Annotated in this window: 49 protein-coding genes (1 of these 49 running past the window's edge); 5 read left to right on the top strand and 44 right to left on the bottom strand. The window is 43.2% G+C overall.

What is annotated here, in order from left to right:
• The 4 genes in view from ACW6PM_RS10945 to ACW6PM_RS10930 are tightly spaced (at most 16 nt apart) and all read right to left on the bottom strand, a layout consistent with a single transcriptional unit that may run on beyond the window.
• Positions 1-372, bottom strand: partial view of a hypothetical protein gene (locus ACW6PM_RS10945; RefSeq protein WP_456057174.1) — the 5' portion only. 162 nt of this gene lie to the left of the window's left edge; only the first 372 of its 534 coding nucleotides appear in the window; it begins with the start codon at positions 370-372; the stop codon falls past the left edge of the window.
• 15 nt (positions 373-387) lie between these two features.
• Complete coding sequence (locus ACW6PM_RS10940) at positions 388-1,269, bottom strand: zinc-ribbon domain-containing protein (RefSeq protein ID WP_456057173.1); 882 nt, start codon at positions 1,267-1,269, stop codon at positions 388-390.
• A gap of 16 nt (positions 1,270-1,285) precedes the next feature.
• A complete protein-coding gene (locus ACW6PM_RS10935) occupies positions 1,286-1,612 on the bottom strand; it encodes a hypothetical protein (RefSeq protein ID WP_456057172.1) in 327 nt (108 codons plus the stop codon).
• Between the two features lie 4 nt (positions 1,613-1,616).
• Positions 1,617-2,096 carry a zinc-ribbon domain-containing protein gene (locus ACW6PM_RS10930; RefSeq protein ID WP_456057171.1) on the bottom strand — a complete coding sequence of 160 codons (480 nt, stop codon included), beginning with the start codon at positions 2,094-2,096 and terminating at the stop codon, positions 1,617-1,619.
• 153 nt (positions 2,097-2,249) lie between these two features.
• On the opposite strand from ACW6PM_RS10930, the gene ACW6PM_RS10925 reads away from it, so the two are divergent.
• Positions 2,250-2,558, top strand: a complete 309-nt coding sequence (locus ACW6PM_RS10925) for a helix-turn-helix domain-containing protein (protein ID WP_308651514.1) — start codon at positions 2,250-2,252, stop codon at positions 2,556-2,558.
• Positions 2,559-2,638: 80 nt separating this feature from the next.
• Here ACW6PM_RS10925 and ACW6PM_RS10920 read toward each other — a convergent pair whose 3' ends face one another.
• Together ACW6PM_RS10920 and ACW6PM_RS10915 are read right to left on the bottom strand one after the other, a co-directional pair.
• Entirely contained in the window at positions 2,639-2,806 is a 168-nt protein-coding gene (locus ACW6PM_RS10920) for a hypothetical protein (protein ID WP_456057180.1), read from the bottom strand.
• Between the two features lie 614 nt (positions 2,807-3,420).
• On the bottom strand, positions 3,421-5,430 hold the full coding sequence (locus ACW6PM_RS10915) for a beta-galactosidase (RefSeq protein ID WP_456057170.1): 2,010 nt from the start codon (positions 5,428-5,430) through the stop codon (positions 3,421-3,423).
• Between the two features lie 164 nt (positions 5,431-5,594).
• On the opposite strand from ACW6PM_RS10915, the gene ACW6PM_RS10910 reads away from it, so the two are divergent.
• Together ACW6PM_RS10910 and ACW6PM_RS10905 are read left to right on the top strand one after the other, a co-directional pair.
• Positions 5,595-6,461 (top strand): AraC family transcriptional regulator, encoded by an 867-nt coding sequence (locus tag ACW6PM_RS10910; RefSeq protein WP_456057169.1) that lies wholly within the window; start codon positions 5,595-5,597, stop codon positions 6,459-6,461.
• Positions 6,462-6,761: 300 nt separating this feature from the next.
• Complete coding sequence (locus tag ACW6PM_RS10905) at positions 6,762-7,133, top strand: hypothetical protein (protein ID WP_456057168.1); 372 nt, start codon at positions 6,762-6,764, stop codon at positions 7,131-7,133.
• 22 nt (positions 7,134-7,155) lie between these two features.
• Here ACW6PM_RS10905 and ACW6PM_RS10900 read toward each other — a convergent pair whose 3' ends face one another.
• The 5 genes from ACW6PM_RS10900 to fsa form a co-directional block, all read right to left on the bottom strand.
• Positions 7,156-9,837 (bottom strand): InlB B-repeat-containing protein, encoded by a 2,682-nt coding sequence (locus ACW6PM_RS10900; RefSeq protein WP_456057167.1) that lies wholly within the window; start codon positions 9,835-9,837, stop codon positions 7,156-7,158.
• 155 nt (positions 9,838-9,992) lie between these two features.
• Positions 9,993-11,516 (bottom strand): helix-turn-helix transcriptional regulator, encoded by a 1,524-nt coding sequence (locus tag ACW6PM_RS10895; RefSeq protein WP_456057166.1) that lies wholly within the window; start codon positions 11,514-11,516, stop codon positions 9,993-9,995.
• Between the two features lie 30 nt (positions 11,517-11,546).
• The gene (locus ACW6PM_RS10890; protein ID WP_456057179.1) at positions 11,547-13,214 is read right to left on the bottom strand and encodes an AAA family ATPase; all 1,668 of its coding nucleotides are present in this window, start codon (positions 13,212-13,214) and stop codon (positions 11,547-11,549) included.
• A 182-nt stretch (positions 13,215-13,396) separates the two neighbouring features.
• Entirely contained in the window at positions 13,397-14,893 is a 1,497-nt protein-coding gene (gene araA, locus ACW6PM_RS10885; RefSeq protein WP_308669257.1) for an L-arabinose isomerase, read from the bottom strand.
• Between the two features lie 128 nt (positions 14,894-15,021).
• Positions 15,022-15,675, bottom strand: coding sequence for a fructose-6-phosphate aldolase (gene fsa / locus ACW6PM_RS10880; protein WP_456057165.1), 654 nt, complete (start codon positions 15,673-15,675; stop codon positions 15,022-15,024).
• Between the two features lie 274 nt (positions 15,676-15,949).
• On the opposite strand from fsa, the gene ACW6PM_RS10875 reads away from it, so the two are divergent.
• Positions 15,950-16,738: a DeoR/GlpR family DNA-binding transcription regulator gene (locus ACW6PM_RS10875; RefSeq protein ID WP_456057164.1), complete on the top strand. Its 789-nt coding sequence runs from the start codon at positions 15,950-15,952 to the stop codon at positions 16,736-16,738.
• 63 nt (positions 16,739-16,801) lie between these two features.
• On the opposite strand, the gene ACW6PM_RS10870 is transcribed toward ACW6PM_RS10875, so the two are convergent.
• From ACW6PM_RS10870 to ACW6PM_RS10710, 33 genes are all read right to left on the bottom strand, one after another.
• Positions 16,802-18,256, bottom strand: coding sequence for a tetratricopeptide repeat-containing diguanylate cyclase (locus tag ACW6PM_RS10870; RefSeq protein WP_308669254.1), 1,455 nt, complete (start codon positions 18,254-18,256; stop codon positions 16,802-16,804).
• Positions 18,257-18,285: 29 nt separating this feature from the next.
• Positions 18,286-18,798: a 5-(carboxyamino)imidazole ribonucleotide mutase gene (gene purE, locus ACW6PM_RS10865; RefSeq protein WP_456057163.1), complete on the bottom strand. Its 513-nt coding sequence runs from the start codon at positions 18,796-18,798 to the stop codon at positions 18,286-18,288.
• Between the two features lie 25 nt (positions 18,799-18,823).
• Positions 18,824-20,827 (bottom strand): aminopeptidase, encoded by a 2,004-nt coding sequence (locus ACW6PM_RS10860; RefSeq protein ID WP_456057162.1) that lies wholly within the window; start codon positions 20,825-20,827, stop codon positions 18,824-18,826.
• A gap of 23 nt (positions 20,828-20,850) precedes the next feature.
• The gene (locus ACW6PM_RS10855; RefSeq protein ID WP_308669251.1) at positions 20,851-21,180 is read right to left on the bottom strand and encodes a hypothetical protein; all 330 of its coding nucleotides are present in this window, start codon (positions 21,178-21,180) and stop codon (positions 20,851-20,853) included.
• Positions 21,181-21,191: 11 nt separating this feature from the next.
• Positions 21,192-21,872, bottom strand: coding sequence for an orotate phosphoribosyltransferase (gene pyrE / locus ACW6PM_RS10850; RefSeq protein ID WP_306782744.1), 681 nt, complete (start codon positions 21,870-21,872; stop codon positions 21,192-21,194).
• A 154-nt stretch (positions 21,873-22,026) separates the two neighbouring features.
• Positions 22,027-23,667 (bottom strand): sulfate adenylyltransferase subunit 1, encoded by a 1,641-nt coding sequence (locus ACW6PM_RS10845; RefSeq protein ID WP_456057161.1) that lies wholly within the window; start codon positions 23,665-23,667, stop codon positions 22,027-22,029.
• A 1-nt stretch (position 23,668) separates the two neighbouring features.
• The gene (cysD, locus tag ACW6PM_RS10840) at positions 23,669-24,568 is read right to left on the bottom strand and encodes a sulfate adenylyltransferase subunit CysD (RefSeq protein ID WP_308651382.1); all 900 of its coding nucleotides are present in this window, start codon (positions 24,566-24,568) and stop codon (positions 23,669-23,671) included.
• Positions 24,569-24,588: 20 nt separating this feature from the next.
• The gene (locus ACW6PM_RS10835) at positions 24,589-24,903 is read right to left on the bottom strand and encodes a 4Fe-4S dicluster domain-containing protein (RefSeq protein WP_015568199.1); all 315 of its coding nucleotides are present in this window, start codon (positions 24,901-24,903) and stop codon (positions 24,589-24,591) included.
• On the bottom strand, positions 24,887-26,593 hold the full coding sequence (locus ACW6PM_RS10830) for an adenylyl-sulfate reductase subunit alpha (protein WP_456057160.1): 1,707 nt from the start codon (positions 26,591-26,593) through the stop codon (positions 24,887-24,889). Before ACW6PM_RS10830 ends, ACW6PM_RS10835 begins: the two co-directional genes overlap by 17 nt.
• Positions 26,594-26,635: 42 nt before the next feature.
• Positions 26,636-27,697: an ABC transporter ATP-binding protein gene (locus ACW6PM_RS10825; protein WP_308656124.1), complete on the bottom strand. Its 1,062-nt coding sequence runs from the start codon at positions 27,695-27,697 to the stop codon at positions 26,636-26,638.
• 34 nt (positions 27,698-27,731) lie between these two features.
• Positions 27,732-28,586 (bottom strand): sulfate ABC transporter permease, encoded by an 855-nt coding sequence (locus tag ACW6PM_RS10820; protein WP_443595038.1) that lies wholly within the window; start codon positions 28,584-28,586, stop codon positions 27,732-27,734.
• 55 nt (positions 28,587-28,641) lie between these two features.
• A complete protein-coding gene (gene cysT / locus ACW6PM_RS10815; protein WP_456057159.1) occupies positions 28,642-29,520 on the bottom strand; it encodes a sulfate ABC transporter permease subunit CysT in 879 nt (292 codons plus the stop codon).
• The gene (locus tag ACW6PM_RS10810) at positions 29,501-30,520 is read right to left on the bottom strand and encodes a sulfate ABC transporter substrate-binding protein (RefSeq protein ID WP_456057158.1); all 1,020 of its coding nucleotides are present in this window, start codon (positions 30,518-30,520) and stop codon (positions 29,501-29,503) included. The genes cysT and ACW6PM_RS10810 overlap by 20 nt, the downstream gene beginning before the upstream one ends.
• 70 nt (positions 30,521-30,590) lie before the next feature.
• Positions 30,591-31,526, bottom strand: coding sequence for a cysteine synthase A (gene cysK / locus ACW6PM_RS10805; protein ID WP_456057157.1), 936 nt, complete (start codon positions 31,524-31,526; stop codon positions 30,591-30,593).
• A gap of 552 nt (positions 31,527-32,078) precedes the next feature.
• Entirely contained in the window at positions 32,079-33,644 is a 1,566-nt protein-coding gene (locus ACW6PM_RS10800; RefSeq protein ID WP_456057156.1) for a Na+/H+ antiporter NhaC family protein, read from the bottom strand.
• A gap of 29 nt (positions 33,645-33,673) precedes the next feature.
• A complete protein-coding gene (locus ACW6PM_RS10795) occupies positions 33,674-34,582 on the bottom strand; it encodes a dihydroorotate dehydrogenase (RefSeq protein ID WP_456057155.1) in 909 nt (302 codons plus the stop codon).
• Positions 34,582-35,367 carry a dihydroorotate dehydrogenase electron transfer subunit gene (locus ACW6PM_RS10790; RefSeq protein WP_308669243.1) on the bottom strand — a complete coding sequence of 262 codons (786 nt, stop codon included), beginning with the start codon at positions 35,365-35,367 and terminating at the stop codon, positions 34,582-34,584. Before ACW6PM_RS10790 ends, ACW6PM_RS10795 begins: the two co-directional genes overlap by 1 nt.
• Before the next feature lie 52 nt (positions 35,368-35,419).
• Positions 35,420-36,352 carry an orotidine-5'-phosphate decarboxylase gene (gene pyrF / locus ACW6PM_RS10785; protein ID WP_148885446.1) on the bottom strand — a complete coding sequence of 311 codons (933 nt, stop codon included), beginning with the start codon at positions 36,350-36,352 and terminating at the stop codon, positions 35,420-35,422.
• 169 nt (positions 36,353-36,521) lie between these two features.
• On the bottom strand, positions 36,522-37,511 hold the full coding sequence (locus tag ACW6PM_RS10780; RefSeq protein WP_456057154.1) for an aldo/keto reductase: 990 nt from the start codon (positions 37,509-37,511) through the stop codon (positions 36,522-36,524).
• A gap of 126 nt (positions 37,512-37,637) precedes the next feature.
• On the bottom strand, positions 37,638-38,033 hold the full coding sequence (panD, locus tag ACW6PM_RS10775; RefSeq protein WP_012743323.1) for an aspartate 1-decarboxylase: 396 nt from the start codon (positions 38,031-38,033) through the stop codon (positions 37,638-37,640).
• Positions 38,034-38,069: 36 nt separating this feature from the next.
• Entirely contained in the window at positions 38,070-38,909 is an 840-nt protein-coding gene (gene panC / locus ACW6PM_RS10770) for a pantoate--beta-alanine ligase (RefSeq protein ID WP_456057153.1), read from the bottom strand.
• A gap of 44 nt (positions 38,910-38,953) precedes the next feature.
• The gene (gene panB, locus ACW6PM_RS10765) at positions 38,954-39,781 is read right to left on the bottom strand and encodes a 3-methyl-2-oxobutanoate hydroxymethyltransferase (protein ID WP_015517323.1); all 828 of its coding nucleotides are present in this window, start codon (positions 39,779-39,781) and stop codon (positions 38,954-38,956) included.
• A 56-nt stretch (positions 39,782-39,837) separates the two neighbouring features.
• Positions 39,838-40,689, bottom strand: coding sequence for a Rossmann-like and DUF2520 domain-containing protein (locus ACW6PM_RS10760; protein ID WP_456057152.1), 852 nt, complete (start codon positions 40,687-40,689; stop codon positions 39,838-39,840).
• A gap of 275 nt (positions 40,690-40,964) precedes the next feature.
• A complete protein-coding gene (locus ACW6PM_RS10755; protein ID WP_456057151.1) occupies positions 40,965-43,781 on the bottom strand; it encodes an HD domain-containing phosphohydrolase in 2,817 nt (938 codons plus the stop codon).
• An 80-nt stretch (positions 43,782-43,861) separates the two neighbouring features.
• Complete coding sequence (locus tag ACW6PM_RS10750) at positions 43,862-44,404, bottom strand: hypothetical protein (RefSeq protein WP_456057150.1); 543 nt, start codon at positions 44,402-44,404, stop codon at positions 43,862-43,864.
• A 34-nt stretch (positions 44,405-44,438) separates the two neighbouring features.
• Positions 44,439-45,812 (bottom strand): accessory Sec system glycosylation chaperone GtfB, encoded by a 1,374-nt coding sequence (gtfB, locus tag ACW6PM_RS10745; protein ID WP_456057149.1) that lies wholly within the window; start codon positions 45,810-45,812, stop codon positions 44,439-44,441.
• A complete protein-coding gene (gene gtfA, locus ACW6PM_RS10740; protein WP_456057148.1) occupies positions 45,791-47,281 on the bottom strand; it encodes an accessory Sec system glycosyltransferase GtfA in 1,491 nt (496 codons plus the stop codon). Before gtfA ends, gtfB begins: the two co-directional genes overlap by 22 nt.
• A 103-nt stretch (positions 47,282-47,384) precedes the next feature.
• Positions 47,385-49,796 carry an accessory Sec system translocase SecA2 gene (gene secA2, locus ACW6PM_RS10735; protein ID WP_456057147.1) on the bottom strand — a complete coding sequence of 804 codons (2,412 nt, stop codon included), beginning with the start codon at positions 49,794-49,796 and terminating at the stop codon, positions 47,385-47,387.
• Positions 49,711-50,247, bottom strand: a complete 537-nt coding sequence (asp3, locus tag ACW6PM_RS10730; protein WP_456057146.1) for an accessory Sec system protein Asp3 — start codon at positions 50,245-50,247, stop codon at positions 49,711-49,713. Before asp3 ends, secA2 begins: the two co-directional genes overlap by 86 nt.
• Before the next feature lie 9 nt (positions 50,248-50,256).
• Positions 50,257-51,756: an accessory Sec system protein Asp2 gene (gene asp2, locus ACW6PM_RS10725; protein ID WP_456057145.1), complete on the bottom strand. Its 1,500-nt coding sequence runs from the start codon at positions 51,754-51,756 to the stop codon at positions 50,257-50,259.
• Positions 51,749-53,314, bottom strand: a complete 1,566-nt coding sequence (gene asp1 / locus ACW6PM_RS10720) for an accessory Sec system protein Asp1 (RefSeq protein WP_456057144.1) — start codon at positions 53,312-53,314, stop codon at positions 51,749-51,751. Before asp1 ends, asp2 begins: the two co-directional genes overlap by 8 nt.
• A gap of 16 nt (positions 53,315-53,330) precedes the next feature.
• Positions 53,331-54,539, bottom strand: a complete 1,209-nt coding sequence (locus tag ACW6PM_RS10715; protein ID WP_456057143.1) for a preprotein translocase subunit SecY — start codon at positions 54,537-54,539, stop codon at positions 53,331-53,333.
• Positions 54,540-54,633: 94 nt separating this feature from the next.
• Positions 54,634-54,936 (bottom strand): hypothetical protein, encoded by a 303-nt coding sequence (locus ACW6PM_RS10710; protein WP_456057142.1) that lies wholly within the window; start codon positions 54,934-54,936, stop codon positions 54,634-54,636.
• 130 nt (positions 54,937-55,066) lie between these two features.
• On the opposite strand from ACW6PM_RS10710, the gene ACW6PM_RS10705 reads away from it, so the two are divergent.
• Positions 55,067-57,671: MnhB domain-containing protein (locus tag ACW6PM_RS10705; RefSeq protein ID WP_456057141.1), on the top strand; the 2,605-nt coding region annotated here is incomplete at its 3' end.

Below are 57,671 nucleotides of genomic sequence, written 5' to 3'. Positions count from 1 at the left end.
ATCGTCTCCAAAATGTCTAAATGCACCTGAAGCATCAACGTAAGTTTTTTTATTGGCACTTATATTTTGTTTTGATTTTTCATAATACTCTCTATCCTGATAATCTATTTTCTTATCCTGCACGCTTAACATTTCTGCCAATATTAAAATAAAGGCGAAAATTGAACAGATAATTAGCATAATGGTATCATGATTTGAAATCCAATCCACAACTGATGAGTCATACCAAAAATTTATTCCGATACATATTACCCATATTATAGCTCTTAACACCCAGCCACCTATCACACTTGCAATAAAAGCAATTATTATTCCAAATATACATCCTACAATTGTAAACAAAGTTGATAAAATTTTTTTAATCGTTCCCATATTATTTACCCTATTTTAAGTAAACAGCAAGCTGACTATATATCCTTTTCCACTTTTTTCCATTTCCCGGAATTCATATACTGTACCAAAATCGTCATAGTAGCATGCCATTATTTGTTGGGATGTATCACTATCCCATCTCAATATTTTTGTTTCTTCATCTTGACTATCTGGAACTCCGTATTTTTTCTCAAATTTATGAAATTCATCATCTGTTAAATAATAATGAATTTCATAAATTTTTTGACTCTCTCCATCAAACGAAATCGACATTCCATAATGTGCTGTTATACCATTTATCTCAGCATCTTTGTAATATATAAATGCAATCCTACTTTTATCTACGCCTATATTTTTTAATTCATATATTTGTTTTTCTTCATTAAATACTTCGTCTCCTATCGGCCAGTACCTTATAAAATCAGGCTCTTTTGAAACACTTTTCTCATTATTTACCACATCATCTGCTGTAGTCTCACTTGTATACCCTCTATCCATATCTTCAACAATTTTATTGCTATCACTTTTTGCCTCATCATCTTTTTGATCATCATTCTTTAAAGTGTTATCTTTATCTTCAGCAACAAAATAGTCTTTATTATCCGCATTATTTACCGCATTATTATTATTGTTTTTAGTAGAGATTACCTTTGTAACAATAAAAACACCACAAATAATTATTACTAAAATCACAGGTAAAACGACCTTAGCAACAGATTTGTGCCGTGTATTAACAATGACTACATCTTCTATTTTTTTCTCGTTATTATCCACAACTTTCTGCTGTTGCACAGCATTATCGTTTGACATCTTACGGATAGGATGTATTTCATTTCCACACTTAGGACAAAATTTAGAATTATCTGCAATTTCATTTCCACAATATTTACAAAACATTTGTCTTCCTCCTATATTAAATTTGGTTTTGTATAATAGTCTGCTGTATATCAGAAATCATTTTTTTCATTTTCCTTTTAGGTATAATTGCCGCAAACCCTTCAAGATCTGACTCGCCTGTAACTACATCTCTTGTCCATCCACTTAATAAAACAGAATGATCTGTAAAAGCTGCACTTATAAACTGCATTTTTACAACCACACCATCACCTTTTCCCCATACAGTTTCACCATCAATTGTTTTGGGATCAAAGCCGTATGATCTTGCAATTTTATCAATAATACTTAAAACCAAATCTACATTATGCGTTTTCATAGGCACTTCAATTATTGTTCTGCTCATTCTCTTACCTCAACTTATTACCACATACTTCACAAAATTTTTGTTCTATATCTACAGCATTTCCACAATTACTGCAAAAACGCTTTTTCTCCATAGACCCAATGCCATTCACTTGATAATTTGTAACATTATTATTTTTTATTAAACATCCACAACGGGGACATTTTATTGTATCCACTGTAATCGGTAATGCACATTCAGGGCATATATTACCAGTCTTATTTACAGTACCAATAACACTACCCTGCATATGCTTATTTGTATAATTCTTTTGAATTAATTTAACCACAAGCTCAAAAATACCACATACTATGAGTAATATTCCTACCCATTTAAATGAAATCACTTGCAATTCATAATTTGTAAATGGCTTATGAAATGTATATCTGCTATTTGTCGATATTTCTACCTGAGCTGCAATAAATAAACTAAATCCCACTATCAAATCAATAGCACAAATAATCCATCCAATTGTTTTTTTCATCACATTCTCCTTTTCTACGACATGTCATCGCTTTTAATCTTCTATATTTTCAATAATATCATATTATTTCCGTTATTTCAATTCAAATAACGCTTTATATCCTCTATATTTTATCAAATATAGGATAAAATACATAAAAAGTGAGGAAATTATATGTATGACATCCAATTTGCAGAACGCTTAACACAATTACGAACCACCAAAGGTGTATCAGCTAGGGACATGAGTTTATCTCTTGGACAGAATCCCGGATATATAAACAATATAGAGAGTGGAAAAGCTTTGCCATCTATGTCAGTTTTCTTTTATATTTGCGACTATTTCCAAATATCTCCAAGAGATTTTTTTGACATTGATAATAATTCGCCTGAACAATTAAATAACATTATTGAAGATTTGAAATGTCTAAGTTCTAACCAATTGACATATCTATCTCCTCTAATCAAAGATTTAAAAAAATAGTCAATTTGAGCACTTGAATTATCAAGTGCTCAGATTGTAGATAATGTTATATATACAAAAACAACAGTGGAACCATTTACTTAAATAATGGTTCCACTGTTATTTTTACGCATATATTCAATGATTACAGCTACTATACTCTCTGCATTATCAAATTGTTTTTGAGCTTCTTCTTTCGATGCAATAAAAAAATCATCATAATCACTTTGCTCTCTTTTTTGCTTTAGTCTTGCAAGATTTCTTCCTATTTCACGATCAAATATACCTGTTGCAACATAATTTTTATTAAAATATGCTATGATTTAAGGCGCACTTTTCCAGGCTGCCTAAATATTTGAGCAGCTTACGGAAATTTAAACTGCCATGTCCCAGTAAAGCGCTGAGCCTTTGCCCTCTCCGCAAATCCAGTATGAACCATCATTTTTATTCTTTAGCATAATATTCCCCACACTAAATTAGCACAATGTACAATAGCCATAGGTTGATAGCAGACAGGCCTTGGGTAGCTGTAATCCATAAAACTTCTAAAACAGCACCCCAACCTAGCCCAAAAGTTGGAAAAATTCCGGAAAAAAGTAGCTGAAATCACTAAAAACCCAAAAACAGCTCTAAAATATAGCCTGTTATTTATATTTCCATGATCTTTTTTTTGCCGGTCTTCACTGATCTGTAAAACCGTACCATCACGCAGAGTAACATGAGAGAAGCTTATCTTACATATAAATCTGCAATTTACCGGCTCCATCCTTATTTTTCCCGGATGCTATATCGTCCCATAGCTCACTTCCGTCAGAAAAAACTTCTATATTCACTTTTATCTCTGGCTTTACTATATACTTTAATTTACATAATTAAGGTTCTCTTATAGCGCTTCCTGAAGTATCTTCACATCCCACTTATTCATCACATCGCCCTCTTTAGCTGTTTCTCCGGTGATCAGGTCAACCTTTCCTGCAAGGCTTGCAGGGAGAGTCTGCTTTTCATCAGTGAAATTCATCACAAAGTAAAAGCGTGTATTTTCGCTCTCGCGGCATGTGATTTCAAGACCTGTCTCTTCAGCAATGACACCTGATACAGACACTTCATCTGTGGCTTCATCAAGCACCCTTGCAAGTCCGGCTGCTTCAAGCTGTGTGGCAACATAGTATACATGGCCTTTTCCGTAGCTGTTCTTTGTGACAGCAGGCATTCCTGCATAGAAATCGCTTTCATATGTAGCGAGAACCTCTGCTCCTTCCGGGTGCATCAGGTCGCACAGCAGATTGCATTTATATTCTTTTCCATCAGAAAAGCTTACAGTGTTTGACTGCTCAGGTGCGAGAGCGTCAATCTCCTCAACCCAGACACCTGCCATCTCGCGAAGAGGTCCCGGATATCCGCCCAGATGCACGTTGTCAGACTGGTCCACAATACCACTCATAAATGTTGTAATGAGAGTACCGCCGTTTTTCACAAACTGCTCAAGCTTTTCCTTCATGCCTTCCTTTACCATGTAGAGAACTGGTGCGGCAATCACTTTATACTTTGAAAAATCACCATCAACCGGAATCATATCTACAGAGATATTTTTATTATAAAAATACTCATAATAGCGGTGAATCTGGTCAACATATTTAAGGTCCCTGGTAGGTCCGCTTGTGTACTCAAGTGCCCAGTAATTGTCCCAGTCAAAGATGATTCCCACATCTGACTTATTGCGTGTGCCAAGTGTCCTTGTGCCGAAGCTTTCAAGCTCCCTTCCAAGCTGTGCGGTTTCTCTGAATACTCTTGTGTCGTTTGTTCCGACATGTGCTATTACAGCACCGTGGAATTTCTCGCAGCCACCCTTGCTTCGTCTGAGCTGGAAGAACTGGATAGTGTCTGCACCGTGGGCTATGGTCTGATAGCTCTGTGCACGCATCTGTCCCGGACGCTTCAATGAATTGTAGTGCTGCCAGTTCTGCTGGCTTGGAGTCTGCTCCATGAGCATGAAAGGCTCATCCTTAAGACTGCGCATCAGGTCGTGAGTCATCGCAACCATGCTCCATGGCGTGTCGTATGCAGGGTAATTATCCCACGAAACGATATCCATCTCCTTAGCCCACTTGAAATAGTCAAGTCCCTTGAAGGTACCCATCAGGTTGGTTGTGACAAGTGCATCAGGAATGATAGCTTTCACTGCATCGCGCTCCAGCTTATAGCAGTTCAGCATGCTGTCAGAGTAAAAACGTCTGTAATCTGTTGATATTCCGGCAAAGCTTGTCGTGCCACCCCATGCCTCCTCGCTGAGCTCGTTAGGTACGACTATCTCATCCCAGTCATAGAAGGTGTGTCCCCAGAACTCTGTGTTCCAGGCATCATTTACGGCATCAAGAGTCTTGTACTTATCCTTTAGCCATACACGAAACTGCTTCTGGCAGTTGTCACAGTAGCAGTATCCGCCGTACTCGTTATTGATGTGCCATACAGAAATATTTTTATTGCCGCTATAGCGTTTTGCGAGCTCTGTCGCAAGAGCCTTTGCGTACTTCTGATATACCAGGGAGTTCGGACAGAAATTGTGTCTGGCTCCAAATTTATGCCGGCGTCCCTCGTAGTCGGTGCTCATCGTCTCAGGATATTTCTTGACCATCCATGCAGGAAGTGCCGCTGTGGATGTTGCCATGACGATGTCATAGTTTTCTTTTGAGAGCATATCAACTATCTCGTCGAGCTCTGTGAAATTATACTCATTCTCAGAAGGCTGTATTTTAGCCCATGAAAAAACGTTGATTGTGGCACTGTTGATATGGGCATCCTTAAAGTATGCCATGTCCTGCTCCCAGACCTCCTTAGGCCACTGGTTTGGATTGTAATCTCCTCCAAAAAGGATTCTTTTGAATTTTGACTGCATTTTTTACCTCCGTTATGGTATTAACCCCAATATTATGATATTCTTAAACTATAAGTGTGTTTCCTTATGCACTAATCATATAATAGATTTACGGAAAATAGTATAACATCATAAACCAAATTATATAACATTCTGAAACTAAACTGTTTTTAAAAGGAGAAATCATGCCTATTTATTTTGGAAGCAATTTCGCAAGAGAACCGTTTCAATTCGACTCTGTCGGTAACGACTGGGAGCAGGAAAGCGTGACGCGCCCGGAAGGATATCCGCTGTACCATTATTTACAGACAAAGGAGGGCGTGGGTGAGGTGACGGTATACAGTAGGAATCAGGCTGTTTCAGACAATGTTTTGTCAAACAGTCATACGATTGAACTGCAAAAGGGACAGGGGATTCTTATTGCGCCAAATGTGCCACACTCCTATCACAATAAAAACATGACCTCCGGCAATACCCTGCCCTGGAAAACAGAGTTTGCCACTTTTACAGGGACAATGGCGGCAGCCTTCAGGGAAATGTTTGATGAAAAGGAATATCGGCTGATTGATGAGAATAAGGGAATTGAGGTGTCGGAAGCAATTAACAAGGCTGTAGAAGATTTCAAGGAACGCTCCAGTGATACGCAGATGCTCTCGCTCGACTGTTATGGCATCATGCTTTTGCTCTCGGACCAGTCTAACCACACACACGACAGTGATGACCAAAGCTATGTGCGTTTTATAAAGCCTGTTATAGATGCTATAGAAGAACGCTACATGGACGATATCAGTGCTAAGGAGCTTGCCGATGGTGTATTTGTATCGCAGCAATATCTATCGCGTGTTTTTACGGAGTTTATGAACTGCTCGGTGTATGAGTACCTGACCAACTATCGCATCAATAAAGCCAAGGAATTACTGCTTATAAACAGCAGACGTAAGGTGCAGGATATAGCATCTGATGTGGGATACTCAGATGCCAGCCATTTTATCGTCATGTTCAAGAAACTTACCGGGATGACACCGGCGCAGTTTCGGAAGCTGCATATATAAGAGGATGCAACTGTTTCTGGTATTTAATAGGGTTTGATGTTAAGATATATTTATCAGAAAATATGGTACGAAAATGAATAGCTACAATTGTTTTATAAGAATTAGGAAGTGATAATATGAGTGATAGAAACCGGATATTTTTTGAGCTGTTTTGGGGTTTTTAGTGATTTCAGCTACTTTTTCCCTGGTCTTTTCCGGATTTTGGGCTAGGTTGGGGAGCTGTTTTGTGGATTTCAGCGGTTTCAGCTACCTTTTTTGGAGATTTTTCCGGCTGTTTCACTGGGTTTGGGGAGTTGTTTTGTGGATTTCAGCAGTTTCAGCTACTTTTTTCCGGATTTTTTCCGGCTGTTTCGCTGGGTTTGGGGAGTTGTTTTGTGGATTTCAGCAGTTTCAGCTACTTTGTTGGAGATTTTTCCGGCTGTTTCGCTGGGTTTTGGGAGCTGTTTTGTGGATTTCAACGGTTTCAGCTACTTTTTTCCAGAATTTTTCCAGCTTTTGGGCTGGATTTGCGGAGAGGGCATTGGAACAAAACAAAAAAGAGAGCAAAGTGATTATGATGATTTTTTTATTGCATCGAAAGAAGAAGCTCAAAAACAATTTGATAATGCAGAGAGTATAGTAGCTGCAATCATTGAATATATGCGTAAAAACAACAGTGGAACCATTGTTTAAGTAAATGGTTCCACTGTTTTTATTAACTACGTTTTCTTCTTAATGAAACAACTATAGCTGCTGCTCCGATAATAAACACAATAAGCATCAGGTCAGCCTGCATATTATCGCTTGTTTTTGCTGACTTTGCCTTCTCTGTTTTCTTTGACTCATTTGATTTTTTAACATCTTTTGCTGCATTCTTTGAATCAGACTTGTCCTTATATGCTACTGCATATGTTGAAAAACGATCCGTAGCAAAAGTCAATGTGCCATCTGCTTCATTGAACTGCGGAGTAATGATATCAGCAACGCCATCATGTACGCGGATAATCACATAGCTTCTTACTTTTGTATTGTCTTTATTCAAAAGATCATCAGAGAGTTTATATAAGATATCCACTGGTTTTGACAGCTTTGTGATATTCTTCTCAATAATCGCCTTACTGTCTGCATCCTTGATATTTAGCATCATTGTGATATCAAGGTAAGCGCCTACTGTATACTCATTTTTTGCTGTATCAATAAGCTTTTTGTCTGCATCATTTGGTGTAAACGCCTCAACCTTTTTGGTGATTGACGTGTTCATGCCACTATAAATAGCATCAATCTCTTTATCTGTCAGACCTGTAATCGTTTCAAGAATCGCAGCTGTTTTGGCATCAAGCTGCGGCTTATCTATAGACTCAAGCTCTGCAATAATATCTCTTGCTTCATTATAGCATCCGGTATAACCATTATACTCATCAGTCACACCTTCTTTTTCCTTCTCCTCCTTTGAAAATGCATTATAATACTTTTTCAAAAGCTCGTAAGTCTTTGCCAAATCTGCATATGACTCAACTATCGCATTTCTGTCTGATACAGCTGTGTCATAGGCTGTAATAATATTTGTCTGATTTTTAATCGCCTCATAATAATTCCTGCGTGAGCCTGAGATGTTTTTTTCTTCATCTCCACGGAAAGCACTGAGTGCCTTGTCAAAACTGTCAAGCTGTTTGCCATAGACATCAGACATATTAGCATAAAGTATGAATGACGGGCTTAGCAGAACTGCCTTTACATCCTCCATAGCACCGGCAATCTCACCTTTCAGCTGTTCTACACTTCCTGCTGATTCTTTATAGCTTGATTCTATATCCTCTGCCAGCTGCTTATCTATAGGAAGTTTTTTTACTGCTTCATACGCTTTTTTAACATTTTCAGCATTTGCTGCCAATTTGTCCGGTGTTACGGCATCATATGCCTCACCTGCTTTGTCAGTAGCTGCTTTTGCTGCCAAATACAAATTATTTACAGTCTTTTCATCAGTGCTCTTTGTCTCCAGATATGTGGTGACCGCACCTGTCTTTCCCAATTCTTCATCGCCAAAGCAGTCGGTGACTGAATTCCAAAACAGCTCTGTTGGTGCCCAGTATTCTTCAATTGACTTCCAATAAGCCTCAACCCTTGTATTCATAGCTTCTTCGTCTATTGTTTTCTTTACTATGACATATGTTGAGAACTTATTTGTCTCAAATGAGATTTTGCCGTCTGAAACTGTTGCATCAAGCACATCATAGCTTCCATTGTGCTCCCTGACAACTGAATACTCACTGCTTTTATCAAAACCTTTGATAGCAACATCAAGTCTGATTGGTTTCTCAAATTCAGTTATATCATTTACCCAGTAATTATCAGCGCTGATTTCCTTCATATTTGTTCCCTTGCTTACTATATTTTGAAGGGAAATATCCAGATTGGCAACAACCTCTTTCTTTACTCCATCTGTAGTATCAACCATATTATTGGCCTCTGCAGTATCTGACTTGCTGTCTGATACATCTATTTTCAGATTACCTGAGTTTGCCGCGTTTTCTCCATCTGCAATCTCAACATCTCCTATTTTATCAGATCTAACCTCGGCAATATCATCAGCCTTTACAAAGGCCCCCTTGAAATGCACATTTGTCTGTGGCATTGTGAAAGTAAATGTAGATTTTTTATCCTGCGGTACAAGAGTATTTCCATTAAGGGATACACTGTCAAGCTGATAGCCATAATCCGGAACAAGCTCAACAGTCACCTGCTGCCCCGGTTCTACTACCAGATTTCCACCATCCTTATTACCCGGATTACTTCCATACATATCCCAGTCTGTGAAATCTGTCTTGTCACCTACTTTGATGATTTTCGCCGTACCATGCTCCAGATATGCATCCTCACCATATCTCTTTGCATCATATGCCCACGTTACTGTGTGGCGTACCTTATCTATCTGGATAAAGGTCTGACCAGCATTGATTTTCACTGCATTACTCTTTCCTATCTGCACAGGTGTCTGGAGCATATAGCTGCGTGCTTCATCTGTCAGATATGCCATGATGCTTGTAACAGCTGAATCAAACTCATATGAGCTTCCCTTCTTTTGTACCTTTGAATTTGCATCTGACGCAAGCCCCTTCAACGACTTATAATTTGCCCCATTATCAAGACTTACCATTACAAGTGCTGCCAGTGTATCAGTGTCTGCCGCATCGCCCTCCACACGAAGCTGTATTGTTTGTGTTGCTCCCTGTGGCGGCCTTCCCGGCTGCTCTCCCGGCTGTGGTTCACCCGGTCTGCCCTCACCCGGCTGCTGATTCTCATGCTGCTCCCCCTCTGCCCATGCGCTCTGTGCCGGTGCAATCGCAAGCACCATAACAAGCGCAAGCATAACAGCCATTATTCTTTTGATTTTATTCATACTGCCTCTTCTCCCTTCCACGCATACTATATGATGACACTCTAAGTGCATGTCATTTATGCGTTTTACAAGTTATTACGATAGGAGAATTGTACCATTACACACAAAAAAAGGACAGTTGACATTCGTCTCAAAATGTCAAAAGTCCCATAAAATCACTGTTTTTCACGCGTCCAGCTGTAATAGAACTGTACCAGTCCCATGCGCGCCTTGGTCTTGGTTTTTTCGTTCATATTTGCAATATGTCTGTAGAGGGCTGCGCGCGAAACTGCCAGCTGCTTTGCCACCTCCTGCATACTTTCATCAGAATGCAAAAGATAAGCAAGCACTTCGCCCTCACGCGGTGTGAGATTAAATTCCTGCACAAACAGCTCAAGCAATTCATCATCTGTCATTTTAGCAGCCTCATGGACTGTTATATCAGCTTTGTCCTCTGCCGGTTTCTTCCTATACACATTTTCCGTATTATGCGATTCAACAGATGAATATATTTCTGTATCACCCCTGCGCAGCTGTTCATGATAAACAAATACAATCACACTGGTCACCGCAAACAATAGCACCCCGATAATCATGGTAACATACTGCGGTGCTCTCATGATATAAAGTGATACTCCTGCCACCACTACAGCTGCTGTATTGTTCACGGCTCTGCCAATCCCGGCCCAAAGCGCCGGCTTATCAGTATGACATGCAAATATCATAAATCTTGAAGCAAAATAGACTGAGAAAAATCCTGCTGAGAGATAAAAAATGATAAGCCCTATCATAAAAGGGCCTCCACAGCTAATCACAATCAGACATGTTGTGGAAAGCAAAAGCACTATATACATGATAAAGTCCATCATCCTATTATCATCCGTACTATATAAAAATCCGGCAACAATACCGCTGTATGCCAGAATGATTCTGGGCCACTGCCCGATATCCACACTTCCTGCAGCATGAACCAGTGTAACCGCATTATCAAGTGTTGCAAACACAAATGTCATGACAAACACAATCAATATAAGGATTATTCCAAGCTTTTTAGGCGCATACCCATAGCCCTTATCTGCACTCCCTGTATCCGTATTTTCCACAGAAAATACAACATCAGAGCATGTATATCCACATGCCTCACATAAGCTCCCGGCACAGAATACTGTCATAATAATCATAGCCGCCGCAAGAAAAATCACCTGACACACACCATCCGCTATCAGGTTATTGTGCACAAGCTGCAGCAAAATTCCAATTCCGTATGATATTCCTGCCAGCTGTGTAATCCCATTTAAACCATCATCAAGATGCTTCACCGCAAGAGCCGCCTGTGTATGAATCAGGCTTCCAAAATAGCCTAGCACAATAAACAAAATAATTCCAAAAAGCAGCTCTCCTGCATAGCTTCCTGTCAGATATATGCCTATCATACATATCAAGGAGAGTGCCCCTGAAATGCATGGTATTATTTTTTTATTAAAGCTCTTTTTGTCACATATTCTGTCAATAAAATAATATGACAAAAACCCCGGCACGCTGCTGCCTAAAATAAAGCTCTGTGCCATAACCACACCGTTTGAATCAGTAAATACAGCCATTCTGTTATCAAACATATACTCGCTGCACAGAAAGATAAAATAAAAAAGAGCAAGCGAAATAATATTTCCGGATAGTTTTTTTATACTATTTATATTCATCTCACCTGCTCCTTAACACCAATAAATATTTCATGCTTTCACCATACACCGCTTCTTAAAGAAAGCGATTCCATAGCAGAGCACCTCATCATAATCCTCTTCAAGCTGCTTTGCATACATCTGATTCTCTATCTGCTTTAAAGCTTCATCACACTCATACTCAAGCTTTTCAAGCTGTCTTGTGTATTTTGCTTCAAACACTGCTACCCTGCCATGTATCTGGTCCTTCACCACCACATCACTTCTGCCATCGCCATACTCCTTATTTGACTCCACCATATAGCCTGCTCCGGCAAAAATTCCTGCTAGAAATGCATGGTAAAAATCCTCTTTGTAATCATGATAACTGATGGTTCTGCGTAAGAGCCTGTTTAATTCGTCCTGAAGCGCCTTTGTATTACCGCTCCAGACAGCATCAAACAATGCGCTTCTGTTCCATTTTGGTGCACTCTCATCAAACCATCTGATGACAGTTGTCTCATAAATTTCTCTGATTTCCTCGTTTGGTATTTTAAGTGCAGTAAACCTGTCCGGCAATGGATTTTCCAGCTCGTCAGCCCGGACACTTGTCAAATATCCGGTCAGGTACAAAATGCTCCACAGGTTCTCTTCCGATGAATGAAGATAGTCATATGTCAGATTTTCATCAACCTGCTGCACGATATATCCTCCTGAAAGAAGTGTCTCAAGCTTTTGAGTAATGCTGCTTCCTGCATAGTCGATAAATGATCTGATAATTGCATTATCACTTGTATTTCTCCAATAGCTAAGTGGTTTTGCATCAGGCTTGCGCTGTAAATCAAGCACGTAATTCATCACATCCCACGGACAATAGACATCCACATCTCCAAAATGATATCCATCATACCATTTTCTTATATTTTCCGACTGATTTAAAATATCAGCAGCCTTTAATATCTCATCCACCTCACTCTGAACAAACCCAAAATACTCTGTAAGTCGTGAGTCTGCAACAGAATCCGAAACAAAATTATTCGTTCCCGTAAAAATACTTTCTTTTGCAATCTTAAGACAGCCTGTTACAACCGCGAATTTTAAGGCGCAATTATCCTTCAATACCTGCATAAGCCCCTTCATCATATCAAGCATCTGTCTGTAATAACCACCTGCATTTGCCTTTGCAATAGGCACATCATACTCATCAATAAGCAAAATAACCTGTCTGCCATAATACAAATTCATGAGCGTTGTAAGAAGCCGTAAGCTGTTCTTAAGCTCTGTCTGCGTTGCCTCTCCCGCAGCAATATTTCTAAATGTCTTTTTCTGGTATTCAGTAATCTTATCATCATCAAGCAGATACAAATGCTCATTAAAAAGCTCTGCGATAACGGAAGAAAGCATAGCACATGCACTGTCAAAATCCAGACCATCCACCTGACGGAATGATACAAAAATCACAGGCCATTTATTCATCCATTCACCACACAGACTCTGATGTGACATAATATCAAGACCCTCAAATAACACCTTCGAAGCTTTTCTTACATCAAAAAAACTCTCAAGCATACTCATAGCCAGTGTCTTTCCAAACCTGCGCGGTCTGGTAATCATAGTAACCTCCGTCCCCGGTGACTGTAAAAGCTCATATATCAGGTTGGTTTTATCAACATAATAATAATTATTCTGTCGTATTTCTGTGAAATTTGAGATTCCTACCGGAATGTTTAATGCCATAATATACGCACTCCTTCTGCCTGCTTTCTGATAAAGTTATAGTAACATTAAACAGTTATAAATACAAGAAAAGTAACTGTATTTTTGTATCATTCACAACCGACAAACGCCAAATCCCGGGTTGTCCGTACACATCTTAGTGTGACAGACAACCCGGGATTTCAATTATTAAGTGTAACTATATTCTACTTGTAGAAAATATTTCCAAGCATAAGATCCTTCTTGAAGTTTCTGATGGTTGTATCATTGTCGATAAATACAGCCTCAATACCCATCATGGCTGCCCACTCGCCCATCTGCTCAGCAGTAAGGTCATATGTGAACGCTGTATGATGTGCTCCTCCTGCAAGTATCCATGCCTCTGCACCTGTGTAAAGGTCAGGCTGTGGTGTCCAGAAGTTTGTTGCTACAGGAAGCTTTGGCATAGGCTTCTCTGTCTTCTTGCAGTCAACTGTATTGATAATGAGACGGAAACGGTCACCCAGATCAACAAGTGATGTGGCAATACCGGTGCCCTCCTTTGATGTAAATACAAGTCTTGCCGGATCCTCTCTGTCACCCATTGTAAGAGGCTGGCACTTGATGCTGATAGGACCGTCTGCAATTGACGGACAAATCTCAAGCATATGAGCCTCGAGTATTCCCTCTTTGCCCTTCATGAGATTGTAGGTGTAGTCCTCGAGCATTGATGTACCCTTGGCATCCTTCATTCCTGCTGTCATGATCTTCATGAGGCGGACCATTGCTGCAACCTTCCAGTCGCCCTCTGCTCCAAAGCCGTAGCCCTTTTCCATGAGACGCTGGATTGCAAGTCCCGGAAGCTGCTTTAATGCGCCAAGATCACCAAAGTGTGTTACGATTGCCTGATAATTTTTCTCCTCAAGGAATCTCTCAAATCCAAGCTCAATCTGTGCCTGTACCGCTACATGCTTCTTGAACTCCTCAGGATCTCTGCCCTCAAGCAGGATATCGTATTTGTCATAGTACTCATCAACTAAAGCGTTTGTGTCTGACTGCGAAACTGCAGCAACAGACTCTGCGATTTCATTTACAGGGTAAGCATCCACTTCCCAGCCAAACTTTATCTGAGCCTCTACCTTGTCGCCCTCTGTAACTGCAACATTTCTCATGTTGTCAGCTACACGCATTACACGGATGTGGCTGCTCTCTACCACACCGACTGCTACACGCTGCCATGCTGCAATCTTTTCCTGTACCACAGGATCTGACCAGTGTCCTACAACGACCTTTCTCTCGATACCCATACGTGTGACAATGTGTCCCCACTCTCTGTCACCGTGAGCTGCCTGATTCTCATTCATGAAGTCCATATCAATTGAATCATATGGAATCTCCTCATTGTACTGTGTATGTAAATGAAGTAACGGCTTTCTGAGCTCCTTGAGTCCTAAAATCCATGACTTTGCAGGTGAGAATGTATGGCACCATACTATAACGCCGGCACACTCATCATCTGTATTGGCCTCGTTGAAGGTCTTTCTGATGAGCTCATTTGTGATAAGTGTCGGCTTCCAGACTACCTCAAACGGAAGCTTTCCTGACCCATTTAATTTGGCTACAATCTCCTTTGAATGTGCTGCAACATTTGCAAGGCACTCGTCTCCGTACAGGTCCTGTGAGCCGGTGCAGAACCAGAATTTGTAATTTTTTACTGCTAACATAGTTCCTTCTCCCTTGTTTTTTTATATTGTACCATATAAATATATATTACGTAATGCATAAATGATATTAATATACACGTATACCACCGATTATATACGTCTGGTACGGCTATTTGTAAAGCAACCTACTAATCCCCAAATACAGCTCTGTAATCAGCCTGGAACTTCTCGATTCCCTGATCTGTAAGCGGGTGCTTTGTCATCTGCTCGATAACCTTGTAAGGAATTGTTGCGATATCAGCTCCTGCAAGTGCACAGTCTGTGACATGAATCGGGTTTCTGACTGAAGCTGCGATAATCTCTGTATCATATCCATAGATATCAAAAATCTCTGAAATCTGTCTGATCAGCTCAATACCCGGCTGGCTGATATCATCAAGTCTGCCAAGGAAAGGTGAAACATATGTAGCTCCTGCATTTGCAGCGAGAATTGCCTGATTTGCAGAGAAAATAAGTGTAACGTTTGTCTTGATGCCCTCAGCAGAAAGTACCTTGACAGCCTTAAGACCCTCAACTGTCATAGGAATCTTAACTACCATGTTTGGATGGATAGCTGCGATTTCGCGGCCCTCTTTTATCATGCCCTCTGCATCAACTGTTGTAGCTTTTACCTCTCCGCTTATCGGTCCGTCAACGATAGATGGGATTTCTTTAATTACCTCGTTGAAATCTCTGCCCTCTTTTGCGATGAGTGAAGGGTTTGTTGTAACTCCACAGATGACTCCCATATCGTTTGCTTTCTTAATGTCCTCGACATTTGCTGTGTCTACGAAAAATTTCATTTAATAATACCTCCGTCTTATATAATTTGCGTTTACTTTTATTTGCTGATATAAATATAACACTTCAAAAGAAAAAATGCAATAGTAAAAGCAAATAAAAGTAAAAATAAATGTAAATAAATATAATTAAATACCACCAAACAAAAGCAAACATAAAAAATTGAAAATACTGGCTTTATTTACTAATTTGAGTTATTATATATTTATGTAATGCTCTGTGATAAAAATATGTACGTAAAAATACAACAGAAATCAAAAAGAAAGAGGAAAATCTATGCTGCAATTAGAAAGACAACAAAAGATTCTCGATTATTTAAAAGAAAACAGAAAGGCCACCACCAATGAGCTCAGCGAGCTGCTTGGTGTATCGACCACGACTATAAGAACCGATTTAAACCAGATGGACAAGGAAAAGCTTCTGACAAAGACCCACGGCGGTGCTATCTACAAGGACAAAACCCATGACATGACCGATTTGACCTCGAGAGCCTATCTGTTCCATGACCGCGCTCTGGAAAACAAGGATGCCAAGGAGGAGATTGCAAATGAGGCGATAAAGCTCGTGAGCGACCATATGTGCATCTTCCTCGATGCCAGCTCCACAGCCTACACCCTTGGCATGAAGCTTTCAGGCTTTACGGAGCTGACCGTCATCACCAATGGTATCAATCTGGCTTTAGAGCTAAAGGATACCCCGGGTGTCACAGTCATCCTGACAGGCGGTATCGTAACCAGTGCATCTGCATCCATAGAGGGACTGCTTGGCGCTGATTTGCTCAAAAAGATACACACAGATATCGCATTCGTGTCTGCCAGAGGCTTTTCAGTGGAGGACGGACTGACTGATTTCAGTATATACGAGGCTGATTTGAAGCGCATGTGCATCAAGGCCTCTGCCAAAACAGTGGCTCTCGTGGACCACACCAAGTTTGATACCACATCCATATCAAGCTATGCATCGCTTGATGACATAAATATGGTAATCACCGACTCAGGTATCTCCCCTGAGACAGCAGATATATATGAGAAGGCCGGCACCGATATTGTTATCGCCGGAGTCTAAAAAAAGACACGCACCGATTTACGGCTGCGTGTCTTTTTAGTTTTATCTTTTATGCTTAAGGCATCAGACTATCTTATATGCATTTCTGCCCTTTTCCTTCACGTCATTGAGCACCTCATCCACCGCCTTAAACAGCTTCGAGAACTCATCCGGCACCTTTACATCCGGGGCAATAACATATGCCTGTGATACAGTCAGATATTCATCCACCTTGGAGCTCTCATGAAGTATCTGTTTTTTGGCAAGCTCCAGTCTTATATGCTCGGCTAAATTTTTAATAATAGCCTCATCTGTTTCCTTCAGGATTATGTAGAATTCATCGCCATAGAAATGATAGCCCATGCCCTTATCTTTGATGCTCTCATTTATTATGGTTGACACTTCCTTTAGCACTGCATCGCCTGTAACCCTGCCACTGTTTCTGTTAAATGACTTGAAGAAGTCGATATCCACTACTCCAAATGTGATTCCTGTACCGGCGGAATCCTGGTTTTCGCTCACGAGCTTTTCAAAATCATTTCGCATCTTGAACTTATTGCCCATGCCGGTAAGCATATCCGTGTAGTTGAGTCTGACTGCCTTACGGCGCTCATACTCAGTCTCCTGAAGCTGAAGCTTTAGATCGATTGTATCGCCCAGACGCTTTATCTGCTCCTTCACCTGCATAGAGTGGAGATTTGCGTAATATACACAAAGCTTGTTGTATGCTTCTGTATCACCCATGGCGCTCTCATATTTCATCCACATCTTGACACAGGTTTTCTGGAAAAAGATATTTTCTGTTTCTACAGCAAATCTTTCATACTCCACAATTACCTTTTTCCATGCATCGAACTCGCCCATATGCATGAATAAATTGCAAAGGCTTAGTATCTCAAGCACATAGTCCGCTGAATTGATATTGTTTATCGCACCCTCAACCAGCTCGTCCACATGATCCCTGACCTCATCCTCATTTCCCATCTTCCATAGCAGATGTGCCTGTGACATGTCTATCAGAAATCTGTTTTTTGTACTGCCCGCTATCTCATTAAAGAGTATCGCGTCCGTAAGATGCTTTTCAGCCTTTTCAAACTCGTTAATTCCTGTATATGATATGCACAGATTCAGATGAAGCATGAGAAGCTGCTGATAATAGCTTTCCCTCTCTCCGTGCAGTGGCGGCTTGCACAGCTCCAGTGCTTCGTTGAAATATCTGATAGCCTTTTCATACAATCCAAGCTCCATGTAGAGCGAGCCGATATTATTGTTTACAAGCATGATTATCTCTGTTGAGCCCTGCTCCACAGCTACATCCATAGCCTCCAAATAGCAGTCAATTGACATGCTTACATCTCCAATGGATGCATATATGACTCCCATAAAATTGACAGTCTTTGCCATCTGCTCATATGCGCCACAGCTCTTATAAAGACCGGCTGTCTCCTGTGCTTTCTTCTCTGCCAAAAATAGCTTATTCTCCCCAAATAAGGCTACTGCCTCATCCAGACTCTTGTCTGCCTTTTGCAATATACTCATAAAAACCCTCCTATAGATGACAATCCAATCTATTTCTCAGCAAGATACTGCTTATATCCAATCTGTTTCAGTTTCGCATCCTTTGCTACAACCTGAGCCTTCATATCGGCTGTATACTTTTTGATCTTCTCAAGGATTGCCTCATCACCTGCTGCGAGTATCTTTGCTGCAAGGATCGCTGCATTTTTTGCACCGTCAATGGCTACTGTGGCAACAGGCACTCCGGGTGGCATCTGCATGATAGAGAACACTGCATCCATTCCATCCAGATTCTTTCCTGAAAGCGGTACTCCGATAACAGGAAGGGCAAAAAGTGCTGCACACATGCCCGGAAGTGCTGCTGCCATTCCGGCTCCCGCTATAATTACCTTTACATCTCTTTCCTCAGCGCCTCTGGTCCACTCAATAAGCTCATCAGGCTCACGGTGTGCCGAGATGATTGTAAGCTCATACTCTATACCAAGCTCCTCAAGCATATCTGCTGCTTTGCTCATCACCTTTAAATCCGAGTCACTGCCCATAACTATTCCAACTTTTGCCATTTTATCCTCCTTATATGTCTAAAAATCATTTACTTTCTGCATCAAGCGTATCGAGCGGTTTATTTAACTCTTCTATGCCCTCAAGCACAAATCTGCCATCTCTTATTATATCACAGGTTGAGCCATCGTGTCGAACAACAATGATAGCTCCAAGCTCATCATATGGTATTGTGATATCCGTATGACAGTTGAAATATGCCTTTGATATATCCTCTTTTCTGCGGATGGAAACTGAATTGTCCCTGGCAATGATTGCCTTTCCGTCAGGGTTGTATGTCATATTGTCCTCATCATATGTGTAGCAGGTATCACCCACCGCAAAGTGCGGTCCTGTCTTCTCTGCTATAAGAATAGGCATCTTTGCCGCGATATCGTATACTCTCGCCATACGGTAGGCCGTTGTATTGGTGCCTATGGCAAACTCGCCCATAGGCAGTGTATCATGATGGAAAAGCACATTGTCTGATATATACTTTCTATTTTCTTTCTCATCATCAAAATTGGTACATGTATATTTATCAATCATGCCATCCTTAAAGTCAATTTCCAGATTAAGGAAGTTGAGCTCATTGAGATATACCTGACTGACATGCAGCTTTCCGTTTGTACCCTCTAACACCGGCGAAGTAAACACCTCTCCGACAGGGATATTCACATCAGCCACACAGTTTTCAAAGGCAGTCTCCTTTGAAGGCTCCTTAAGCTCATGAATCTTGACATACAAATCTGTCCTGTTGCCGTTTGTACCGACGATATGCACTCTGTCTGCCGTATCGAGCACATCTATGATTTTCTGCTGCATATCCCTGTAAAGTGCATAATCAAGCGTATTTATTTTTACAGTTTCCGTAAAAATCTCCTTATAGTCAGGTCCGATTGCAGCACACGGATAGGCAATAATCGTAAAGCTTCTGTCCTCGCTGTGGATATAGCTGTTCATATACTGTGAGCGCACACTTGTCATATGGACTACAAGCTTCTGCTGCTCATCGTTAAAGTGCGCAGCCTCCTTCTTTGAAACCGGAGCAAACGGCTCCTCGCCAAATATCTCTATGACAGCAGGCCCTCCACATTTGCACGCTACATCCTTCATTCTCTCAAGTGCATTGTGCATGCACTCAAGGCGGTACTCCACATATGCCTTGTCAAGCCACAGAGCCATATCCTCCTTGTGGTCATAGTCAAACTGCTTGTTGACCGATGTGGAAAACGGCCTCATGGCAGGCTTCATGCCCATTTTCTCGAAATTCTTTAAAGCCACCCTGATCATGCGCTCAAAGCCAAGCGGATAAAGCACCTGAACCACCGATTTTTTTGAGATATCCTTGTTGCAGGTAATAAAGCCAATGCGGTATCCTTCTGTGTAGGTATCTGCCATGGCCTGTATCTCCTCATCTGAGAATGAAGCCAGGTGTGCTCTGCCGGCGCGCTCATTCTCTCCTACATACAGTCCGTAGGCATACAGATAATCATCATTTGACAGATCTGCCTCATTTACAAGCTCTGTATAGTAATCATATGCAGGATCAAGGAGTGCTCCGTTGTCATCCTCTGCAAAAAGCTCCTCATAATCATGCATGAACGAGTATATGCAGCCCCTTATCTCATCAGGACTCAGCTCATCAGCATTCTCAAAATAATTGTAAAGCTCTACAATAAGCTCTGCATAGATGCAGAGATACTTTATATCACCCTGAAAGATATGCGTGATGCTTCCGGCAATTTTTGCATATACAGCCGATAAAAGCTGACCATACTCATCGCCGAGCACCTTTACGGCATATGCCGGGTTGGCATAGCTTTTCTCGTAATTTTCTTTATCAAACTGTGAATAGAATAAATCGTTAAATTCTTTATCTGCACTATGGTTTTTAATAGTGTTGATGCACTGTGCAACACTTCTGAAATAATCTGCAAAAGCCGGCTCTATCGCAGGCTCTCTGACGATCTGCTCTATCCGCTCCTCCACAAGCTCTAATCGCTCTGCGTAAAGCTCATTGGAGAGCTCATAAATCTCTTTATAACTCATATATTCCTATATTCTTTCTATTTTCATATAATAAAACCTGCAGCATATGTCCCTCCCCAGCTGATTAGCGCTATGAGTGAAAAAAATACTGCCAGTCGTGGAAACGTCATGAATGATTCCTCATCAAAGAGGCTTCTGATGGCAAATCCGAAATCTGCCAAAGATATGCCAAGCATCAGTATACCGGCACTGCCGTAGTACATAGACAGATTGCCATCTCCTCTGAATGCCGCATTTAAAAAAACTATATATACAATCTCTATGAGGATAGCCACAACAAGTGCAGCTATCCCCTTCTTAGATTGCTTCTTTTCCGTAAACTTATACCTGTTACGCTTTCTTCTGCCAAGCAATTTGTATTCTCCTATTTGCAGCCGTACTGCTTATAGTACTCGTCTATCGCTGCCTTGATTGTATCGTCGATGACTACTCTGCCATCATGCTCTCTGTTGTAGAGATACTCTGTGACCTCTGCCATTGTGACGATAGCCTTGCCCTCAAAGCCATACTTCTCATGAATCTCATCGAGAGCGCTCACCTTGCCGCCCTGTCCGACTTCCATTCTGTTAAGGCTCACCATAAGACCTACGATTGTAACATCAGCAGCCTCTCTTACCTTTGGTACTGTCTCCTCCATTGATTTGCCTGATGTGGTAACATCCTCTATCATGACCACTCTGTCGCCATCCTTAAGCTTGCTTCCAAGGAAGCCTCCCTTGTCTGCACCGTGATCCTTTGCTTCTTTTCTGTCTGAGCAGTAGCGCACCTCTTTGCCATAGAGCTCATGGTATGCGATGGCTGTTACCACTGCAAGCGGAATTCCCTTGTATGCAGGTCCGAATAATACATCAAAGTCATCACCGTAGTTTGCATGGATGGCCTTTGCGTAGTACTCTCCGAGTCTCTTAAGCTGTGAGCCTGTCACATATGCTCCCGCATTCATGAAAAACGGTGATTTACGGCCGCTCTTTAATGTGAAATCTCCGAATTTCAGCACGTCACTCTCTACCATAAAGTCTATAAATTCGCTCTTGTAGCTTTCCATTGTATATTAATCCTCCTGTGTGGTTTTCTTTAAATTATCTCTGTCAATTTTACCACATTGGGGCGTGCTTTTCAACGTGGAAATTAGGTACAAAAACAGCATCCCTTCATATTAAATAAATATGGGATGCTGTTCATCTGCTTATATGTTTTTATTAGATATACTCACTTGTGTTTACGATCACGCCGTCATATACCGACTGCTTCTTGATGAACTCCGCAACCTTGTCCACATCGCTGCCGTTTTTGTTCCAGTCCTTTGTGAACTCAACCTTATCGGCTGCAAGCTCCTTCTCCTGCTTTTGGCTGATGAGTAAAAGCACGAGTATTCCGGCATGGCTTAGGTGCTTGACTACGTTGACGAAGTCCTCACCCTCCTTTGGTGCGTAGAGATATGTATGGCGTCCGTCTATATTCAAGGCTTTCTCTACATCCTCCACAAAGCCGCGGTTTACACCATCCACTCCGTCTACGAATACGGCGGTGATTGCCTTCTGGCCCTTGATTGCGGCTCTGACATTTCTGTCTACTCTGCCCTCGTAGAGACCGCTTTCCTCTGTGTGTACCTCTTCGACTACACCGCAGGCAGATGTCATATCTGTCACACGGTCGATTAAGATAAACTCACCGAGTGTCTTGTGGTTTTTGAACTTATCGCAGACTATCTTGTCGGAGAATGCGATCCTTACGACTGCTATCTCGTTCTTTTTGAGCTTGTCGGCAGGCTTTTCCTCGCCTGTGTTTACATCGATGGTGTGCTCTATGTCTGTCACGATACCCGGTATTGACTTGGTACCAAGCTTGAAGAAGAAGTTCTTTCCCTTGAAGAGCTCATCATCATCCATCCAGAGTATTGTAGCTGTAATGGATGAAGCAACCTTTGCTCCTGAACCGATTGTGAGCACGCAGCCTCTTGATACGTCCACCTCTCTGTCGAGCTGGATTGTAACCGGCTGGCCTGTAAATGCACTATCGCTTAGCTTATCACCCACATGGATGCTCTTTACATGGGCTGTCTCATTGCTTGGCAGTGTGGTGATTTCATCGCCCACCTTTACCTCTCCTGCCTCTATCTGGCCCTGGAAACCACGGAAGGTGTGGTCAGGACGGCAGACTCTCTGTACAGGCATGAAAAAGCCCTCTTCCTCGTTCTCATCCTTTATGTCTACATCCTCGAGGTATGATAAAAGAGCCGGTCCCTTGTACCATGGGATATTCTCTGACTTTGTTGTTACGTTGTCACCCTCTGTTGCAGAAACAGGAATGATTACTACATTTTTGAGCTCAAGCTCCTTTGTAAGCTCGACAATCTGCTTTGTGATTTCATCGAAACGCTTCTCGTCGTAGCCTACAAGATCCATCTTGTTTACTGCAAATACAAAGTAATTGATTCCCATAAGTGCACAGATTCTTGCGTGTCTTCTTGTCTGAACCAATACGCCCTGCTTTGCATCTATTAAAATTACCGCAAGGTCTGCAAAGGATGCACCTACAGCCATGTTTCTTGTGTACTCCTCATGGCCCGGTGTATCTGCCACGATAAAGCTTCTCTTATCTGTTGTAAAGTAACGATAAGCTACATCGATTGTGATGCCCTGCTCTCTTTCTGCCATCAGTCCGTCAAGGAGGAGTGAGTAGTCGATGGCACCGCCACGGCTGCCGACCTTACTGTCGAGCTCCAATGCCTTTTCCTGATCTGCATAGAGCAGCTTTGAATCGTATAATATATGTCCGATCAGAGTTGATTTTCCGTCGTCCACGCTTCCGCATGTAATAAATTTAAGTAATCCGCTCATTTTAGAAATATCCCTCCCTCTTTCTTCTTTCCATGCTGCCTGCCGCCTCGTTGTCAATGACACGGGTGGTTCTCTCTGAGGAAACAGCACTGAGTGTCTCATCAATAATCTCATCAAGTGTATCTGCTGTCGACTCCACACCACCTGTCAGCGGGTAGCAGCCGAGTGTTCTGAAACGCACACTCTTCATCTGGATTTCCTCACCCGGACGAAGCTTCATTCTGTCGTCATCTACCATGATGATGTTGCCGTCTCTGTATACGACAGGTCTTTCCTTGGCAAAGTAAAGTGAAGGAATCTCGATATTCTCTCTCTTTATATACTGCCAGATATCCTTCTCTGTCCAGTTTGACAGTGGGAAAACTCGCACCTCCTGGCCCTTTTTGATTCTTGAGTTGTAGAGCTTCCACATCTCAGGGCGCTGGTTCTTTGGATCCCATGCGTGGCTTTCATTTCTGAAGGAGAAGATTCTCTCCTTGGCTCTTGATTTCTCCTCGTCTCTTCGACCGCCTCCAAACGCTGCCGTAAAGCCGTATTTGTCGAGCGCCTGCTTGAGCGCCTGTGTCTTCATGATATCTGTGTATGCTGAGCCGTGGTCAAACGGATTGATGCCCTGCTTTACGCCATCCTGATTTATATATTCAAGCATCTCGATGCCCTTTTCCTTGGCGATACGATCTCTGAATTCTATCATCTCACGGAATTTCCAGGTTGTATTTACATGTAAAAACGGAAATGGCGGCTTCTCCGGATAAAATGCCTTCATTGCAAGATGAAGCATTACCGAGCTGTCCTTTCCAATTGAGTACAACATAACCGGCTTCTCGCACTCTGCGGCTACTTCTCGTATTATGTATATTGCCTCTGCTTCGAGTTCGTCAAGATGTGATAATTCACCCATGTCTGTTACCATCCTTTTCTTTAATATTTATTGGATTCCTTCTTGTTGATAAGAATCTCTTCCTTGCTTCCGTCGCGCTTTTTGATATCCCAGGTCAGCGTGTCCGGTGTGCTTTTTACTGTCATGAGACTTCCCATGCCTCCTATGTCTGCTCCAAGATAAAGAGCAATAGCGCCAAAATGACATTCCTTGATGCATGAGGCACAGCCCCAGCAGTCCTTAGGATATTTGATAAAGGCTTTTTTCTCTGAGTCCTGATATATCAGGCTTCCCGGACATACGCTTGTGCACATGCCACAGCCCTTACACTTTGCTTTATCAATCATTATGCTCATAACGCGCCTCCCTTCCGACAAGCTCTCTGTAAATCATGTGAAGCTGCCCGTTTTCGTATTTGGAATTGACGTATTTCATCCAGTCATCACTCTTGTTTGGATAATCCAGATTCTCGGCAAAGCTGTGCCATCTGGTTTCCTTTCTCGCACCAAGATGTGCTATGACCGAAAGACATACCGTAAGTCTCTCCTTAAGCTCATATATGAACATAAGCTCATGCATATCCGATGCATATAAATCACCGGTCAGCTCTATCAGATGATTTATCTTTTCCTTTGCCAGCGCAAGCTGCCTGCCGTTGAACTGGTAATGTGTGGAAATGCCGCCTGCGTAGTTGTCCATGACCTTCTGCATGGCTTCCTCGATAGCCTCTGTTGTAAACATCTGAGACCTTTCAGTAAGGAAATGGTCGTACTCTGAAGCTTTTGCTTCAAGTGCCTTTTTCTCATCAAATGCTGCCGTGTCAGAACTGCTAACAGAGGTATCTGCATCAAGCTTTGATATCATATCTATCGCGGCGATTTCACCCTCTACCATGGCTCCTGTAACATATTTCTGCGGACATCCTCCTGCCACATCTCCTGCGGCATAGAGTCCGTGAATGGTAGTCTCACGCTCGGTATTTACCCAGTAGCCGCTCGCTGTGTGGCCACCTACGATATACGGTTCGGTGCCCTCTATCTCCACGTTCTGCTCACTTGGATTCTTACCAGACTCCACCCACTTGAGTGTCTGGCTCGGTGCCATGTTGAGATATGCCTTTCTCAATGACTCATCCTGCTGTGGAGAGATACCCTCTGTCCTTAAGTAGCAAGGGCCTCTTCCCTCCAGATTTTCCATGACCGTTCCGTATACACGCTCTGATGTGGTGAGGCCGTATTTTGTCTCGTAAACCTCTCCAAGCGAATTGACCTGCTTTGCTCCGACTCCCTGCGCAATTGTTCCTGTCGGTGCGATGGTGTCCTTGCATCTGAGTGCGATAAATCTCATCTCAAAGGTGGTCATCTCTGCTCCGCTTCTTATGCCCATCGCATATCCGGCGCCTGTGTTAAATGGCGGATACCACATCTTGTGCCTTGAAAAGCCCGGATTGTTTGGTCTGTACAGACCGGCTGCTCCGCCTGTTGCACAGAGCACCTTCCTGGCTCTGATTTCATAGGCTGTCGCATCCTCGATTGAAAATCCGTATGCACCCTTTATCGTGTTGTCCTCAACTATGTAGTCCGTGATATTGATTCTGTTTATCACCGTACAGTCCGTAAGCTTTGAAACCGCTTCTGCCAAAAGCGGCTTCATGTTCTCGCCGTTTATCTTGATATTGCGGTTTCCTCTGGCTACATACTCACCGTTTTCATCCTTTAATATGACAAGTCCAAGCTTTTCCATCTTGTCCGTCACACGGTTTAAGCCCTCTGACATAGTCATGAGTAAGTCCTCCCTTACTATGCCGTCAGCATCCTTTTTAGCGTAGTCCACATAGTCCTCAGGCTTTCTGCCCTTTACGATGTATGCATTTATCGCATTGACACCTGCTGCAAGACATCCGCTTCGCTTTATGTTGGCCTTCTCTGCAATTATAATCGAATAATCCGATTTCTCACGGATGGTGAGTGCTGCATAACAGCCCGCCGTGCCTCCTCCGATTATGAGGATATCCGTGTGTAGGATTTTTTTGTTTTCTATCTTCATGTATCTCCCTCTGCTTCCTCTTTTTGCTTCAACATATGAATATCAGATGTAGAATACATCCTGCTCCTGCATCTCGCTGTTTTCCATCAGATATGTCTTCTCATCATCAAATATATACAGCCTGTAAATCAGCACATGTACCTTCTCTCCGACCGATATCAAATCCTTTTCCAGCGAGCGCTCACCGACTACCTCAATGCCGTTTATGCTGACCGTGATATCCATCCTGTTTCCTCTGAAAACCACATCTGTAACGATGCCCTCCTCTGCCGCTGACTGATAGCGGTCCAGATTGCCACTCTTTGATATCTTGATAAACTCAGGCCTGATTACCGCCTTGTCGGCATTTTCTATCCTGTCAAAGCCCTTAAGCCTGTCATAGTTTTCAACGACTGTGGTATGTCCTATAAACTGCGCCACAAAAGGTGTATCAGGCGACTTGTATATCTCAAGAGGTGTGCCCATCTGCTCTATCGTGCCGTGGTTTGTGATAATGATTTCATCTGCCACCTCAACAGCCTCATCCTGGTCGTGTGTGACGAAAATGCTTGTGATTCCAAGCTTTTCAACAAGCTCCTTCAGCCAGGTACGAAGCTCACCGCGCACCTTTGCGTCTATCGCTGCAAAGGGCTCATCCAGCAAAAGCACCTGAGGATTCGGTGCCAGCGCTCTTGCAAATGCCACTCTCTGACGCTGTCCTCCGGAAAGCTGATTTGGATATCTCTTTTCAAGCCCCGATAAGCCTGTCATCTCAAGAAGCTTGGTGACACGCTCCTTTATAAGCTTTTTCGGCATCTTCTGAAGCTCAAGTCCAAATGCCACATTATCGTATATTGTCATATATCGAAACAGCGCGTAGTTCTGAAACACGAAGCCTATGCCTCTCTTTGAGGCCGGAATATCGTTCACACGCTTTCCATCTATATATATGTCACCGGAATTCGGTGTTTCAAGTCCTGCTATCATACGAAGAAGTGTTGTCTTACCACTGCCGGACGGACCAAGCAGCGCCACAAGCTTTCCCTTTTCCACTCCAAAGCTCACATTGTCGGATGCCAGGAAGTCTCCGTATTTTTTGTATATATTTTTCATCTCAACGTACATATACGTTATCTCCCTCCTGCTTTTCCCATTAATCTCAGTGTAATTTCTTAAATTTGTGCTCAACTATATTTCTTGCAAAAAGAATGATCAATGCAATGATCAACAATATCGACGATACAGCAAATGCCGATGTTATCGAGCTGTCTGTGCCCGACATATACAAGGCATCAATCTCAAGCGGCAGTGTAAATGTCTCACCTCTTGTCTTTGAGAGCGCATTTACCGCGCCGAACTCACCGAGGGCTCTCGCCGTACAGAGTATGATTCCATAGATCAGACTCCACTTCATCTGAGGAAGTGTTATTTTCCGAAATATCGTAAAACCGGATGCTCCCATCAGCGCTGCGGCCTCTTCCTCGTCCTTTCCCTCTGCATTGAGCACCGGGATGATTTCCCTTGACACATAAGGAAATGTGACAAATATAGTGGCAAGCACAACTCCGGGTATCGCGAAGGTGATTCTCACATTCGTACCGAAGAGCTCATTGAACCATCTGATAACCGGATAAAACCATCCGAGCCGTCCAAAGGTCATAAGATATGCAAGTCCCACGATGACCGGAGAAATCGAAAACGGTATATCAATGAGTGTTGCAAGCACCTGCTTTCCTTTAAACGAAAAGCGGGTCAACAGCCATGCTGTCCATATTCCAAAGAAGGTATTTACAGCTACCGAAAAGACTGTTGCTATCAGAGTCACCTTTAGCGCCGAAAGCACATAGCTTGTGGAGATTGCTTTCAGATAGAATCCAAGCCCCTCCTTTAAAGCGCTTGCCATCACAGAAAAAAGCGGAACAACAAGCATGACAAATATGAAGAGCACTGTTACCGTGATGAGTATTATCTTTGTAATCTTTTTTCTTCTTTCAAGCTTTACCTGTTCGGTCATCGTATTGTGCTCCTTTCCTGTTTGTGTTCATCTCATTCAATTTATATGCAGCGCTCTACAACAAATTTGTGCGCTGTGACTGTTTAACCTGCACTATGTTTACAAATAACAGCAGTAAAAATGATATAATAAGCATCACAAGTGCTATGGCAGTCGCGCCGGCGTAATCTATATAGCTAAGCTTCTGCATGATGACGTAGGATACCACCTGTGTCCTGTGCCTTGCGCTGTTGCCTGATATGTAGATAACGCTTCCGTACTCTCCTATGCCTCTTGCAAAGGCAAGACCAAAGCCTGTTAAAAGTGCCGGGCGAAGCTCCGGAAGTATTACCTTAAAAAAGGTCTTAGAGGGTGTGGCACCAAGCATATATGCTGCCTCCTCATATGTATTATCCATCTTTTCCAGTACCGGCTGAACTGCTCTGATCACGAAGGGAATACCTACAAAAACCAGTGCCACAACTATTCCTGCCTGTGTGTAAGCCACATCTATTCCAAGCTTACTTAAGCCATTTCCAAAAAAGCCTGTGCCCGAGTACAGCTTTGAGAGCGTGATGCCCGCAACCGCTGTCGGCAGTGCAAACGGAAGCTCTATGAGTCCGTCAAGCAGCCATTTTCCGGGGAAATCGTACTTCACAAGTGTCCATGCGACGATGATTCCAAATACCACATTTATAATCGCTGCGATAAATGACGAGGTGATGCTTGTGATAAAGGCATTCCTCACATTCTCCTTCATGATAAGTGCCACAAAATCTCCGGGTGATATCTTTAGCGAATACACAAGCACTGATGCTAACGGAATGAGTACGATGACTGAAAGCATCGTGACCACTATCCCAAGTGAAAGATGGTAGCCCGGTATAACTCTGGTCTTTATGTTCTTTGATTTAGTTTTCTTTTTTGCTGTTTTATCAGTTGCCGTAAATTTCATCGAACATTGCTCCATCATCAAAATATGTCTTGTAGGCTTCATCCCATCCGCCGTAATCATCTATGCTCCAAAGCCTGATATTCAAATCAAACTTGTCGGAAAACTGATTTAATATGTCCTGATTGGTTGGTCTGTAGCCACTCTCTCCAATCAGCCTCTGTGCCTCATCGCTGTAAAGATACTGTAAGTACTCTTTACTCGCCTCTTCTGTTCCATTGCTCTTTGCATTATCATCCACAATGGCAACTGATGGCTGCGCTAAAATGCTGACTGACGGGTTTACTATCTCATACTTGCCCGGATATGAATCCATGGTCGTAAGTGCCTCGTTTTCCCACGCTATGAGCACATCTCCCTGACCGTTTTCCACAAATGTGGTTGTTGAGCCTCTCGCACCTGAGTCCATAATTGTGACATTTTCATACAGCTTCTTCATAAACGATTTCTGTTCCTTTTGGCTGTCATAGTTTGTCTTCGCATAGCTTAGCGCCGCAAGGAAATTCCAGCAGGCTCCGCCACTGCTCTTTGGATCCGGTGTGATCACATCCACATTCTTTTTCACCAGGTCATCCCAGTCACTTATGTGCTTTGGATTGCCCTTTCTTACAAGAAAAACGATGGTTGATGTGTATGGTGCCGAGCTGTCAGGAAACTCATCTATCCAGCCCTTGTCAATTAAGCCGGTATTTTGTATAAGGTCTATGTCATGCTCGAGTGCCAGTGTGACAACATCTGCATTACAGCCCTCCACAACCGAACGCGCCTGCGCTCCCGAGCCGCCATGTGACTGAATCACATTTATCTTTTTGCCATGCTCGCTCTCATAGTAAGACTCGAATATTTTGTTGTATTTTTCGTAAAACTCTCGTGTCGGATCATATGACACATTCGTTATGGTGACTGTGCCATCATCCTTCTTACCTGAGCAGCCTGTCAGAAAAAGCGACACCACCATCACCGCTGACAGCATGGCTGCCGTGTATTTATGTATATTTCTCATGTATATTTCTCATTTTTCATATTACAGCTTCCGGCACAGCAGCTTATGCCGTCGGCTGTCTTATATACCATTAGTTTACTGTAAAAAGCTGTGTGGACAGGTATCTCTCGCCTGTATCCGGAAGCAGCACCACGATATTCTTTCCTTTGTTCTCAGGTCTCTTTGCAAGCTCTGTTGCCGCATATATTGCTGCTCCTGAGGATATGCCGACGAGAAGTCCGTCGCTCTTTGCAACCTCTCTTGCCTTGTCAAAGGCTGCCTCATTCTCCACCGGAATCACCTCATCCACTATATCCATGCGCATGACCTTTGGAATAAAGCCCGCTCCGATTCCCTGTATCTTGTGTGGTCCCGGTCTTCCGCCTGAGAGCACCGGTGAGCTCTTTGGCTCAACAGCCACTATTTTTACATCAGGATTATGCTCTCTTAATCCAAGCCCTGTGCCTGTACAGGTGCCGCCTGTTCCGACAGATGATACAAAGATATCTACCTTTCCATCTGTATCCTCCCAGATTTCCTGAGCTGTTGTAGCTCTGTGGATATCCGGATTAGCCTGATTCTCAAACTGCTGCGGAATAAAGGCATTGCCGTAATGCTCTTTAAGTCTCTGTGCCTCATCTATCGCACCCTTCATGCCCTCACGCCCCGGTGTAAGCTTTATCTCTGCACCAAGTACTGTGACGATTTTTCTTCTCTCGACACTCATGGTATCAGGCATGATAAGTATCAGGTGAAGTCCCTTTGAGGCTGCCACAAATGCAAGTCCGATTCCGGTATTGCCGCTTGTCGGCTCTATGATTATTGTGTCCTGATTTATTTTTCCATCCTTTATGCCCTGTTCTATCATAGCTGCCGCCACCCTGTCCTTGACACTTCCGAGTGGATTGAAATACTCCAGCTTTGCTATGATTTTTGCTTCAAGCCCAAGGGCCTTTTCATAATTGGTCAGCTCCAGAAGCGGAGTGTGACCTATCAGCTCTGTGAGCTGCTTTGCAATTTTTGCCATTGATATTACCTCTTTTTTGTTAATGTTTGTTTTGAGTTTGTTATGAGTTTGTTATGAGTTTGTGCTTAGTTTGTATGATTAGGATTTCCTACCAATCAAATATGATTTCTAAGTTATTGATATGTTACCACTAATTGATATTTTTGTAAATGTAATTAGGGTTATTAATATTTGTTAGCGGGCTATAAATTTTATTGATAGCCAATGGACGACTGCGCAGCATTGGAAGACACACCGATGGCACACTGTCTCATATCTCCTCGCCTAGTATGAGTAAATGCTGCCACAGACAGAGTTTATAAGGCACGGAAAATCAAACGCGCTTTTTACCTTTATAGCATTCTCTATGCTGTGTTGCTTGAACGAGTATTTTCCGTGCCACCTTTTGTCTGTGACGCATATAACTCATACACGGCTCGTCAAAAATCGACCGTGCACCATCGGTGTGTCTTCCCATGCTGCGCAGTCGTCCGTCCGGTATAGAACTTACCATAAAAAAAGAGTTCTATATTTCGCAGACTAAATGTCTGCAAAAATAGAACTCTTTTTTGGCTACTCCGCTTGTTCATTTGCTTTATCGGTTCTCGTGATATACTTGATTCCGACAAAGGTTCCAATCAGGATAAGCACTCCTATGATAAAAGGTACTACAGGATTTCTGACAAAGCCTGCTATGATGTAGGTCAGGCATGATATGGCAGCCACAAGCACAGCGTACGGAAGCTGTGTGGACACATGGTTCATGTGGTTGCACTGGGCTCCGGCAGATGCCATGATGGTGGTATCGGATATCGGTGAGCAGTGGTCTCCGCATACTGCACCTGCCATGCACGCTGAGATTGAGATGATCATCATCGTATGGTTTGTGCCTGAGAAGATGTTTACTACTATCGGTATGAGTATGCCGAATGTGCCCCATGAGGTTCCTGTTGCAAAGGCAAGGAAGGCTCCCACCAGAAATATGATTGCCGGGAACAGTCCAAGGAGTGGTCCCGATACGCCTCCCACTAAGCCTGCGACAAATTCCTTGGCGCCAAGGCTCTCTGTCATGGTCTTTAGTGTCCATGCAAAGGTCAGTATAAGTATTGCAGGTACCATTGCCTTAAAGCCCTCAGGGATTGAATTACAACAATCCGTAAAGCTTAATACCCTTCTGATCGAGTAAAAGCATATGGTGATTATCAGTGCAAAAAAGCTTCCAAGCATGAGACCGATTGAAGCATCGCTGCCTGCAAACGCATCGACAAAGCCTGTTCCGTCAAAAAAGCCACCTGTGTATATCATTCCGATGATGCAGCTTATTATGAGCACCAGTATAGGAAATACAAGGTCTATAACCTTTCCCTTGCCCTTTATCACATCCTGCTTTGACTCTGCATACGGCCTGTCTCCTGTGGTAAACAGATTGCCCTTTTTTGCATTGGCTTCATGCTTTGCCATAGGACCGAAATCCACCTGCAAAACAACAAGTGTCACCATGGCGATAATGGTAAATAGCGCATAGTAATTGTACGGAATGGCCTTTATGAAAATAGAAAAGCCATCCTCTCCCTTTACAAAGCCTGTGACTGCGGCTGCCCACGATGATATAGGTGCAATGATGCATACAGGCGCTGCTGTGGCATCTATCAGATATGCAAGCTTTGCTCTGGAAACCTGATGCTTGTCGGTGACAGGGCGCATCACACTTCCCACTGTCAGACAGTTGAAGTAATCATCTATAAATATGAGCACTCCAAGCATTATAGCTGCAAGCTGGGCACCGATCCTTGTCTTTATGTGCTCACTCGCCCATTCTCCAAAGGCCGCCGAGCCGCCTGCCTTGTTCATCATGCTCACCATGACACCGAGCACGACTAAAAATATCAGTATTCCCACATTGTACGAATCCGATAGCACTCCGACAAGTCCGTCCTCGAATATGTGAAGCACTGATCTCTCAGCCGAAAACCCCGGCTGAAATGCATTTCCATAAAACAGTCCGCCGATCACTATTCCGACGAATAGTGAGCTGTAGACCTCCTTTGTGATAAGTGCCAGAACTATAGCCACAACAGGTGGAACAAGCGCCCAGACTGTGGCATACATAGAAGGCACGTATTCTGCTGCCAGAATCATTATTTTCTCCTCCGTCTATCCCTTATGCTCTATCTGTCAACCGCACCGACAAGCTCTGAAATATTCTTTACTCCATACTTGTCCATGTACTCTGCGATGCCATCCACTATCTGCTCTGTGGTCTTTGGATTCACAAAGTTTGCTGTGCCGACTGAAACCGCCGTAGCTCCGGCAAGTATCATCTCTATAGCATCGGAAGCATTTGTTATACCGCCCATTCCGATAATCGGTATATTGACTGCATGTGCTGTCTCGTAAACCATGCGCACTGCAACCGGATGCACTGCCGGACCGCTCATGCCGCCTGTCTTGTTTGCTAACACAAAGCTTCTTCTGTTTATATCAATCTTCATACCTGTAATAGTGTTGATGAGTGAAACCGCATCAGCTCCGCCTGCCTCTGCTGCCCTTGCTATCTCTGCAATGCTTGTGACATTTGGAGAAAGCTTCATGATAACAGGCTGCTTTGCATATTTTTTTATCTCACTTGTGATAGTCTCAACACCCTTTGGATCTGTTCCGAAGGCAATTCCGCCCTCCTTAACATTCGGGCATGAGATATTTATTTCCATCATATCAATAGGCTCATCCGCAAGACGCTTTACCACATCAAGATACTCGTCAAGCGAATGACCGCAGACATTTACCACAATCCTTGTATCAAACTGCTTTAAAAAGGGAATATCCCTCTTGCAGAAAAGGTCGATGCCGGGATTTTGAAGTCCGACTGCATTGAGCATGCCGCCGTACACCTCTGCTACTCTCGGTGTAGGATTTCCCTCCCACGGCTTATTCGCAACACCCTTTGTAGTGACTGCACCAAGTCTGTTTAAATCAACAAACTCGCTGTACTCTGCACCGGAGCCGAATGTGCCGGATGCAACTGTAACAGGATTTTTCCACTCAACGCCGGCCACCTTTACTGACATATTGCTCATTACAGCTCCACCTCCTTCGCATCAAAAACAGGTCCCTCTTTGCATATACGCTTGTTGTTTACATTGCTGTGGGCATCCTTGTCCTTTGTCTTGCATACGCAGGCAAGGCATGCACCGATTCCACATGCCATGCGCTCCTCCATTGATACAAAGCAGTCCATATCATGCTCTGCAGCGTAAGCCTTGAGTGCACGAAGCATAGGCATAGGTCCACATGCATAAATCACATCTGCCTCAAGAGCATTCTCCTTTATCGCATCGATGACATTGCCCTTTGTGCCGACACTGCCGTCCTCTGTGGCTACAAATGAAGCTGCCTGCTCCTTAAACTCATCGAGCAGGAAGGTATTCTCATCGCGGTAGCCCATGACTATGTTCATATCGCATACTGCATTTATATCCTTCGCAAGCTGCAGCATAGGCGGCACTCCGATTCCTCCGCCGATAAGGAAGGCCTTCTTACCCGGCTGTACTGTAAAGCCGTTTCCAAGAGGTCCTAAAAGCCTTACCTTGTCGCCCATGACAAGCTTTGAAAACTCCTCTGTTCCTGTTCCTTCACCTGTCACACGGTACACGAGACGGATAGTGTCCTCATCTCTGTTTATGCCACAAAGGCTTATCGGACGCGGAAGCAGCTTACTCTTATCGTTTGAGTAAACCGATACAAACTGTCCCGCCCTTGCTGCCTTTGCAATTTTGTCTGTCTTAAGTGTGAGGTCATAGATGCCATTGCCGAGTGAGCTTTGGTCAACTACAACTGCAATCTCCTCAAATTTCTCTGCCATTTTATCTCCCTGGTTTCGTTTGTTAATATATTTAAGCTTTCTGAATGACTTATTAACGATTTGCAAGTGCTCCTGAGATATCCTCAATCATATCCTCGACAGCCTTGCGTGATGCATCTGCAAAATTCTCTGCTGTGATGCCCATATCCTTGTACTTATCCTGCTTGTATGCGCAGATGATACCGCGTGATGAGTTGACGATTGCACCAAGTCCGTCCTCATTGAAGAAATGAACAAGGTCTGCACCCTTACCGCCCTGTGCACCGTAGCCCGGTACAAGGATGAAGCTCTTTGGCATTACCTTACGAAGAATCTTACCCTGCTCAGGGTATGTGGCTCCGACAACCGCACCTACATAGCTGTATGAATCACCCATGCAGTCAGCTCCCCACTCTGCAACCTTCTCGCCTACCCACTCATATAATGGGCGACCATCAATCATACGATCCTGGAACTCGCCGCTTGATGGATTAGATGTCTTTACAAGGATAAAGATACCCTTCTTCTCCTCCTTGCATACATCTACGAATGGCTTGATGCCGTCTGTTCCAAGGTATGGATTGACAGTGGCAAAATCCTCATCAAAGGTAGAATAGCTCTTGCTGCCGATCTGTACCCTTCCGAGATGTCCTGTAGCGTATGCAGCCGATGTTGAGCCGATATCTCCACGCTTTACATCTCCGATAACCACGAGATCCTTCTCGTGACAGTAATCCACTGTCTTCTGAAATGCCTTAAGTCCCTCAACACCAAACTGCTCATACATGGCAATCTGTGGCTTTACTGCAGGAATCAGGTCATATGTAGCATCCACAATAGCCTTGTTGTACTGCCAGATAGCTTCCGCTGCACCTGCCGGTGTCTCTCCAAGCTCGTCAAATGCCTTCTTTGTGATGTGCTCAGGCACATATGAAAGCATCGGGTCAAGACCTACCACGATAGGTGCGTTTGTTTTCTTGATTTTGTCTACTAATTTGTTGATCATTCTTTCGTCCTCTTTATGCGTATTTTATTATACAGGCAGATATTGTGATTATTAAATATCTGCATACAGTTATAAATATTTTATAGCATAAACAGGATTCTTGCAACCAAAAATATAATAGCAGGGAGTATAGCATTAATTGCTGCTATACTCCCTGCTGAAATCACCTTTACACTCCCACAACCTCATCAATCATCCTAAGCTCTTCCTCAGAGAAGCCTGTGCCCTCCATAACCTTTAAGTTTTCAAGAATCTGCTGTGGCTTTGAAGCGCCGACAAGCACGCTTGTCACGTCATCATCCTTTACCACCCACTTAAGAGCCATCTGTGCAAGTGTCTCACCACGTTTTGTGGCTATATCGTTCAGCTTCTTAATCTGCTCGATGTGTGGAGCAAGCTTTTCCTGATTTAAAAAGCGGCCGTCTGTCTTTATACGGCTATCCTCCGGGATGCCGTTTATGTAACGGTCTGTGAGCATGCCCTGTGCGAGCGGACTGAAGGAGATGATGCCCTTTTGACACTCTCTGGCTGCCTGCTTCAAGCCGTTTTGCTCTATTGTACGGTTGAAGATATTGTATGAGTTCTGGTTGATGATAAACGGACATTTCAAATCAGTAAGAATCTCGCAGGCTCTCTTCATGGTCTCGCCGTCATAATTTGACAGTCCGACATAGAGTGCTTTACCGCTCCTTACTATCTGGTCGAGTGCTCCCATTGTTTCCTCAAGCGGTGTCTCAGGGTCCATTCTGTGATGATAGAAGATATCCACATAGTCGAGTCCCATTCTCTTAAGGCTCTGATCAAGGCTTGCAATCAGATACTTGCGGCTGCCCCAGTTGCCGTATGGTCCCTTCCACATATCATAGCCTGCCTTTGAGCTGATGATGAGCTCATCGCGGTATGCAGACAGATGCTCCTTCAGTATAAGCCCGAAGTGCTTCTCTGCGCTGCCATATTCAGGGCCATAGTTGTTTGCCAGGTCAAAGTGAGTGATGCCATGGTCAAAGGCTGTGAAGCACATCTGCTTCATGTTGTCATACGATGAAAAATCACCGAAATTGTGCCATAAACCAAGCGATACAACAGGAAGCTTAAGTCCGCTCCTGCCGCATCTGTTATATCTCATTGTGTCATATCTCTTTTCGTCTGCTGTGTACATATTTACCTCCCGCATAAATACATGGTATTTTGTAACTATTTTACCCGATTAATCATAAATGAGGGGCAAAATACCTTTTGGCACTCATATCATTATTATACTACAGCAGGCTTGATTTTTCTATTGTTAAATAAAATCCTCCGTCAGCTTTCCGTGCTTCTCATAATTCGTCACACGCGCTATCTTGTTTTCATCATCCACAAACACTACCTTTGGATGATGCTCCTTTGCTTCCTCAGGTGTCATCTGCGCATAGCACATGAGTATCACATGGTCACCGACTGCAACCTGTCTGGCGGCTGCGCCGTTTAAGCATATCATGCCTGAGCCAGGCTCTCCGGCGATGGTGTAGGTCTCGAATCTGTTTCCGTTTTCCACATCGACAATCTGAACCATCTCATATTCCAAGATGCCTGCTGCCTCAAGCAGCTTTGTATCTACAGTGATGCTTCCCACGTAATTTAAGTCAGCCTGCTTGACCACCGCTCTGTGTATTTTGCCTTTAAGCATTGTATAATTCATTGTTTGTACCTCTTTTCAATAATTGTTGCTATCCTACTATGCGATAAAATTGTCAATCAGCCTTGTCTTTCCGATATAGACAGCAATTGCCACGAGTGTTGTTCCCTTAATCTCATCAACCTGTGTAATCGTGTCAAAATCAACCACATCTACATAATCAATTCTTGCAAGCGGCTCCTTGTTTATCTCTGCTGTGATTGCATCCTTTACCACCTTTGCACTCTTCTCGCCTGCCTCTACGAGCTGCTTTCCGATTTTTAAGCTTCTGCTAAGTACAAGCGCCGCCTGTCTTTCATCCTCACTTAAATACGTGTTTCTTGAGCTCTTTGCCAGTCCGTCCTCCTCACGGATGATTGGGCAGCCGATGATTTCTGTGTCAACATTTAAATCCTTTACCATACGCTTTATGACCGCAAGCTGCTGTGCATCCTTCTGTCCAAAGTATGCGCGGTCAGGTGTCACAATGTGAAACAGCTTCAATACAACTGTCTGCACACCTCTGAAATGAATAGGTCTTGTTTTTCCACAAAGCTCAGTTGTGAGGCCATTCATATCCACATATGAGCAGAAGCCGTCTGCATACATCTCCTCAGGCTGTGGATGGAAAATAATGTCAACTCCAGCATCCTCGCAAAGCTTTGCATCCCTGTTTAAATCACGTGGATAGCTGTCTAAATCCTCTGTAGGGCCAAACTGCATTGGATTTACAAAAATACTCACTACAACCTTGTCATTCTCGCGTCTTGCCGCATCGATTAAGCTCTTATGTCCCTCGTGGAGGTATCCCATTGTAGGTACAAAGCCAACGCTTTTGCCCTCTCTCTTCCATGCCTTTACCGCTTCTCTCACCTGTTCGATTTGTCCGTATATTAACATTTTATGTCTCCTTATTCTTTTATTTTTAGTATCTATTTTCGATACTAATACAGCTTGTCAATTATTGTCTCATCCATCTTAAAGGTATGCTCCTCACCCGGGAAGCTTCCCTCCTCAACAGCCTTTTTGTAGGCTGTGAATGCCTCATTCATCTCTTTTCCGACCTGTGCGAACTGCTTTACAAATTTCGGCTTCATGTTTGCATACATTGCAAGCATATCCTGATATACAAGCACCTGGCCGTCGCAGTCTGCTCCTGCTCCGATACCGATTGTAGGTATGCTTATGCTCTCTGTGATTTTTTTGGCAAGTGCCTTTGGCACACACTCGAGCACCACTGCAAATGCTCCTGCCTCCTCGACTGCACGGGCCTCATCAAGGAGCTTCTGTGCTGCCTCTTCACCCTTGCCCTGCACCTTGAAGCCGCCGAATGCGTTTACTGACTGTGGTGTAAGCCCTAAATGTGCACATACCGGAATTGACGCATCCACGATAGCCTTTATCTGTGGACATACCTCCTTGCCACCCTCGAGCTTAACTGCCTGCGCATGGCCTTCCTTCACGAGTCGTCCTGCATTGACCACAGCATCATAAACTGATGTCTGATATGACATAAAAGGCATATCTGTGATGAGCAGTGTATCCTTTATGCCTCTTGAAACAGCTGCGCTGTGATGAATCATATCCTCCATAGTCACTGAAAGTGTATCCTCATAGCCAAGCACCACCATGCCAAGAGAATCTCCTACTAAAATCGCATTGATTCCTGCCTCATCTATGAGCTTTGCTGTCGAATAATCATATGCTGTGAGCATCGTGAGCTTCTCGCCCTTTTCCTTTGCCTGTTTAAAAGTTACTACTGTATTTTTCATTGTCCAATCCCTCTGTCTTTCTGCAACAATCCGTTTCTTGTATATTAACGGTATTGTCACCCTCTTAGCAATTCCATCATCTGAGTGTAATCCTTATCAGGATTCTTTTTTTCAGCAATATTTACCAGTTTTGTGCCAAGCATTTTGTACAATATAACATCATCGCTATCGTCATTTTGCATACATGCGATGTGCTTTTTCACTGTTTCAATATCGTTTCTCTCGATTGGTCCGGTCAGTGCGCCGTCACAGCCTGCTTCGAGTACGTTTTCGATATTGCGCATCACAAGCCGGCCTGTAGCCCTTACAGCCTCAGCCCTTGTAAAGCCGCAGTCCTCCAAAAGAGAATAACCCATGTCAAGTACAGCAATCACCTGATTGCTCAAAATGCTCGCCGCTGCATGGTATTTTGCTTTTTTAGCGCCATCAATACGGCATACCTCATTTCCAATAGAACAAAACAGCCCGGATATTGCTTCAACCGCAGCATCCTGCCCTTCCACTGTGAAAAATGCTTTATTTAATTGCTCATATGATGAAAATTTGTTACTGAACGGTAACATTGGATGAATTGAACAGCATGATACGCTCATGCTCTCCCTTCCGGAAAATGAATCGGATGATAATGCGCCACTGCAATGACATATAATCTGATTCGTTAGAGAAAGCTCTTTTAATTGTTCCCAAACCGGTATAATAAATGAATCCGGTGTGGTGATAAATATAATCTGTGATTGATCCGCCAGTTGCTTTAGCGAATCAAAGCTCTCTGTCCTTGTAAACTCCGCAGCCTCCTTAGCCGCCGCAGAATCCACGTCATAATAGCCTGCAAGCTCTATGTCCTTTGTCCTTAGGTACTTACCTATAGAACAGCCCACTCTGCCTGCGCCGATTATGCCTATTTTCATGCTACCACCTTCTTTCCAAGCCGGTCAGACCATTCCTTATATCGCAGCTGATATAATCTCCGCCATGTGCCGTATGGCAGCGGTCGATTTATCCTGTGCGCGCCTGTCACTTTGCTGTCTGCTTCATATCTGCTGCAGCAATGTGCTTTTGGCTACTTGTGTCTGCCGGATATGCTCTGTCATAAGGTGACAACACATCCTCCATGATACAGTTTCCTTCGAATACCGTTCGAAGAAAACTATACCACATTGACTATTATTTAACAATCCCTATTTTATTTTGCCTCAGTCATCTTGATATACTCATACTGCGGCTTGAAATCCTCTCTGTCACAGAGCTCATAGTAATGCATAAAGATTCTCTCCATGACATTCGGAATCTGATTTTCCTGTGGCTCAAATAGTATTATAAGATACTGCATTGAGCTGTAGCGCGTGCAGACATCCACCTTTCTGATCTTGCTGCGGATAGACTGCTCCATGTAGTCAAGTGCCTTCTCAATTTCCTCGATATCTGCAAGCTGCTCCGGCAGAGTGTTCATAGTCACCATGACCAGATAGCAGTTGTGCTTGTGCCTCTCTCCTACATTGTTCATGAACTCATAGATTCTCGCAAACTCTCTGTAGTTTAAATCCAGCGCACCTGTGTAGCTGCCACTCTCCTTTAAATGCTTTGCCACATTTCGTAAATCCACACTCAGATTTGTATTCTCCATATTGTCAGTTAAAAGCTGCTCATAGAAGAAATATGTACCCTTGCAGTTCTGCTTCACATAGTAGAGTGCCTTATCTGCCCTTGTGTAGTCACTTTCAAACATGGCTCCCTTTGTTGTCAGGCACATTCCTGCCGAAAGAGCAGCATCCTTTATCTCACAGTCCGCTTCCTTGGCACTCTCGAAGCCCTCAAATATGCGCTTTATAACACTCTCCACCATCGCCCTGTCAGAATATGGCATAAAGATGAGGAACTCATCACCTCCAAGCCTGCAGGCTGCAAAGGTCTCATTCTCAGTCTCTTTTGCGAGGAGATTACCTATAAGCTTAAGTGCCCTGTCACCGGCCTTGTGACCATGCACATCATTGACTTTTTTGAGATTATCCATATCTATGAAGGCAAGGCAGCCATCATTCTCCTGCATCAGGGCTGCTATTATCTGCTGTCCGCGGCTTCGCATGTGAAGTCCTGTCAGATAATCAACACTGTCTGCCTTTTCCTGACTGCTCATGGTCTTCATAACCTCAGATATGAATTTGTCTGCCACTGACTCGATAACCGCATTATCACGGTAGCCCTTAGCTGCCGGATTATTTTCATCTATCACAACCATGCCATTGTCAAGCATATCAACAAACATACGCGATATCTGCGGGTCAAACTGCGTGCCGCAGTTATCCAAAAGCTCCCTTCGGATCTCTTCATCGGGCAGTGCATTCCTGTAAATCCTGCGCGATTTCATGGCATCATAGCTGTCTGCCACACACACTATACGGGCAGAAAGCGGTATCTCCTCTCCCACCAGTCCGTCAGGATAGCCCTTTCCATCGTAGCGCTCATGATGATTCCTTGCAATATCCACCAGATGGTCTAACAGTGTGATATCCTTTAAGATATCTGCGCCCATCACAGTATGGCTCTTTATGGCTGCAAACTCTTCATCGGTCAGCCTGGTTGGCTTATTTAATATAGTATCAGGCACGCCAATCTTTCCGATATCATGCAGATATGCAGCATTTCTAAGATTCTCCACCTCATGCTCACTCCAGCCAAGCTGCTTTGCAATGAGAGCAGAGTACTCTGCCACCCTGTATGAGTGCCCCCTCATATAATCATCCTTTGCTTCTATTGTAGCAGCGAGTGTCTTCATCATCTGAAGGGAAACTCTCTCTGTCTGATTTCTAAGCCTGTCACTTTCTTCCTTCTGGCGCTTGTATTCTATCTCGCTGATTCTTTTTATTGTGACTATTATATTGACAAACAAAATCACAATAAGGCCTGTTCCGATAAAGAAGCCTGACATAGTGACAACAAAGTACACAGAAGCAGCCTCTATAAGCACCAGAACAAGCGCTATAATCATGGCAACCATCTCAGGTCTGTAGCCCAATGTCCTATGCTTAATTATATCAATGATAAACGTTGTGATAACGACCGCGCAGCAGACAGCAAGCATTCCCTGTCCTGCCGGCAGAGTCTCTATATAATCGCACACACCAAAAAGCTGCAAAGCTGTGCAGACAATTAAATTCGCAGCCGCAAGTGCCTCTATGCATGTATACACTCTTGTATAACGCCCACCCTGTATGCTGTCAATATAAATCGAAACAGCAATAGGACTAAGCAGAATAACCACAAAGCACATGGCTGCCATAACAGATGCATTCGGCACCAGCATCTGACGCAGCTTTGACTCACCGAGCATCCACGCCGCTCCTAAAAGCAGACACCAGCCCACAAACTCCATGTCAAAGTGTGTCTTGTATACAATACTGAGTGCTATGCTGAACATAATGGCCACTATAGCTGCAAAAAGAATGAAAAACGCTATAACCGTCTCTCTGGAGCTGTTATGAAAGATATTTGTCCATATATCGCTCTTATCTCCGCAGTATACTGTATTTACAACGCCCGAATAGTTGGATGCATGGCTCGTCAGCTCAATGCGCAGCTCTTTGCCTGCATCATCCTCCGACATGTTGCAAAAAACATATCTGCTCGCGGAATCCTTACCGAAGGGTCTCGTGTCCTTTGTATCATACTCTGCTCTCAGGCTGCCATCCACATAAAATCTGACTGTCTGAAGTGATGCTCTGATTGCCATGACACTTGCATCGAAATCATCAGGCAGGACAGTAGTTATGACCATCGTATCCCCCGGCTTCACATCATACCTGCCGGGCACTTCAATAGTCTCCCTTTCACCATCAGACTTCTCCCATGTAAAGCTGCCCTCGTAGGTGATACTTTTATCACTGACGGACTGGCTCCTCTCACTCGGTAATATGCACTCGGCAATTATAAATCCAACAATCAAAAAGGCCATCATTAAATAAAACAATGACCTCTTTGTCCTACTCACGCTGTATCTATCCATAACTTATCCTATTCCGCAAACATAAGGTCTGCTTTATAATAGTCAGGTTCTCTAATGCCGCAGATTAGAATTCAGACACACTATGCAGTCTGCTGTTCAACCATGGTGTTGATTTCCTTGCTGATTTTGTTTACATACATCATGATTGCTACACCTGCAGCAAAAATCACTACCGTGACAATAATTCCAACTGCCGAAAAGCACAGCTGGCTTAAGTATCCTATAAACGGAGTCTTTGCGATAACCTGCCCTTTAACTACCTTATATGATACACCATTTCCATCACGTAATGCAATCTCTTTTGCAGAAGAATCATTAGAATCTACATAATAAGAATCAACACTTCTGCCTGATGAATCAGCTGATTCGATGGCTACTATATTGCCATCCTTGTAAGATGCCTCGTCGATAGTCTTTAAATATACCACGCTGCCGTACTTTGAGATATTTCCTGTGTGATCTGTGCCCGAAAGATATGTATGATAGCCAAATATCGGCGGAAGCACAACCGGAAGCACTATAAGAAGTGCCACGATGACAAGCACATAGCCCAGTATTGTAAGCCCTGTCCTTTTACCCTTTTTCTCGTCTACTGTCTGATTGTTGTTTGTGTTTTTACTCATATTAAGCTCCTTTCTGTTCATAAACCCTGTATCACTACAAATGGAGTATTTCCATGTAGTCTGTTGCATCAGCCGCTACAGCAGCCTTTTTTTGCATGGCAAGCGCCTCATCAATAAGATGCGGCATAGCCAGTGTCAGGTTGAGCGCCTCAGCCATATCAGCGTACTCGCTCTCCTTAAATGTATTCGTGTCTGCGGTGTAATATGCGTTGTGCATGGTCTCCTCATAGCCCACTATAAGCATGTTGTTTAAGAAAGCCCTGTGAACCGCATCCACTATTTCACCCTCGTAATTGATATCGAGGTAGAAATCACACTTCTCAAAAAGATTATCCAGCACGGACATCTTCACATTAGGGTAGAGTGACACATTGTCATACTGCCCTGCCGACATGAGCTTCGACGACATCTCTGTGATAGCTGCCACATGAAAATGCATCTGTGGCATGAGCGACGCAAGCTCTGTCAGATGACCCACATTCTCTGAATTGGTACATACGAGTATGTGCGGCCTGTGCTTATTTTCCCTGACGAAGCTGTAGATATATCCAAGCTGCTTCACCTTATCCGCCGGAGCACCTAGTGCTATAAGCCTGTCGTAAGAGTCCTTTCGCGATACAAATACGCGCTTTGCCCTCGTTCCCTGGTCATGCAGTATAATCTGCATATTGCCGGGTATCTCATCACCCACCGGCTCATGCCAGAAGAGTGCGTCGCGAAATCCGTTTGGCGCAAGCGCCTGTGATGCAAAAAACGGATATGACAGCGAGTTGAAATAAACCGCTGTATCCTCCAGCCCTGCACATCTGATAAAAAACGCTATAAAGTCTGTCTTGTTTCTGAAAATCCAGTCCTTATCCTGCCATCTGACGAGAATATCACCGGTGACGAAGTTCTCCACTATCATCTCCCTGCCCGTCACATCAAAAAACTTCCTGAGTGCCTTCTGGCCCTTTTTATTAAAAATAGTGTGACAGAAAATCGCGCCATACCTGTTATAATGCTCTGAAAGCCTGACCTGACCGGCATCATCGAGCCAGTCAACAATCTTGACCTGCCTCCTGTGCGTAGGCTCCGTGAAAAATATCCTCGCCCTCTCCCTGGTGCGGTCCATGACCTTCGCAGATGAATTATCGCCCTCTATGCGCCAGTAATCAGGAATCTGTATCTGATTGAAATACAGCGGCTTCCCCGGTAAGCTGTCAGCTTTCCTGTAATCACCTAAGAAAAATCCATACACGCTCATCACATCATCCGGCAGAAAACCGTCATCCTCAATGGCTGCTGCATGAAAGGCTGCACCGGCATTTTTAAATGACTCAAGGAGATTCTTGCTCTCGCCCGAAAATGTATCAAAGAGCAGTGTGATACCATCTGCCATGTGTGTTACTTCAACAGCTCTATCCATCTGTGAACCACCTCCTTAGTCAGATATTCTTTGGCCTTTTCATATGAATGTGCTGAAAATGCATCCAGGTCATCCTCTGTAAACATCCTCACTATACGCTCAGAAAGGAGCTTTATCTTCTCCTTCTGATCCATCTCATCGGTGATTGGAATTTTGTAGCCGTTTTGCCCATCATCGATAAAGGTCTGGTTGCCATACCTCACATCAAAGCCCACTATAGGAAGCCCTGAGCCTATGGCCTCCATGAGTGTGAGCCCGAAGCCCTCACTCTGTGAAGCCGCCACATACGCATCATAATGCTTGTATACATCATCTAATTTCTGCTGTCCCATCAAATGCACATAATCAGCACAGCTTAGCCTTTCGATAAGCCCCTTAAGCTTTGCCTCATCGCCACCCTTGCCATATATGTCAAGTGATATGTCAGGCACGCTTTCCTTTGCCTTTACAACAGCCTCCACCAGCCAGTCACAGTGCTTCTCAGTTGCAAGACGCGACGCAGTGATGAGAGAATGCCTCTTTCTTAGCTCATCAGGATACTTAAGCACATCCAGACTGCCCACCGGGATAGTCACCACATGAGGCTCTTTTCCGCAGTACTTCTTGAACTGCTGCCTCATAAGCTCATTCTGCGCATCAGTCGCTGTGATGTAGAAATCTATGTGCTCAGTCTGTGAAAACGAATACTCATAATAGTTGTTCCACAGTATGTAATCATCATCCGTGCCGCCCTCGCTGAAATGGTCCGCATGCACCACTATGCCTACGCGCGCCGGTCCGCAGTTTTCAAGGATTGCCTGGCCTATGCCTGTCGTCCTGTCGATGATCACCACATCATCAGCCGTGAGATTAAGCCTCTTTACCATGTAGCCGACCAGGTCAGCCTTGGTGTAAAGCACCTGCGCCCCAATCCTGTAAAAGGTGCTGTCATCCTCTATGACCTCCTCGTAGCATGCTGAGCCATCCTCATTGAAAAATGTCCTGCCGTACAGATGCGCCTTGCCGTCGAGCGGAGCATAGTACTCGCTGAAGGTCCTGCAATAGGTGTAAAAATCCTTCCTGATCAGGCATCCGTTTGAGACAATCTCGACTCTGTGCACGAGATCACTTGTATCATCGACCATGTAGCAGGTGTAGAACCTGCCGCTCTCCTTAAACTGATACCTGCATGTCCTGCCCTCTCTGGAAAAGGTATAATCCTCCTCTGCCATCGTAGCCTCAAGCTCCTTTAGAGTGAAGGTGACAGGCGATGTCCTCACATCTGTAAAAAATGTGTACAGCCATATCACTTCCTCATCCAAAAAGCCGATGTTTCTTGTCATGTGCTCTATATTTTCAGTTGGAAACATATCTGTGAAAACAAACCTTGCCGGAATGTGTGCCCTGCGGAGCAGATTCGCTCTGTAGCTCTGTGCGTACTCCACGCCGCTTGAAGCCCAGCCTATTCCGAGATTGAAGTTATATACCATATGATTCTCCTCATATCTGTCAAACTATTAGTTTTATAATGTCTGCTGCTTACATTCAAGTATGACGCATCAGCTTTTTCTCAATACTTTTGAATAATTACCTCTATGGGTAAATGACCTGCAGCCTGCCATCCTTGCCGATTTTCACGTCACTAAGCAAAATATTCCTTATGATATTACATTTTACTGCTTTTTCTGTATCCAAAAACGACTCAAAAGCCTCATTTTGGTATTCAAACATAACATTTCTCTGTGCGGATGCTCTTCCTGCTACCGCATACTTGAGCTGCTCAAGGTAGTCAATCAGCTCAACCCAGCCATCATCCACCGCCTTTAGAGTCGCCTCACGGACAAACTGTTCGTAAGCCTCCTCATCACCTATGCGCTCCTTTTGCCTTGAAAGCCCCTGATATACACGAAGCAGCAGGTAGTCGCTAACAGTAGAAGCACTTTCCATGTCAGACGAAGTCAGCCCTGCGTCCAGCTTGTAGGAGATATTGTCAAGGATGTATCTGTTTAGTATGGATGTGTATTGCTCTGTATTGTTATTTTTATCGTTATCTTTCTTTCTGCCACGGCGCCTGCCATGCTTCTTATTACTCTGTATGCAGTCAAAATGATTAACGAAGTCTGAGATATTCTCCTTTGCAATCCCTACTATCTTCTCCTGCTCGACGCTTGCACCGTCGAGCAGGTTCTTTCTGGTTGCGTAGATTAGGTCTCGCTGGCGCTGGAGGACCACATCATACTGCACAGATCTCTTACGATTCATCTCTGCCATCTCATTATTTAATCGCTGACTTTGATTTACAATACGTCTTATCCGGCTCCTGCTTATCCAACGCTTTCCATCAATATACTTTTCAAGCTTTTCATCATCCTCTGCTCCCACGATATCATCCTCGAGGCTCACATAGTACTGGCTAAAGCCCGGGTCACCCTGTCTGCCTGCACGCCCTCTTGCCTGCCTTTCAGACCTTCTGTTTTCCATCCTTCCTACACCTATAACAGCCAGACCTCCAAGCTCCTTAACTCCATCTCCAAGCTTTATATCGGTTCCTCTTCCTGCCATAGTTGTAGCAACCGTGACCGCATTCAACTGGCCTGCGCCTGCGATAATCTGTGCTTCCCAGAAAGCATTGCTGGCGTTTAGTACGTTGTGCGGGATATTGTACTGTATCATCAATCTCGAAAACAAATCGGTATCTGTAACAGAGTTTAAAACTACGAGCACAGGCTGTCCTGTTTTATGCAATTCAATAACATCATTTGCTGCAGTGTGAAACTGATCCCTTGCATTTCTGAAATATTTATCTTTATGGTCTTTCCTAATCATTGGCTTGTTTGTCGGTATTTTAACAACCCTCTTGTGATATACCTCAAACAGTTCATCCTTTGCATCCATGAGTGTACCGCTCATGCCGGCCATCTTGTCAAACATCATAAACAGATTCTGGAAGGTAACTGATGCCACAGTTCTGTATTCCTGCGATATCTCTACCTTTTCCTTTGCCTCTATAGCCTGATGCTGACCGCCACGCAGCTTTACACCGTGCATGAGACGTCCTGTTGCTCCGTCAAACAGTTCTACCTCTCCATCCGGGCTGATTACATAATCTTTTTTATTTTCGAGCAATTTATGAGCCCTTAATGCCAGCGTAACATGCCTGTTGATTTCAAAATATTCCTTGCCATAAAAGTTAGGAATACCAAAAAAGCTCTCTGCAAATTTAACTCCCTTTGGAGTAAGCCAGACAGCCTTGTCCTCTTCAATATAGTCAATATCCTCAACCAGTGTTGTAACAAAGAAATCACATAGATTATAAAGATTTGACTGCACACGTGGAACTCCTGATATAACAAGCGGCATAATAGCTGCATCCAAAAGCACCGAGTCAGCCTCATCAATAATTACATAATTAAAATCACACAAAAACCTATCTGACTTATTCTTAACAAGATTATCAAACAGATAGTCAAAACCAAGTGTACCGTTTGTGGTATATATGATGTCCGCTGAATAAAATTTTTTGCGTTCATCGTCAGTTCTCTTATTAGTATTAGAATCATCGCCATCAGGATATGAGCATGTCAGTCCCATAAAAGAATATACTTCACCCATCTCCTCACCATCACGTGAAGCAAGATAGTCATTTGTCGTGACAAGCATACAGCTTTTACCCGTCAAGGCATTCAGATATAAAGGCATCGTAGCCGCCAGAGTTTTACCTTCACCAGTATTCATCTCTGCAAGATATCCCTTGTGTAAGGCTGCTCCTGCAAGAATCTGAACATCATATGGTCTTTTTCCAAGAACTCTTTCATCAGCTTCAACAATAGCTGCAAATGCATCCGGCAATAACGAATCCAGTGATTCACCACTCTGGTATCTGTCCTTAAACTCAACTGTAAGATGTTTTAATTCATTATCACTTAGATTTTTTATTTTTTCTTCGCTTTTTTTGACCTTTGCTAGAAATCTTTTTAAGCTTTTCAATTCTCTTCTGGTCTTCATCAAACTCTTCCTTTGAAACCTCTTTTATTATAAGTGACTTAAATGTGAAATCCGCATTTCCACCATTAATCAATTCTATTGAGTAACTGTATGTCGTGATTGGTGGTAAAAAATATGCTTTATTATCTCTCACAATAGTGCTTTTCGTCTCATTATCGTACCTGTCGTAAAATATGATACGAAGAATCAGAGCCTCGCTTTCCACACTGTTATAATCAATGTTCAGCCCGATAAAATATGTGCTCTCACCATCAATAAGCGGCAATGTTGGTTCTAGCCTGTGCATCTGATAATTCGTCTTTGAATACCATCTGTGCACCACAGTTCCCGGTGGCATAAGCCTGTTAGAATATCTTACTGATTTGTCTTTATTAAATTCCACCTCTGACCCATACCCATATGAATCAGACATAAACTCTTCCCAATATACTGTCCAAGTATCATTTACCATATATCTACATCACTTTCGATTAAAATCTTCTTCAAGAATCAGCCTGTATTGACTCAAAAACCATCCCACAACACTCTCGTGATTATCATTATGATGTCCATGGGAACCTTTTCCATATACTTCTACACCTTCTGATTTCAAATGTTCCAGTATATTTTTATATCCATCTGTATCATAATCATCCTCATACAAATATGAAGCTATAAATTTAGTATGAGACCAGTCTGCTTTATCAAATCTTTCCCACATTCTTTTATCAAATTCTTCTACACTCTTTTTCGATAATGAACCATAATTTTTCAATAACAAATCAAGGGATGTCGGAAAAACTCCCGGTCTAAGAAGCCTTTCATTTTCTGCAACAACTCCAAGCTCTGTAAGTGGCTTTGCTAAAATCAGTGCATGAGGACTCAATTTAGAACCAAAATAAAGGGAACCAAAAGTACCCATTGACATTCCGGAAATAATAACATCCGATTTCTTAAACTTCATTTCATTAATCGTTTTTTCAATATTATTAAACAGCTTTTCCTCTAAATCAGCATTATCTATATAAAAAGCACCGCCCTCAAGTCTTGGATCAGTAATAAGCATAAAAGGACATCGAAGCTTTCTCATCATATTATAGCCCTCAAAGCCTTCCTGCTTACGATATCCTGAAAAATAAATAGCAAGAGGTGGTTTACAATCTCCTTTATCCAGATATGTGAATATCTCTTCCCCCTGTGATGAGATAATCCTCTCTCCACCCGGAAGAAAATAACCTATATTCTGCCTTGAATATCTATCATGCAACGATATAACCTCGAGTGTTCCCTGTCCTTTTGCCAAAACAGAAACAAACACCGGGCCTTCAAGCTCGTCATTGTCAATAGTGACAATCCCGTCTAATTCATCCTGGCTGAATTCCCATACCCTTTGGATATCACCGACAGAACCATTATAGAATTTATATACATGCAGCTTTACCTCTACAGAACCTGTCCTTCTGTGTTCAAAGTATAAATCAATATTCTGTCTGTCAAACACCGGAATATTTGATTTCCAGAACACTATCTGAGAAAATGTGTCTCCAAAATCTCCTTCTAAAAGCATGTCATAGTTACCCTTACATCTGACTGAACCTCTAAAAAACTGACTAACAGATATATGCTCCGGCTTAAACTTTTCACCATATGGCTGTCTGTAATACTTTGCTGCCTCCTGATCCAGAAAAACCTGCACATCCCCTGAATAGAGGTAAAGACCTGATCGCTCCTCAAAATAATCATGAATAACACTGTTTTGCATCTTTACATTCTCTGTAGCAAAAAGACTGTACGCTCTTGTAATCTTAGTCAGTATCTGTTTTTCCTTATAGTTTATATCTCTGTCTAAAATAACGATATCTACCTGTTTCGGCGGAAAAATCCCTGTGTCTTCATAATTCTCCCACTCAACGAAATCGGGAATGCTATATTTGGTTGTCCAATCCTCATTTCCAATATACAAAATCTGAATACTATTCAACTATACCTAACACCTTTCGCCATTTATCAAGTAACACTTCTGTTTTATAGTCCTTTCCTGCTTCATAACACGCAACAAGAGCTGCATTCCAATTCTCCAGACTATCCAGATAAAATGCCAGACTTCTGCCTATCTGATTATAATCATCTATGATTCTACCGTTTTTGCCATCATGCAGGAACTGATCCTCTGAAAAACTAATACGCGGAACACCTTTACTTATCGCTGTTATATAAAGGAAAACATCAACCACTCCCCGCAAATCCAATATAATTCTTTGCTCATTGATACATTTGCTGATGGTTCTCTCATCCACACACACATCGATAAAAAATCTCTGTTCAACCTTTTCTTCGTCCTCATCAATATAGTCCGCTTTACATACCCATCTTATGTCGTGTCCATATTCCCTAAGCATACCGACAAGCTCGTTACGAATATTATCTTCATGTCCCCACTGTGCATTTCTTGTAAAAATGTGTACCCTTGCAAGATCGTTAATACACAAATACTCTGACACCTCGCGAATAATTGCTCTATATGCATCCTTTTCCAAACCATCTATAGGAATCAAAATATTCTGAACCTTTAACTGCTGACTTATACCAAAATCCATACGCGTATCATACGGCGGAATATCCATTATACGCAGACTCGAATCTGACAAATTATCCTTTATAATTTTTGTTGTATTTTTTGAATCTGTAATAATATATTCTGAGGACTTCAGATAGCCTTTGATGCTATGAATTTTCGAATAATCATATCTTTCTTCAAAAAAAGTATAAACTACCTTTCCTTCTCGGAGCACATCACCTAAAACATTCATATGCAAGCTATGAACTGCCACGAAAAAAGTATCCTTTGCCCCGGTTTCATTAACAAAATCAGATAATACCTCCTGTATCACCTCATCAAGTGAGTCATATGACAGCTTACAAAATTGCTTTTCCCCTGTTTTAGTATCATACATTGGATAAGAAGGATTGACCATTACACTTCCATCTAATGCATTTACTCTGAGCTTCCAAATAGTGTTTTCCATCAGGTAATCCTGATATTTCATTTGTCCGTTTTCATATATAATCGTTGAAGATACAAAGCCTCTGTCATCGTAATAATTCCTTCGGCAAATCTGCCCTTCCTCGTACATATCTATAATTATAGGGTTCCCATCCTCGCCAAACTCAACCTGAGCATATTTCTGTCCATTATACAAGGCAACAATTGAGAATGGTGAATATACAAACTCCACGCCCTCCGGCCACTTAATATCATGATATGACAACACAGCCATCTTAGTCCTCTTAACCTGTGCAATTGCATCAAAACAAGACCAGTACGGCGAACGATACATGCCCTGTCTATGAGAGAAATGCCTGAAATTTGGTGAATAACCAAGTAAAACTATCCGGTACTTCACATCCACATTTCTGTGAAATAGTGTAATCTGTTTAATTGTTTCGTCAAACTCCGATTTCATTCTCCTCATGTACCATTGCTGTTCATTTTCAATCCATGAGTTTTCCTTATACCATGCCGGTACAAAATATAACATTAAAAATCTCCTTATACTATATAAATGGATGATATCTGTCCATATTTCTATAAACCTCAGCCTCTCTATATAACGATATCCAAATGCCTGTCGACATCATTATAGAGCATGGTAACATAGCCAGTGTTGAATCAATATATCCTCCAAATTGAAGAAATAGCGGAACTCCCTGACATATACATATAATTATCGAGCTGTATATAGAAAATCTGATTACCGTACCCACAAGATATCTGCGAGTCGGCTTGCCTGCATATATATCCAGAATAGAATCCCCTGATTTCAACAGATTCTCGGCTTCCTTGCCCGGTGTGAGCATTATCACAGAAAATAAAATAGTAAGTAATACAATAATTGCCAAATATACTATAATTCCAAAAACAGCCGTGAGCCTAAGATTATCAATAAGCCATGCAAGTTTTTGATTATCCGGGTACAGATAATATAAGCCTGAACAGACAAACTGTGGCAGCATAAATACCGCTGAGGTGAACATAAGTGGCATTGCACCCACAGGATTTAACTTATATGCCAAGTAATTCTTATCTGCATAAATATTGTTTATGGAAACTCTCTGTACTGCTATTCTCTTTTCAGTTGTTTCTATTATAACCATAATAGCAATCTCAACAACACCGATAATTACAGGCAAAATCAGTCTGTCTGCTTTCTGTCCTGCAAACATATTCATCATTCCATCCACAATATTTATCATGAATACACTCATTCGACCACCAATACCGTATTTCGTGGTTCTATCACACATATACACTACTATAAGCATACCTGCTATAAGCTGTATAAACACAATTACCTTTGTAATCAACAGCATCTGCGCATCCATATCCTTATATACGAATGTCTGAACCTTCTGATATGCCTGGATAAATGCAATTACCATCATAAAAAAAAGTGTCCATATATTAAGTTTTCTTGGAGATATCTTTCGGGAACTGTCTAAAGATATTATTGCTACCATTAGCACTGCAAGTATTGAAGCAATCATATATGGCCACAATCCCAGAATAAACAATGAACAGTTTTTCATATCTCCTGATAATGCCTGAAGCAAAATAGATTGTGCATCAACACTCACATCCTCATATGCTTTCAGATCTATTCCATATAATGGGATATTTCTTCCAATCATATATACAAGCATTATCATTAGAGAATACAATATCTTATACAATAATACATGTTCTTTTTGTCTCTTCTCTTTCAATGATTTCCTCTTCCTTTGAATAGTATTAGTGACCATCCATAACAGATGGTCACTAACATTATAAAACAATATTCTTAGTATTGCTATTGATTATTTATTTCTCATCAGAATTATCCTCAGAGTCATCACTCTTTTCCGGTTTTCTTCTACGATTATCATAAACACCCTTTCCTGTGATAGCTGCAACTGCTGCTGCAATCCACCACCACCATGTTTTGATACCGTCCTTGGCTGTTCCGCCTGCTGCAAGAGGTGTATCCTCATCCTCGATGTTCTGAAGATTATCTTCATCCTCATTTACTGCAAGAGGAACCTGTGCATCCTGAATTGGTGTATTCGGTGCCGCAGGAGCTGCCGGAGCTGCTGGTGCAGGTGCTACTGGCGCTGCCGGAGCCACCGGTGTAGCTGCTGCAAGAGGTGTAGCAGCCGGTGTAATAGTTGCTGCCGGTGCAGGTGCATTATCTACTGCCGGTGCAGGAGTTGGAGCCGGTGTCGGTACTACATTTGCAGTTGACTGACTCTGACTCGTGCTTGTGCTGATGCTCTCGCTTGTACTGAGTGACTCACTTGTGCTTGCTGACTCACTTACACTGGTTGATTCACTCTCGCTTGCTGAAATGCTCTCCGACTCACTTGCACTCGTTGATGCACTCTCACTTGCTGAGGTGCTCTCTGACTCACTTGCACTCGTTGATGCACTCTCACTTGCTGAGGTACTTGCGCTTGTTGAAGCACTTGTACTTGCTGAGGTACTTGCACTTGTCGAAGCACTTGTACTTGCTGATGTACTTGCGCTTGTTGAGGCACTTGTGCTTGCCGATGTACTTGCACTCGTTGATGCGCTAGTACTTGCCGATGTGCTTGCGCTTGCCGATGTACTTGCACTTGTTGAGGCACTTGTACTTGCTGATGTACTTGCACTTGTTGAGGCACTTGTACTTGCTGATGTGCTTGCGCTTGTTGAAGCACTCGTACTTGCTGATGTGCTTGCACTTGTTGAGGCACTGGTGCTTGCGCTTGTTGAAGCACTCGTACTTGCTGATGTGCTTGCACTTGTTGAAGCACTTGTACTTGCTGATGTGCTTGCACTTGTTGAAGCACTTGTACTTGCTGAGGTACTTGCACTTGTTGAGGCACTCGTACTTGCCGATGTGCTTGCACTTGTCGATGCACTCGTGCTTGCCGATGTACTTGCACTTGTTGAGGCACTGGTGCTTGCGCTAGTTGAAGCACTCGTACTAGCTGATGTACTTGCGCTTGTTGATGCGCTGGTGCTTGCTGAGGTACTTGCGCTTGTACTAGCTGAGGTGCTTGCGCTTGTTGAGGCACTCGTACTTGCCGATGTGCTTGCGCTTGTCGATGCGCTTGTGCTAGCCGATGTGCTTGCGCTTGTTGATGCGCTGGTACTTGCTGATGTGCTTGCGCTGGTTGAAGCACTGGTACTTGCTGATGTGCTTGCGCTTGTTGAAGCACTGGTACTTGCTGATGTACTTGCACTTGTTGATGCGCTAGTACTTGCCGATGTACTTGCACTTGTCGATGCGCTAGTACTTGCTGATGTACTTGCACTTGTTGAAGCACTTGTACTAGCTGATGTACTTGCACTTGTTGAGGCACTTATACTTGCTGAGGTGCTTGCGCTTGTTGATGCGCTTGTGCTGGCCGATGTACTTGCGCTTGTCGATGCACTGGTGCTTGCGCTGGTTGATGCACTCGTGCTTGCTGAGGTGCTTGCACTTGTAGATGCACTCGTACTTGCACTTATGCTTGCGCTGGTCGATGCGCTTGTGCTAGCCGATGTACTTGCGCTGGTTGATGCACTCGTGCTTGCTGAGGTGCTTGCGCTTGTTGATGCACTCGTACTTGCACTTATGCTTGCGCTTGTCGATGCGCTTGTGCTGGCCGATGTACTTGCACTTGTTGAGGCACTTGTGCTTGCTGAGGTGCTTGCACTTGTTGAGGCGCTAGTACTTGCCGATGTGCTTGCGCTGGTTGAAGCACTTGTACTTGCCGATGTGCTTGCACTTGTTGAAGCACTTGTACTTGCTGAGGTACTTGCACTTGTCGAAGCACTTGTACTTGCTGAGGTGCTTGCACTTGTCGATGCACTCGTGCTTGCCGATGTGCTTGCACTTGTTGATGCGCTTGTGCTTGCTGAGGTGCTTGCACTTATTGAGGCACTTGTGCTTGCTGAAGTGCTTGCGCTTGTTGATGCACTTGTACTAGCTGAGGTACTTGCACTTGTCGATGCACTTGTGCTTGCTGAGGTGCTTGCACTTGTTGAGGCACTTGTGCTAGCTGATGTACTTGCACTTGTTGAGGCACTCGTGCTTGCCGAGGTGCTTGCGCTTGTTGATGCACTTGTACTTGCTGATGTGCTTGCGCTTGTTGATGCACTTGTGCTTGCACTTGTTGAAGCACTTGTACTTGCCGATGTGCTTGCGCTTGTTGAGGCACTCGTGCTTGCTGATGTACTTGCACTTGTTGAAGCACTTGTACTTGCTGATGTGCTTGCACTTGTTGAGGCACTCGTACTTGCCGATGTGCTTGCACTTGTTGAAGCACTGGTGCTTGCTGATGTACTTGCACTTGTTGAGGCACTTGTACTTGCTGATGTGCTTGCACTTGTCGATGCACTCGTGCTTGCCGATGTGCTTGCACTTGTTGAGGCACTCGTACTTGCTGATGTACTTGCGCTTGTTGAGGCACTTGTGCTTGCTGATGTACTTGCGCTTGTTGAGGCACTTGTGCTTGCCGATGTACTTGCACTCGTTGATGCGCTAGTACTTGCTGATGTGCTTGCACTTGTCGATGCACTCGTGCTTGCCGATGTACTTGCGCTTGTTGAGGCACTTGTGCTTGCCGATGTACTTGCACTCGTTGATGCGCTAGTACTTGCTGAGGTACTTGCACTTGTTGAGGCACTCGTACTTGCCGATGTGCTTGCGCTTATTGAGGCACTTGTACTTGCTGATGTGCTTGCGCTTGTTGAAGCACTGGTGCTTGCTGATGTACTTGCGCTGGTTGAAGCACTTGTACTAGCTGAGGTACTTGCACTTGTCGATGCACTTGTGCTTGCTGAGGTGCTTGCGCTGGTTGAGGCACTGGTGCTTGCTGAGGTGCTTGCACTTG

The sequence above is a fragment of the Agathobacter sp. genome (assembly GCF_977054825.1).
This window is presented reverse-complemented; position numbering and strand designations above follow the sequence as displayed.

What these genes read in the sequence shown, in the direction of transcription:
- ACW6PM_RS10875 (WP_456057164.1), top strand. Translation starts at nt 15,950, where the DNA reads ATGCTGCAATTAGAAAGACAACAAAAGATTCTCGATTATTTAAAAGAA.
- ACW6PM_RS10755 (WP_456057151.1), bottom strand. Translation starts at nt 43,781, where the DNA reads ATGGATAGATACAGCGTGAGTAGGACAAAGAGGTCATTGTTTTATTTA.
- ACW6PM_RS10935 (WP_456057172.1), bottom strand. Translation starts at nt 1,612, where the DNA reads ATGAGCAGAACAATAATTGAAGTGCCTATGAAAACGCATAATGTAGAT.
- pyrE (WP_306782744.1), bottom strand. Translation starts at nt 21,872, where the DNA reads ATGGAAAGCTACAAGAGCGAATTTATAGACTTTATGGTAGAGAGTGAC.
- araA (WP_308669257.1), bottom strand. Translation starts at nt 14,893, where the DNA reads ATGTTAGCAGTAAAAAATTACAAATTCTGGTTCTGCACCGGCTCACAG.
- asp1 (WP_456057144.1), bottom strand. Translation starts at nt 53,314, where the DNA reads ATGTTATATTTTGTACCGGCATGGTATAAGGAAAACTCATGGATTGAA.
- gtfA (WP_456057148.1), bottom strand. Translation starts at nt 47,281, where the DNA reads ATGGTATATAACTTCAATCTCGGAATAGGCTGGGCTTCAAGCGGCGTG.
- panD (WP_012743323.1), bottom strand. Translation starts at nt 38,033, where the DNA reads ATGAATTATACAATGCTTAAAGGCAAAATACACAGAGCGGTGGTCAAG.
- ACW6PM_RS10930 (WP_456057171.1), bottom strand. Translation starts at nt 2,096, where the DNA reads ATGAAAAAAACAATTGGATGGATTATTTGTGCTATTGATTTGATAGTG.
- cysD (WP_308651382.1), bottom strand. Translation starts at nt 24,568, where the DNA reads ATGGGTGAATTATCACATCTTGACGAACTCGAAGCAGAGGCAATATAC.
- ACW6PM_RS10915 (WP_456057170.1), bottom strand. Translation starts at nt 5,430, where the DNA reads ATGCAGTCAAAATTCAAAAGAATCCTTTTTGGAGGAGATTACAATCCA.
- panC (WP_456057153.1), bottom strand. Translation starts at nt 38,909, where the DNA reads ATGTTAATATACGGACAAATCGAACAGGTGAGAGAAGCGGTAAAGGCA.
- purE (WP_456057163.1), bottom strand. Translation starts at nt 18,798, where the DNA reads ATGGCAAAAGTTGGAATAGTTATGGGCAGTGACTCGGATTTAAAGGTG.
- ACW6PM_RS10835 (WP_015568199.1), bottom strand. Translation starts at nt 24,903, where the DNA reads ATGAGCATAATGATTGATAAAGCAAAGTGTAAGGGCTGTGGCATGTGC.
- ACW6PM_RS10830 (WP_456057160.1), bottom strand. Translation starts at nt 26,593, where the DNA reads ATGAAGATAGAAAACAAAAAAATCCTACACACGGATATCCTCATAATC.
- ACW6PM_RS10820 (WP_443595038.1), bottom strand. Translation starts at nt 28,586, where the DNA reads ATGACCGAACAGGTAAAGCTTGAAAGAAGAAAAAAGATTACAAAGATA.
- ACW6PM_RS10810 (WP_456057158.1), bottom strand. Translation starts at nt 30,520, where the DNA reads ATGAGAAATATACATAAATACACGGCAGCCATGCTGTCAGCGGTGATG.
- ACW6PM_RS10790 (WP_308669243.1), bottom strand. Translation starts at nt 35,367, where the DNA reads ATGGCAGAGAAATTTGAGGAGATTGCAGTTGTAGTTGACCAAAGCTCA.
- pyrF (WP_148885446.1), bottom strand. Translation starts at nt 36,352, where the DNA reads ATGATCAACAAATTAGTAGACAAAATCAAGAAAACAAACGCACCTATC.
- ACW6PM_RS10825 (WP_308656124.1), bottom strand. Translation starts at nt 27,697, where the DNA reads ATGTACGTTGAGATGAAAAATATATACAAAAAATACGGAGACTTCCTG.
- ACW6PM_RS10900 (WP_456057167.1), bottom strand. Translation starts at nt 9,837, where the DNA reads ATGAATAAAATCAAAAGAATAATGGCTGTTATGCTTGCGCTTGTTATG.
- gtfB (WP_456057149.1), bottom strand. Translation starts at nt 45,812, where the DNA reads ATGGATAGAGCTGTTGAAGTAACACACATGGCAGATGGTATCACACTG.
- ACW6PM_RS10940 (WP_456057173.1), bottom strand. Translation starts at nt 1,269, where the DNA reads ATGTTTTGTAAATATTGTGGAAATGAAATTGCAGATAATTCTAAATTT.
- secA2 (WP_456057147.1), bottom strand. Translation starts at nt 49,796, where the DNA reads ATGAAGACCAGAAGAGAATTGAAAAGCTTAAAAAGATTTCTAGCAAAG.
- ACW6PM_RS10800 (WP_456057156.1), bottom strand. Translation starts at nt 33,644, where the DNA reads ATGATTCTGGCAGCAGAATACGTGCCTTCTATGTATGCCACAGTCTGG.
- cysT (WP_456057159.1), bottom strand. Translation starts at nt 29,520, where the DNA reads ATGAAATTTACGGCAACTGATAAAACAGCAAAAAAGAAAACTAAATCA.
- ACW6PM_RS10780 (WP_456057154.1), bottom strand. Translation starts at nt 37,511, where the DNA reads ATGTACACAGCAGACGAAAAGAGATATGACACAATGAGATATAACAGA.
- ACW6PM_RS10845 (WP_456057161.1), bottom strand. Translation starts at nt 23,667, where the DNA reads ATGAGCGGATTACTTAAATTTATTACATGCGGAAGCGTGGACGACGGA.
- fsa (WP_456057165.1), bottom strand. Translation starts at nt 15,675, where the DNA reads ATGAAATTTTTCGTAGACACAGCAAATGTCGAGGACATTAAGAAAGCA.
- ACW6PM_RS10895 (WP_456057166.1), bottom strand. Translation starts at nt 11,516, where the DNA reads ATGAATATAAATAGTATAAAAAAACTATCCGGAAATATTATTTCGCTT.
- ACW6PM_RS10925 (WP_308651514.1), top strand. Translation starts at nt 2,250, where the DNA reads ATGTATGACATCCAATTTGCAGAACGCTTAACACAATTACGAACCACC.
- ACW6PM_RS10750 (WP_456057150.1), bottom strand. Translation starts at nt 44,404, where the DNA reads ATGAGTAAAAACACAAACAACAATCAGACAGTAGACGAGAAAAAGGGT.
- ACW6PM_RS10795 (WP_456057155.1), bottom strand. Translation starts at nt 34,582, where the DNA reads ATGAGCAATATGTCAGTAAAGGTGGCCGGCGTTGAGTGGAAAAATCCT.
- asp3 (WP_456057146.1), bottom strand. Translation starts at nt 50,247, where the DNA reads ATGGTAAATGATACTTGGACAGTATATTGGGAAGAGTTTATGTCTGAT.
- panB (WP_015517323.1), bottom strand. Translation starts at nt 39,781, where the DNA reads ATGAAAAATACAGTAGTAACTTTTAAACAGGCAAAGGAAAAGGGCGAG.
- cysK (WP_456057157.1), bottom strand. Translation starts at nt 31,526, where the DNA reads ATGGCAAAAATTGCAAAGCAGCTCACAGAGCTGATAGGTCACACTCCG.
- ACW6PM_RS10870 (WP_308669254.1), bottom strand. Translation starts at nt 18,256, where the DNA reads ATGAGTATATTGCAAAAGGCAGACAAGAGTCTGGATGAGGCAGTAGCC.
- ACW6PM_RS10760 (WP_456057152.1), bottom strand. Translation starts at nt 40,689, where the DNA reads ATGAAAATAGGCATAATCGGCGCAGGCAGAGTGGGCTGTTCTATAGGT.
- ACW6PM_RS10860 (WP_456057162.1), bottom strand. Translation starts at nt 20,827, where the DNA reads ATGAGTTATAAAGAGATTTATGAGCTCTCCAATGAGCTTTACGCAGAG.
- ACW6PM_RS10910 (WP_456057169.1), top strand. Translation starts at nt 5,595, where the DNA reads ATGCCTATTTATTTTGGAAGCAATTTCGCAAGAGAACCGTTTCAATTC.